Annotated in this window: 46 protein-coding genes (1 of these 46 running past the window's edge); 21 read left to right on the top strand and 25 right to left on the bottom strand. The window is 55.1% G+C overall.

Features of this window, described 5'->3' with window-relative positions:
• The 6 genes from AC2FEB_RS18860 to rfbF all read right to left on the bottom strand — a co-directional run.
• On the bottom strand, positions 1–563 hold the 5' portion of the coding sequence (locus AC2FEB_RS18860) for a B12-binding domain-containing radical SAM protein (RefSeq protein WP_496884297.1). The gene continues 1,474 nt to the left of window position 1, outside the view; the window shows 563 of its 2,037 coding nt (coding positions 1–563); it begins with the start codon at positions 561–563; its stop codon lies beyond the left edge, outside the window.
• 103 nt (positions 564–666) lie between these two features.
• Complete coding sequence (locus AC2FEB_RS18855; protein ID WP_496884296.1) at positions 667–1,068, bottom strand: GtrA family protein; 402 nt, start codon at positions 1,066–1,068, stop codon at positions 667–669.
• Positions 1,065–1,943 (bottom strand): NAD-dependent epimerase/dehydratase family protein, encoded by an 879-nt coding sequence (locus AC2FEB_RS18850; RefSeq protein ID WP_496884295.1) that lies wholly within the window; start codon positions 1,941–1,943, stop codon positions 1,065–1,067. Before AC2FEB_RS18850 ends, AC2FEB_RS18855 begins: the two co-directional genes overlap by 4 nt.
• Positions 1,943–3,175, bottom strand: coding sequence for a methyltransferase domain-containing protein (locus AC2FEB_RS18845; protein WP_496884294.1), 1,233 nt, complete (start codon positions 3,173–3,175; stop codon positions 1,943–1,945). Before AC2FEB_RS18845 ends, AC2FEB_RS18850 begins: the two co-directional genes overlap by 1 nt.
• Positions 3,172–4,251, bottom strand: a complete 1,080-nt coding sequence (gene rfbG, locus AC2FEB_RS18840) for a CDP-glucose 4,6-dehydratase (RefSeq protein WP_496884293.1) — start codon at positions 4,249–4,251, stop codon at positions 3,172–3,174. The genes AC2FEB_RS18845 and rfbG overlap by 4 nt, the downstream gene beginning before the upstream one ends.
• Positions 4,248–5,021, bottom strand: coding sequence for a glucose-1-phosphate cytidylyltransferase (gene rfbF, locus AC2FEB_RS18835; protein ID WP_496884292.1), 774 nt, complete (start codon positions 5,019–5,021; stop codon positions 4,248–4,250). The genes rfbG and rfbF overlap by 4 nt, the downstream gene beginning before the upstream one ends.
• 671 nt (positions 5,022–5,692) lie before the next feature.
• Between rfbF and AC2FEB_RS18830 the strand changes: the two genes are divergently transcribed.
• Complete coding sequence (locus AC2FEB_RS18830; RefSeq protein ID WP_496884291.1) at positions 5,693–7,183, top strand: NAD(P)/FAD-dependent oxidoreductase; 1,491 nt, start codon at positions 5,693–5,695, stop codon at positions 7,181–7,183.
• Here AC2FEB_RS18830 and asnB read toward each other — a convergent pair.
• Positions 7,180–9,096, bottom strand: a complete 1,917-nt coding sequence (gene asnB, locus AC2FEB_RS18825; protein ID WP_496884290.1) for an asparagine synthase (glutamine-hydrolyzing) — start codon at positions 9,094–9,096, stop codon at positions 7,180–7,182. The two genes, AC2FEB_RS18830 and asnB, sit on opposite strands and share 4 nt — an antisense overlap.
• 104 nt (positions 9,097–9,200) lie before the next feature.
• Between asnB and AC2FEB_RS18820 the strand changes: the two genes are divergently transcribed.
• The 4 genes from AC2FEB_RS18820 to AC2FEB_RS18805 all read left to right on the top strand — a co-directional run bounded on the left by AC2FEB_RS18820 (position 9,201) and on the right by AC2FEB_RS18805 (position 14,337).
• Positions 9,201–9,932, top strand: a complete 732-nt coding sequence (locus AC2FEB_RS18820) for a response regulator transcription factor (RefSeq protein WP_394389128.1) — start codon at positions 9,201–9,203, stop codon at positions 9,930–9,932.
• Positions 9,922–11,268, top strand: coding sequence for a sensor histidine kinase (locus AC2FEB_RS18815; RefSeq protein ID WP_496884289.1), 1,347 nt, complete (start codon positions 9,922–9,924; stop codon positions 11,266–11,268). Before AC2FEB_RS18820 ends, AC2FEB_RS18815 begins: the two co-directional genes overlap by 11 nt.
• A gap of 232 nt (positions 11,269–11,500) precedes the next feature.
• Positions 11,501–13,465 (top strand): hypothetical protein, encoded by a 1,965-nt coding sequence (locus AC2FEB_RS18810; RefSeq protein WP_496884288.1) that lies wholly within the window; start codon positions 11,501–11,503, stop codon positions 13,463–13,465.
• A 62-nt stretch (positions 13,466–13,527) separates the two neighbouring features.
• Positions 13,528–14,337 (top strand): FkbM family methyltransferase, encoded by an 810-nt coding sequence (locus tag AC2FEB_RS18805; RefSeq protein WP_209507445.1) that lies wholly within the window; start codon positions 13,528–13,530, stop codon positions 14,335–14,337.
• Between the two features lie 36 nt (positions 14,338–14,373).
• Here the strand turns inward: AC2FEB_RS18805 and AC2FEB_RS18800 are convergent, their stop codons facing one another.
• The 3 genes from AC2FEB_RS18800 to AC2FEB_RS18790 are packed head-to-tail and all read right to left on the bottom strand — an operon-like array spanning position 14,374 to position 17,091.
• Complete coding sequence (locus AC2FEB_RS18800; RefSeq protein WP_496884287.1) at positions 14,374–15,399, bottom strand: glycosyltransferase family 2 protein; 1,026 nt, start codon at positions 15,397–15,399, stop codon at positions 14,374–14,376.
• On the bottom strand, positions 15,396–16,907 hold the full coding sequence (locus tag AC2FEB_RS18795) for a hypothetical protein (RefSeq protein ID WP_496884286.1): 1,512 nt from the start codon (positions 16,905–16,907) through the stop codon (positions 15,396–15,398). Before AC2FEB_RS18795 ends, AC2FEB_RS18800 begins: the two co-directional genes overlap by 4 nt.
• A gap of 7 nt (positions 16,908–16,914) precedes the next feature.
• Positions 16,915–17,091, bottom strand: a complete 177-nt coding sequence (locus AC2FEB_RS18790; RefSeq protein ID WP_496884285.1) for a hypothetical protein — start codon at positions 17,089–17,091, stop codon at positions 16,915–16,917.
• A 496-nt stretch (positions 17,092–17,587) separates the two neighbouring features.
• Between AC2FEB_RS18790 and AC2FEB_RS18785 the strand changes: the two genes are divergently transcribed.
• On the top strand, positions 17,588–19,576 hold the full coding sequence (locus tag AC2FEB_RS18785; RefSeq protein ID WP_496884284.1) for an acyltransferase family protein: 1,989 nt from the start codon (positions 17,588–17,590) through the stop codon (positions 19,574–19,576).
• 255 nt (positions 19,577–19,831) lie between these two features.
• Entirely contained in the window at positions 19,832–20,362 is a 531-nt protein-coding gene (locus tag AC2FEB_RS18780; RefSeq protein ID WP_496884283.1) for a VPLPA-CTERM sorting domain-containing protein, read from the top strand.
• Between the two features lie 66 nt (positions 20,363–20,428).
• On the opposite strand, the gene AC2FEB_RS18775 is transcribed toward AC2FEB_RS18780, so the two are convergent.
• From AC2FEB_RS18775 to AC2FEB_RS18760, 4 genes are read right to left on the bottom strand one after another with little or no spacing between them, the layout of a single operon-like run.
• Positions 20,429–21,313 carry a glycosyltransferase family 2 protein gene (locus tag AC2FEB_RS18775; RefSeq protein WP_496884282.1) on the bottom strand — a complete coding sequence of 295 codons (885 nt, stop codon included), beginning with the start codon at positions 21,311–21,313 and terminating at the stop codon, positions 20,429–20,431.
• Complete coding sequence (locus tag AC2FEB_RS18770) at positions 21,294–22,127, bottom strand: CpsD/CapB family tyrosine-protein kinase (protein ID WP_496884281.1); 834 nt, start codon at positions 22,125–22,127, stop codon at positions 21,294–21,296. Before AC2FEB_RS18770 ends, AC2FEB_RS18775 begins: the two co-directional genes overlap by 20 nt.
• Positions 22,128–22,161: 34 nt before the next feature.
• A complete protein-coding gene (locus tag AC2FEB_RS18765; RefSeq protein ID WP_496884280.1) occupies positions 22,162–23,700 on the bottom strand; it encodes a GumC family protein in 1,539 nt (512 codons plus the stop codon).
• 1 nt (position 23,701) lies between these two features.
• Positions 23,702–24,619, bottom strand: a complete 918-nt coding sequence (locus tag AC2FEB_RS18760) for an ExeA family protein (RefSeq protein ID WP_496884279.1) — start codon at positions 24,617–24,619, stop codon at positions 23,702–23,704.
• 596 nt (positions 24,620–25,215) lie between these two features.
• Between AC2FEB_RS18760 and AC2FEB_RS18755 the strand changes: the two genes are divergently transcribed.
• The 5 genes from AC2FEB_RS18755 (at position 25,216) to xrtD (ending at position 32,453) form a co-directional block, all read left to right on the top strand.
• Positions 25,216–25,905 (top strand): sugar transferase, encoded by a 690-nt coding sequence (locus AC2FEB_RS18755; RefSeq protein ID WP_496884278.1) that lies wholly within the window; start codon positions 25,216–25,218, stop codon positions 25,903–25,905.
• Between the two features lie 69 nt (positions 25,906–25,974).
• The gene (locus AC2FEB_RS18750) at positions 25,975–28,425 is read left to right on the top strand and encodes a tetratricopeptide repeat protein (protein ID WP_496884277.1); all 2,451 of its coding nucleotides are present in this window, start codon (positions 25,975–25,977) and stop codon (positions 28,423–28,425) included.
• Between the two features lie 102 nt (positions 28,426–28,527).
• Complete coding sequence (locus AC2FEB_RS18745; protein WP_496884276.1) at positions 28,528–29,154, top strand: polysaccharide biosynthesis/export family protein; 627 nt, start codon at positions 28,528–28,530, stop codon at positions 29,152–29,154.
• A gap of 12 nt (positions 29,155–29,166) precedes the next feature.
• A complete protein-coding gene (locus tag AC2FEB_RS18740) occupies positions 29,167–30,714 on the top strand; it encodes a hypothetical protein (RefSeq protein WP_496884275.1) in 1,548 nt (515 codons plus the stop codon).
• Between the two features lie 119 nt (positions 30,715–30,833).
• Positions 30,834–32,453: a VPLPA-CTERM-specific exosortase XrtD gene (xrtD, locus tag AC2FEB_RS18735; protein ID WP_496884274.1), complete on the top strand. Its 1,620-nt coding sequence runs from the start codon at positions 30,834–30,836 to the stop codon at positions 32,451–32,453.
• A gap of 248 nt (positions 32,454–32,701) precedes the next feature.
• Here xrtD and AC2FEB_RS18730 read toward each other — a convergent pair whose 3' ends face one another.
• Positions 32,702–33,958, bottom strand: coding sequence for a glycosyltransferase family 4 protein (locus AC2FEB_RS18730; protein ID WP_496884273.1), 1,257 nt, complete (start codon positions 33,956–33,958; stop codon positions 32,702–32,704).
• Complete coding sequence (locus AC2FEB_RS18725; RefSeq protein ID WP_496884272.1) at positions 33,945–35,207, bottom strand: nucleotide sugar dehydrogenase; 1,263 nt, start codon at positions 35,205–35,207, stop codon at positions 33,945–33,947. Before AC2FEB_RS18725 ends, AC2FEB_RS18730 begins: the two co-directional genes overlap by 14 nt.
• 372 nt (positions 35,208–35,579) lie before the next feature.
• On the opposite strand from AC2FEB_RS18725, the gene AC2FEB_RS18720 reads away from it, so the two are divergent.
• On the top strand, positions 35,580–37,061 hold the full coding sequence (locus AC2FEB_RS18720) for an oligosaccharide flippase family protein (RefSeq protein WP_496884271.1): 1,482 nt from the start codon (positions 35,580–35,582) through the stop codon (positions 37,059–37,061).
• A gap of 12 nt (positions 37,062–37,073) precedes the next feature.
• Here AC2FEB_RS18720 and AC2FEB_RS18715 read toward each other — a convergent pair whose 3' ends face one another.
• The 3 genes from AC2FEB_RS18715 to AC2FEB_RS18705 form a co-directional block, all read right to left on the bottom strand.
• Positions 37,074–38,138 carry a DegT/DnrJ/EryC1/StrS family aminotransferase gene (locus AC2FEB_RS18715; RefSeq protein ID WP_496884270.1) on the bottom strand — a complete coding sequence of 355 codons (1,065 nt, stop codon included), beginning with the start codon at positions 38,136–38,138 and terminating at the stop codon, positions 37,074–37,076.
• A gap of 108 nt (positions 38,139–38,246) precedes the next feature.
• On the bottom strand, positions 38,247–38,879 hold the full coding sequence (locus tag AC2FEB_RS18710) for a GNAT family N-acetyltransferase (protein WP_496884269.1): 633 nt from the start codon (positions 38,877–38,879) through the stop codon (positions 38,247–38,249).
• Positions 38,880–38,913: 34 nt separating this feature from the next.
• The gene (locus tag AC2FEB_RS18705; protein ID WP_496884268.1) at positions 38,914–39,984 is read right to left on the bottom strand and encodes a GNAT family N-acetyltransferase; all 1,071 of its coding nucleotides are present in this window, start codon (positions 39,982–39,984) and stop codon (positions 38,914–38,916) included.
• A gap of 188 nt (positions 39,985–40,172) precedes the next feature.
• On the opposite strand from AC2FEB_RS18705, the gene AC2FEB_RS18700 reads away from it, so the two are divergent.
• From AC2FEB_RS18700 to AC2FEB_RS18685, 4 genes are read left to right on the top strand one after another with little or no spacing between them, the layout of a single operon-like run.
• The gene (locus AC2FEB_RS18700; protein ID WP_496884267.1) at positions 40,173–41,132 is read left to right on the top strand and encodes a glycosyltransferase family 2 protein; all 960 of its coding nucleotides are present in this window, start codon (positions 40,173–40,175) and stop codon (positions 41,130–41,132) included.
• Positions 41,129–42,349 carry a GNAT family N-acetyltransferase gene (locus AC2FEB_RS18695; RefSeq protein WP_496884266.1) on the top strand — a complete coding sequence of 407 codons (1,221 nt, stop codon included), beginning with the start codon at positions 41,129–41,131 and terminating at the stop codon, positions 42,347–42,349. Before AC2FEB_RS18700 ends, AC2FEB_RS18695 begins: the two co-directional genes overlap by 4 nt.
• Before the next feature lie 7 nt (positions 42,350–42,356).
• Positions 42,357–43,400 carry a lipid II:glycine glycyltransferase FemX gene (locus AC2FEB_RS18690; RefSeq protein ID WP_496884265.1) on the top strand — a complete coding sequence of 348 codons (1,044 nt, stop codon included), beginning with the start codon at positions 42,357–42,359 and terminating at the stop codon, positions 43,398–43,400.
• Positions 43,397–44,077, top strand: coding sequence for a polysaccharide deacetylase family protein (locus tag AC2FEB_RS18685; protein ID WP_496884264.1), 681 nt, complete (start codon positions 43,397–43,399; stop codon positions 44,075–44,077). The genes AC2FEB_RS18690 and AC2FEB_RS18685 overlap by 4 nt, the downstream gene beginning before the upstream one ends.
• A gap of 23 nt (positions 44,078–44,100) precedes the next feature.
• Here AC2FEB_RS18685 and AC2FEB_RS18680 read toward each other — a convergent pair whose 3' ends face one another.
• The gene (locus AC2FEB_RS18680) at positions 44,101–45,447 is read right to left on the bottom strand and encodes an O-antigen ligase family protein (protein WP_496884263.1); all 1,347 of its coding nucleotides are present in this window, start codon (positions 45,445–45,447) and stop codon (positions 44,101–44,103) included.
• A 340-nt stretch (positions 45,448–45,787) separates the two neighbouring features.
• Here AC2FEB_RS18680 and AC2FEB_RS18675 point away from each other — a divergent pair, with 340 nt between their 5' ends.
• The gene (locus tag AC2FEB_RS18675; protein ID WP_496813320.1) at positions 45,788–46,594 is read left to right on the top strand and encodes a capsular polysaccharide synthesis protein; all 807 of its coding nucleotides are present in this window, start codon (positions 45,788–45,790) and stop codon (positions 46,592–46,594) included.
• A gap of 19 nt (positions 46,595–46,613) precedes the next feature.
• On the opposite strand, the gene AC2FEB_RS18670 is transcribed toward AC2FEB_RS18675, so the two are convergent.
• From AC2FEB_RS18670 to AC2FEB_RS18660, 3 genes are all read right to left on the bottom strand, one after another.
• Entirely contained in the window at positions 46,614–47,600 is a 987-nt protein-coding gene (locus AC2FEB_RS18670) for a hypothetical protein (RefSeq protein WP_496884262.1), read from the bottom strand.
• The gene (locus AC2FEB_RS18665; protein ID WP_496884261.1) at positions 47,539–48,330 is read right to left on the bottom strand and encodes a sulfotransferase family 2 domain-containing protein; all 792 of its coding nucleotides are present in this window, start codon (positions 48,328–48,330) and stop codon (positions 47,539–47,541) included. Before AC2FEB_RS18665 ends, AC2FEB_RS18670 begins: the two co-directional genes overlap by 62 nt.
• A 157-nt stretch (positions 48,331–48,487) precedes the next feature.
• Positions 48,488–50,524 (bottom strand): right-handed parallel beta-helix repeat-containing protein, encoded by a 2,037-nt coding sequence (locus tag AC2FEB_RS18660; protein WP_496884260.1) that lies wholly within the window; start codon positions 50,522–50,524, stop codon positions 48,488–48,490.
• Between the two features lie 455 nt (positions 50,525–50,979).
• Here AC2FEB_RS18660 and AC2FEB_RS18655 point away from each other — a divergent pair, with 455 nt between their 5' ends.
• The 3 genes from AC2FEB_RS18655 to AC2FEB_RS18645 all read left to right on the top strand — a co-directional run bounded on the left by AC2FEB_RS18655 (position 50,980) and on the right by AC2FEB_RS18645 (position 55,350).
• Entirely contained in the window at positions 50,980–52,257 is a 1,278-nt protein-coding gene (locus AC2FEB_RS18655; protein ID WP_496884259.1) for a right-handed parallel beta-helix repeat-containing protein, read from the top strand.
• A 227-nt stretch (positions 52,258–52,484) separates the two neighbouring features.
• Entirely contained in the window at positions 52,485–53,492 is a 1,008-nt protein-coding gene (locus tag AC2FEB_RS18650; protein ID WP_209599255.1) for a glycosyltransferase family 2 protein, read from the top strand.
• Positions 53,493–53,886: 394 nt separating this feature from the next.
• Positions 53,887–55,350, top strand: a complete 1,464-nt coding sequence (locus AC2FEB_RS18645) for a glycosyltransferase family 39 protein (protein ID WP_496884258.1) — start codon at positions 53,887–53,889, stop codon at positions 55,348–55,350.
• Between the two features lie 19 nt (positions 55,351–55,369).
• On the opposite strand, the gene AC2FEB_RS18640 is transcribed toward AC2FEB_RS18645, so the two are convergent.
• Positions 55,370–56,707, bottom strand: coding sequence for an arylsulfotransferase family protein (locus AC2FEB_RS18640; protein WP_496884257.1), 1,338 nt, complete (start codon positions 56,705–56,707; stop codon positions 55,370–55,372).
• Positions 56,708–57,671, bottom strand: a 964-nt coding sequence (locus AC2FEB_RS18635; RefSeq protein WP_496884256.1) for a hypothetical protein, incomplete at its 5' end; no start/stop codon positions are given.

The raw sequence follows: 57,671 nt of genomic DNA, 5'->3' as shown, positions 1-57,671 counted from the left end.
CCGGCAAGATAGGGTGACGGGATTTCGTCCAGATCGCGGATGCGGGGTGGTTCCTCCCCGCGCAGGATCTCTCCGGTTTTTGGGTGCACGTAAAGCGCGCCATCGACGGCCTCTTCCCACATGCCTTCGCGGCGGGCGCCAACATCGATGAACCGTTGCAGTGTACTGAGGAATGCGCGCTCGCCTTCATAGGTGGGGCCGCGCACATGCATGTCGATCTGTGGCATGGTCCGGATCCAGCTGTCCTGTTCTTCTTCGGTCAGTGGAAAATTGGGGCCGCCCATGAGGGTCAGAACATTGGGATTGATCGCCTTGACGTAATCCGCAAAGGACAAGGCCAGGTGGTGGTTCCAGGAATAGCTTGAGAAACCAATGATGTCGGGTACCGCCGCATCAATGGCTGCCTTCAATTCCTGAGGGTCGCGGAAGATTGCAACCTCCAACGGTGTCGGGCTTTTGGCATAGGTTTTGGCAAAAGTAGCAAGATTGCCGACACCCAGCGGATAGGTGTCCGACGTAGCGGTAACGAGGTTATGGCCGAGATCGGCAAGGTAAAGACGCATTAGTTAACTATCCTCGCGGTACAGTTCTTATGTCAAATTTTAGGCTCCACGGTCGGTTTGGACTTCGATGGCCAATGTGCCGGATTGTTATTTTTAATCATCTTCAAACACTCTGCTGCCAGGGGAAGTGACCCGTCAACACCTTGGAGATCATGATGAAGGCCAGGATGGCGGTGGGCAAAACAAGTAACCCCTGCGCGATGATCGGTTGCAGACCAGCGGACAGAAAACCCTCAAGCGAAAGGGCGTTGAACGCGTAGACGAACAGATAGGACAGCACGTAATAGGGCAAACGCCCAAATCCCTTGGTGTCGAAGACAAGCCGGGCGTGGGTCATGAAGTTCCACAAAACTCCACCGGAAAACGAAATCGCCAGTGCGGCTTGCGGTGGTAGGCCTGACAGGCTGAGGCCGGTAAACAGAGCATAGCCAAACGCCGTATTCAGTACGCCGACCAAAGCGAAGCGCATGAATGATTTCTTTCGGGGAATAAGCAGCTTTTTCATACGTGGGGCCCTTCTGTACAAAGAATGTCCGCCACCCCTGAGACGATATCATGTTGCGGGGTAAATCCGGCTTCGTTCCGCAGCCGGGTTACATCCGCTGCCAGCCGGTCGGGATCATTTGCCGCGCGGGAGATAGCCCCCAGCCGGATCAGGTCAGGGTGATGCATCTGGTTTGCGACCTCTTCAATCAATTGCCGGACCGGGACGGCGGTGCCGCTTGCTATATTGATCGCGCCGGTGACATTGGTTTCCAGCAAAAGCGCCAGCGCGCGCGCCAGATCATCGACATGCAGGAAATCCCGTTCCTGTCGTCCATCGGTGCAATCTACGGGCTCACCCATCTTCAGATTTGAAATCAGATCGCCAAACAACCGGCCCGGTGGTTCATCCGGTCCGTAGACAAAGAAGATGCGGGCCCAGGCCAGAGACAAGCCAAGCGCATCCTGGCCTGCGCACAGCGCCAGACCGGTCCCAGCCTTTGCGGCCCCGTACAGGGTCCGGGGCCGCAAAGGTGTTGCTTCGGTCAGGTCCGGCACCGACCAGTCATATTCGGCACAGCTTCCGGCGCAGATCACACGCCGCCCGCCGATGCGCGCAAACTCCCGCACCAAGTGCAGCGTGGCGGCCATCCAATCCAGATTGGCCGGGGAAGCCCAGCGGTCGCGTGGCCCGTCATGCCAGGCCAGATGAACCAGATGGCTGGCGCGGGTTGTTTCAAGGGCTGTCGTGGTGGCGCCGGGGTCCAGCAGATCACAGGGGATGTCGCTTGCCGGGTTGCGGCCCAGCGTCACCACCTCATGGCCCGCCTGTGTCAGAGCAGGAACCGTCGCGCGTCCGATCAATCCGGTTGCGCCGGTCAGCAGAACCCGTGCCATCAGCTGATCCTGACTTCCGGCACGGCGGTCACGAACCGTACCTTCAGGTCGGACAGTTGTCCTATGACCTCATCCCGGATGTTCCAGGGCAGGATCAGTACGTAATCCGGCGGCGCCTCGCGCAGGGCTTCGACCCCATGCACGGGGATATGGCTGCCGGGCAGCAGCGTGTTCTGCTTGGCCGGGTTGCGGTCGACGCAGTAAGAGATCAGATCGGGGCCGATCCCGGCATAGTTCAGCAGCGTATTGCCCTTGGCAGCGGCACCGTAGGCGGCAACCGTGTCGCCCCGCGCCTTTGTTTCACGCAGGAAGGCAAGCAACCCATCGCGCAGCGCTTCGACCTGAGTGGTGAAGTTCATGTAACCTTCAGGCCGGTCGAACTGTGCCGCAGTCTCGTCCGCGCGGACCTTGGCCAAGCCAGGCCCTTTGGGGTGGCTGGCCCCTTCAAGGCAGGCATAAACCCGCAGCGATCCGCCATGGGTCGGCAGCTCTTCGACGTCGAAGACGCGCAAACCCGCCTTGGCAAAGATTGTCTCGACCGCCAGCAGCGACAGATAGGAATAATGTTCGTGATAGATCGTGTCGAACTGCACGCTTTTGATCAGGTTCAGAAGGTGCGGGAATTCAACTGTATAGACCGCGTCCCCCGTCAGCAGTGTGGCGATGCCGGCAACGAAATCGTTGATATCAGGCACATGCGCCAGCACATTGGCCGAGGCAATCAGGGCCGGGGGTTTCTCGACCGCAGCAACCTTTCGGGCCAGCGCCTCGCCGAAATAATCGACCAGCGTGCGCACACCCCTTTCCTGTGCCGCCGCCGCCACATTGCCTGAAGGTTCGATCCCCAGAACCGGGATGCCTTTTTCAACGAAATACTGCAGCAGATATCCGTCATTCGAGGCGATCTCGATCACCAGATCATCCGGCCCGAGATCGAACCGGTCGACCATTTTTTCCACGTAATCCCGGCAATGGGCCAGCCAGCTGTCCGAGAAGCTGGAGAAATAGGCGTAATCGGTCGAAAAAATCTCTTCCGCCGGTACGACATCATCCACCTGAACCAACCAGCATTCGGTGCAGACGCGGGCGTGCAATGGATAGACCGGGTCCGGTTTGTCCGCTTTCGCGGGGTCGACATAGGAATTGGCCAGAGGGGACAGTCCGAGATCGACAAGCGTCATCTCAAGGTCCGCGCCGCAATGGCGGCAGGTGGGATGGGTCGTGCTGGTCATACCTGTCTCATGCTCAGTGTTTCGAATTCGGCAATCTGGGCGTGGCACAGCTCGGTTACCGGAGTGCCGCGGGCCCAGCCCGCATACCAGTCTGCCGTCAGCCTGACGGTGTCGTCAAAACTCAGGACCGGGCGCCAGCCAAGCAGTGCACGCGCCTGCGATACATCCAGCCGAAGCATCTTGGCCTCATGCGGCGTATCCGCCGGGGTGTCGATATCGATCCGGCCCTGCCCAAGCGCCTTGATGACCGCCTGGGCTACATCCAGAACCGGGCGTTCATCGTCACGTTCGGGGCCAAAATTCCAGCCCGCTGCGAAGGCGGCGTCCTGTTCGAGCTTCTGGGCCAGCATCATGTACCCCCTGAGAGGTTCCAGAACATGTTGCCAGGGTCGGATTGCGCCGGGATAGCGTAATATGACGCGTCCTTCATCGCTCAGACAGCCGCGCACGATATCGGGAACCAAACGGTCTTCGGCCCAGTCGCCACCGCCAATGACATTGCCCGCGCGTGCGCTGGCAATCCGGGCCGGATGTGGATCGGCAGCATCCGGTGAATAATAGCTGCGCCGCATTGCTGCGACTGCTATTTCGGTCGCACCCTTCGATGCGGAATACGGATCATGCCCGCCCATCGGGTCGGTTTCGCGATAGCCCCAGACCTGTTCGACATTCTCGTAGGCCTTGTCCGAGGTTGCCACCACCACCGCGCGCAGGCTCGGGGCTGCACGCAGTGCGTCCAAAAGCTGAACCGTGCCCAGAACATTGGTGGCGAAGGTCTCAACCGGAGTGCGATAGGAGCGCCGGACCAGGGATTGCGCCGCCAGATGAAAGACGAATTCAGGGTCGGTTTCCGCGATGATCCGGTCCAGGGCCGCGCGATCATTCAGGTCGCCGGTGACCGACCTTATTTTGCGCTGATCCAGCAATGTCCAGAGATTGGGTTTCGTTTCGGGGGCAAGGGCGTATCCGGCGACTTCTGCACCAGCCTCGGCCAGCCAGGCAGCCAGCCAGGCGCCTTTGAAGCCGGTATGCCCGGTTACAAGCACCCTGCGTCCGGAAAACGCGCTCGCACTCATTCCCAAATTTTCCACGGCGCATTGCCTGTGGCCCAGTGTTCTTCCAGTTCCTGGCGTTCGCGAATAGTGTCCATGGGCTGCCAAAAGCCTTTATGTTCAAAGGCCATCAGCTCGCCATCGCGCGTCAGGTTCATCAGGGGGCTGCGTTCCCAGGCGGTATCGTCGCCGTCAATGTAATCGCCCACTTTGGGGGACAGCACAAAAAACCCGCCATTGATCAGCCCACCATCCCCGACGGGTTTTTCAGAGAAATTCAGGACCTGATTGCTCTGCAGCTCGAGCTGGCCGAAGCGGCGGGGCGGAGGAACTGCCGTGACGGTTGCGAGCTTGCCATGCGCCCGGTGAAAATCGATCCCGGCCCGAATGTCGATATCACCAACACCGTCGCCATAGGTCAGGCAGAACGCTTCTTCATCCTTGAGCAGATGCATGACCCGGCGAAGTCGCCCACCAGTCTGGCTGTTGTCTCCGGTGTCGATCAATGTCACGCGCCACGGTTCTGACTTGCTATTTGCAATTTCAAGACTGCCATTGGCCAGGTCGATCGTAACGTCCGAGTTGTGCAGAAAGAAATTCGCGAAGAATTCCTTGATGACATAACCTTTGTATCCCAGGCAGACGATGAAATCAGTGACGCCATGGGCCGCGTAGATTTTCATGATATGCCAGATGATAGGCTTACCACCGATCTCGACCATGGGTTTTGGAATCTTGACGGTTTCTTCACTGAGCCGCGTGCCTAAGCCGCCGGCCAGAATAACGCACTTCATGAAATTGCTCCCTCGTTAACAACGAGACTGGCTACCAATACACTCGTCTTAACCCGGATCTGGGTATCCGGGTTATTGCAAACATTCGCACGCATTAGGACGACAGCGCCGCCACCCTGTCAAGATTCACAAAGCCACGAGTCGTGAGGCACTGAATTTCCTGTTGCTCTGGCGCCCAATCATGCACAATGGGGAGAAAGAGACGATATTGTTGACGCGCCCTTTCAGCCGGGCAATCCAGTGAAGAACATCACAGAGATAGCGCTCAAAAGAGCTCACATTCAGGGCCGTACATGTTGTATCAGAATTGCGCGGACCAAATGCACATTTCACACCTGCGGGAAATTTTGACAAAGCTATACCGGTCGAAAAACATCGTTACGATTCAAATTATTGGAAAAAGCGCATGCGGTTTAGGACTGTATAGGAGACAGAGGTTTTTACCAATTCTGAACCGGTTTTCGACACAGGCGATCTGGTTCGCATCTGCCCCCTCTCTCTGTGGGATGGACAGCGGGTGCGGTTCGTCTAATCAGGGCGCCGATTTTCTGTACGGAAGGCCGGGCTTCAAAACTCAGGCCCTCTGTTTAAGGGGCTGACAGGATTTTGTTGTGAATCCCGGATAACCTCTTGTAGCCTTAGGTAAGTGTTTTGGTATGGGTGTTAGTCATTTGAAAAAAGATATTGTTCCCGTTGTAGTCATCGGTGGCGGCCCAGCCGGGCTGACAGCCGCCTATGAACTGCAAAAATTGAGCGGCACACATGCTCTCCGGGTCTTTGAAGCTTCGGATATGGTGGGCGGCATTTCCCGAACTGAAACGCATAAAGGGTACCGCTTTGACATAGGCGGGCACCGGTTTTTCACCAAGGTGCGTGAGGTCGAGGACATGTGGCATGAGGTGATGGGCGATGATTTCATCACCGTGCAACGCTTGAGCCGCATCTTCTACCGCAACAAGTTTTATGATTATCCGCTGCGGATCTTCAACGCTTTGGGCAATATCGGCCCTTACGAGACCTACAAGATCATCGGTAGCTTCATCAAATGGAAGCTGCGGCCCAAACCGCAGGAAGACACGTTCGAAGAATGGGTGATCAATCGCTTTGGCGGACGGCTCTACATGCATTTCTTCCACAGCTACACCAAGAAGGTCTGGGGTATTCCACCGTCGGAAATCCGGGCCGACTGGGCCGCGCAGCGGATCAAGAACCTGTCCCTGCCCAAGGCGGTCTGGAATGCGATTTCGGGTGCCAATGATACGGCCAGCCTGATCGAGGAATTCCAATATCCCCGCCTGGGCCCTGGCATGATGTGGGAAAAGACCCGCGATCTGATCCAGGAAAAGGGCGGTTCGGTCGAAACCCGTTCCGAAGTGGTGAAGGTGAACCGCGATGGCAACCGCGTCACGTCGATTGATGTGCGTCATTGGGACGAAAACGGTGACAAAACAACCGAACGGGTCGAGGGTGAGGAATTCATCAATTCGATGGCCGTGCGCGATCTGATCCATTCCTTTGATCCACCACCACCGCCCGAGGTGGTCGAGGCTGCCGATCGCCTGAAGTATCGCGATTTCCTGATCGTGACCCTGATCCTGGATCACGCCGATCCGTTCCCGGACAACTGGATTTACATCCACAGTCCCAAGGTGAAGGTCGGTCGCATTCAGAATTTCCGCGCTTGGTCCAAGGAAATGCTACCCGACCAGAATACTGCCTCGATCGGGATGGAGTATTTCTGCCAGAAGGGTGACGGGCTTTGGTCCTCCTCCGACGAGGATCTCAAACACCTCGCCAGTGAGGAACTTGAAAAGCTTGATCTGGCCAAAGCCAGTGATGTCATCGATTGTGCGGTTATCCGGCAACCCAAGGCCTATCCGGTCTATGACAGCGAATACAAAGAGGCACTGGGCACGGTCAGTGACTGGCTGAAGACGCTGGAAAACTTCCAGACCGTGGGTCGCAATGGTCTACACCGCTATAACAATCAGGATCATTCGATGCTGTCGGCGATGTATGCCGCCCGCAATATCATGGGCGAGAACTACGACGTCTGGGACGTGAATGTGGAACGCTCCTACCATGAAGAGTTTGAAGCCAACCCCAAGAAAACGGCTGCGCCAAAAAAAACTTTCGTAAAAGCACGGCGCTCTGATCCTTAGCCAGGGACTGCGGTGCTTGTGGGTTTGTTTCTGATTGACGGGTTGGGATGATATGTGTCCGGCCAGATGATGACGTGGTCGCGTAATCTGGCAACTTCCCGACCTTCGTCCTGATGGTCCAGTCCGCATCGTAGCCAAACTTCGGCCAGCAAAAGCCGCAACCGAAGGTCCGGGGCCGTTTCGGTGATGACGTCGTGCATTTGGGTCCGGGTCAGGCCGATCAGGTCCCGCAGATGGGCGTTCCTGAAGTATTCAGGACGAATTTCCAGTCGCTGGAATACCGTCGTCTGTGTCGCGTTCTTGATACGGGGGCTCAGGTTGCGCGGGGCATAACGATTGGCGACTTCTTCAACGACCCATTTGTTGCGAACAAACGGATGAGCGTTCCCGAAGGCAAAGGGCGAAAGCCGGAGTTTATGCCGGGTCGGAAGATTGACGGAAAACCGGGCTAATCGGGTATCCAAAAACGGAAGCCGCACTTCGATACCTGCGGCCATGCCCATCGTGTCATTGAGATGCAAAAGCTCTGACAGCGGATGGCGCATGCGATCCAGCGTCCATTGTCTGCCGTGATCTCTGGGGTTTTGTGGCGATGCGTTGTGATGGCAGGAGATCTCCTGCGGCTCCCTCTGTTTTGCATGGTCATACACCAGCTTTTTTGCGCGCTTCGTAGTCAGGATGGACCCTATGCCCGACATTGCCTGCACCCGGCGCATCAGCCGTCTGTATCCATCGTTCAAACGCTTTCGCCCAAACCGGGGATTTCCGAGGAACAATTCTTCTGCGCCTGCACCAGAAATCAGACCTTTCATTCCGGAATCAGTTGCAAGCCGGGCCGCCATCATCAGTGGCGTGCAATTTGCAGGTTCTGAGGGGGGGCGTTCATAGTGCCGAATGACTCGGGGAAGCATGTCAATAAAATCGCACTCATCGACATCGGTAACGTGCAACTCCAGTTTAAGACTTCTGGCCAGGTTGCGAGCCGCATCAACTTCACTGCGTTCACCTTTCACATTGGCATGGAACAACGGCAGGTTTTGATGTTGTGCTGCTGCTATGGCAGCAATCAGTGACGAATCCACACCGCCTGAACAAAAAGCCCCAACAGGCGATTCGGCGAACAAATGCGCGGCCAAGGATTTGTGCATCAGATCCGCAAACTCATCGACAATTTCGGGCGTGGGCAAGCCGTCAAGCCGGGTCATTTCATCGGGGTCGAAGAAATCGTTCAATCGGAAGAAAGATGAAATCTTGATCTTGTCCGGCCCGTCAAACTGCAGGCAAGTCCCTGGGGCCAGGCTCTGGATGCCATTATAGAAGGTCTGACCCGGATCCGGTTCTCCGGAATTCAACAGATGAGCTGTTACCGAGTTGATGTCCGGCTGTAATGTCATCCACGGCTCGAACGCCTTTATTTCCGAAGCAAACAGAAAGGCGCGGCCTTCTTTGGTCGGGCTCTGGACCCAATAAAGCGGCTTCATTCCGAAGCGATCCCTTGCCAGCAGAACCTGCCGCATGCTTCGATCAACAAAAGCAAGTCCAAACATGCCTTCGAACCGGATCAGTGCGTTCGAACCCCATTGGATCAGACTGTGTAAAACAACCTCGGTATCGGAAGTTGTCCGGAAGGAAATTCCCAGTGCTTCCAACTCAGACCGCAAGGACCTGAAGTTGTAGACTTCACCAGTGTAGGCAAGGGTGTAACGGCCCGTTGGGTCCTTGAAAGGCTGATCCGACCGTATATCGGTATCGACAAGGGACAGGCGTTGGTGCGCCAAGCCAAGGCCGGGTTCTGTCAGAATATGGCTGGCATCCGGGCCGCGATAACGTATGGAAAACGCGCTTTTGCGCAGCCGCAGATTGTCAGGGGTTTGTGCTGCATCCTCTGGGAAGATACCAAACAGGCCACACATTCGGAACTCCGGTATTACAGTAGGTTAGCGAGGCAAAACCCGCCATATCAGATTCTGATCGCTTTCGACGGCGGGTCAGATGCACTATAGAAAAAGCGGAATGAATGGCACATGTCAGCCTTTGTCATGCCCTGTTCATGTTCGCTGCGCGTGTCAGCTATGAGGGTCTGATGAAAATACTTGTTGCCGAAGACGACGATACGCTGCGCAATAATCTTGGTTGCCTGATGCGAGCGCGTGGCGATGTCGTACGGCTGGCTGAAAACGGCAATGACGCGCTGTTTCTGGGGGAGACCGAAGATTGGGATGTCATCGTTCTGGATCTGGGGTTGCCGGGACTGGACGGGCTTTCGGTTCTGCACGAATGGCGCAGTCGCAATATGGCGACTCCGGTTCTGATTCTGTCGGCACGTGACAGTTGGAATGACATCGTATCCGGGCTACGCAGCGGGGCTGACGACTATCTGGCAAAACCCTTTCACTCCGAAGAACTCATGGCACGGCTCGAAGCCTTGGTGCGGCGCGCAAGCGGACGCGGCGCACCCTCGATTGAAGTCGGGGACCTGTCAGTTCTGCCCGATGAAAAGACAGCCTATTTCAAGGGGCGGACAGTTTCGCTGACCGCGTTTGAATTTCGCGCTCTGGAGCATCTTGCCCGGCATGCGGGTTCGGTCGTCAGCCGGGCAGACCTGATTGAGCATATCTATGCCGAGGAGATAGACTTGAATTCAAACGTCATCGACGTTTTGATCTCGCGCTTGCGTCGCAAGATGGCGGCCTCTTTGGTGGAAACCGTGCGCAGGCAAGGTTATCGGATTCCCACAGATGATCGGTGACTGGGCCACGATTCCACGTCGCGTATCGATTGCGTCAATCGCGATATGTTGTGCCGTACTTGGACTTGGCGCGGCTATTTTCATTCAGCTCTATCGCGTTCAGGAAATCCGCGAACTGGAATTGCTTCTGGCCCAGGATTTGTTGATCGAATCCAGCCGGATTACTTTGCACCGGACCGACATAGAGCTGTCCGAAGGAGTTGGGCGCGGAATTTATGACCTGGCAGAAGTAAACTGGGTTTGGCAGCTCATCGAAGATCAGGAGGGGGGGGGCTCCAGGATTCTGTTTCAATCTCCGTCACTTGGCCCGGTCACCGCGAACAGCACGGTCCTTGCCGTACCACCCTCGGGCAAAGGTGATTTCATAAGCCCTAACGGAGGCTTTGTGCGCGGTATATCTGCCCCCTTTCCGGGAGCCGCGCCCGAAGAAGGGCTGAGCTTTCGGATTGCGGCGCCCATGCGACGTGTCAGCGAAGGAATTCGCAGCGCGACCCAGCTGGTTGCACTGGTTTTCTTCGGTATCGCCCTGACGGTTTCGGTTTCAGTCTATTTTACAGTAAACCGGGGTCTCAGACCGCTCAAACGGCTCAGCGAATCTGTCAAAGCCATGCGCCAGCACGATACGATCATTGATGGGCAAAACTGGCCGCCAGACTTGATCCCAGTGGTTGATGAGTTGCGAGAGCTGCATCGTCGCAACAACACAAATCTTGAAAAAACTCGTAGGAAGAATGCCGAATTGGCGCATGGATTGAAAACGCCGCTGGCCGCTCTGATCCGCGTTGCCGAAGCGCTGGATGATGACAGGCGCGATCAGATTATTGGCCTTGTCGATCGGATGGCGCGGGTCATCAAGCGCAACCTCAGCCGCGCCCGGACCGAACGTCCTTATGGCAAATCTTCAGCCGTTCGCACCAGCGCCGAAGACGTAATGTATGCGCTTGGTGTTATTTTCAGAGACCGAATGCCCGAGGTGGAAATCACCATAGATGCCGGAATGATATTTTTCGGCGAGATGGCGGACATTCAGGAGATTTTTGGCAACCTGATGGAAAACGCGTGTTTCTGGGCTGAAAGCCACGTGCGTATTTTAGCGATCGCAGAGAGCAAGGATATGATTACGCTTTGCATCGAAGACGATGGCCCGGGTATGGAGCAAAGTCGGCAGATGTCCGACGTGTCCACCGGTGAAGACAGGGGTGAACGCGGGTTAGGCCTGTTGATTGTCCGGGATATAGCCGAGCTTTATGGAGGAATGGTCCATATCGGGACATCCGCTCTGGGTGGGGCGAAAGTGTCGGTCATACTGCCTGGATGGATCGAAACGCCGAAATAGATACCTATACGGCTATTTGTTTCCCTGAAATCACCAATGTAGGTATGCTTGCAGTATTGATATCACATTGTGCATGCAATCCATCCGTTGGGCATAAAACACGCAACCAGATGAGAGTTACATGTTATCAGTAGATTGGTTGATTGAAGACATATGCTTTCAGCTGACATCCAGTATGCCTTTCATTGGGTAATCGTCGACTGCTGTATTTGATGAGATTGTATAAGACGTGATGGTATTGCGCCTTTTTATTTCCCTCATTGTGTTGGCTGGCATTGTACTGGCCGGTCAGGGGGTTGCAGCAACACTTGCTGCTGATGCGGTGCGGCTGGATGAGGTATTGCCCTATTTCGCAGCCGGCGGCGTTCTGTTTTCCTATGTCTGGGTTCCTCTGGTCGCGCTGTCTGCTTCGGCGCTTTTTGTGGCACCGGGGTTGCTGCTGGCTTTGGGAATAGCTGCGCAGGGGGACCGGTTTGAGCACTGGCTGCTCAAGGGGTTTACATTGTCCTTGTTCGGTGTGCCTGCGCTCGCCGCAATGGTACAGGCCGTCAGCGGTGTTCCCATGGTCGGGACGGCCTTCATTCTGCTGCTTGTCTTGCTTTGCCTGCCCGGCATCGGCCTGATCGCAGCCCGACCCAACCCCGAGATCTTGCGGGGCAGGGGTTGGGATATAGCCGGCATGATTGCCTTGCCGCTGGCTGTTCTGGTCTTGCTGGCTCCGAAATTCTACTGGGAGTCGTTGAATGACGACGGGGCGCACAGCTTTCTGAACGCGATGTTGTTCATGACCCGTGGCCTGCCGTTCTGGCCATCGGATGCAGGGGGAGTCGGGGGGTATCCGACCCCGAAAATGATGACGGAAACCTTCCTACAAAGCGGATTCATGCGGTTTTTCGGGCCCTATGAAGTCTCTATCCGTCTTGCATATTTGCCAGGGGTTTCGATCCTTTTTGGGGTGATGTTGTCCTTTGTACGCGATCCCGAAGGACATACTGACCCACGAACCGTTTTCGGGCTTGGGACTGCTCTGCTGCTGTTTTCCTTCGTGATGGCATTCAATCCATCCTACAATCCGTATTTCGCCGACATTGCGCTGCCCATGGCGCGCGAGCCGATGATCCTGCTGGGGGTGCTGGGCTATATCTTGTTCTTCAGCGAACGCAGGTTCGCCGGGATGGCGTTTGTGTCAACACTGGCTTTGCTAACCGCACCGAATGGCACCCTTCTTATCGGGTTTTTTCTGATTTCCCACTTCCTTCTGACCCGGCCACTGCCGTTCCGGCAGGTGATTGTCGGAGGGATGGTCGCCCTTGGTGTCCTGGTTCTGGCATCACTGTTTGAGATGATGCTGACATGGTGGGGGCTGATGGACGTGTCCGATGAGTTTGGGGCTGACAGTATTCTGCGCCGCCTGCGCTTCGTGACGATCTTCGACACCGGGCGGTTCCTGTTCTGGCTGCTACCTTGCGGGATTCTGCCCGGCCTGGCACTGCTGGCCTGGCCCTGGCAGGATAAGCTGTCCAGAACACTGACGCTGATGGTCCTGGCCTATGTTCTGTTTTTCTACGTTCAGGCCTATCGCATCCTGCCCCATCATTTTGCACCCGCCGCAGTCATACCACTGATTGTCTTATGGCGGTTGCGGCCGGTTCAGGTTGCTCCGGTCTCTGCACTGGCTTGTGCTCTGACAGGGCTTGCGGTCAGCGCCTGGATCAGCTGGCCGGAAACTCTGCGCCCATTTACCCAGACCCGGGATCTTGGCTATCGCATCTCTATCGAAACTGATGAGAGCCCGTTCCCTGACCTGAACGAGATACGTGTTGTTCCGGCACTGATTGCCGGGGCATTCCCGCCCATCTGGACACAGGCCGAGTTGGAAAAGCGCTATATGGCTGGCCAGTTGTCGGTCTATGTTCATGCCAGAATGCCCGCACCGGACACTACGACCGCAGATTATTTCATACGCGCGGCAACAGCAGCTCTGGTGGATGGAGAAACTGTAATTGGCGAAGCTTTGGAGGGTTGGGTTTTGGTGGCGCGCGATCAGACGGTTTACGAAAATGACCTCGGGAACACCGATGTTCCGGTCAGTATTGCTCGTGTCTATCGCGTACCACTTGATACCATCTTCGGACAGGGCACGCGTGAGACACCCTACCCGGTTTGGGACATCGCGAAAGTAGCGGGTCTAAGATAGCCACCGATTGAGAAATATAAGATTTGTCCCGAAGAAAAACGGGCAGTTAAATGGAGAACTTTATGAAGCAAAATCTTGCAAAACTGGTTGAATCATACCCGGTCCTCCAGAAGCCTGCCTATTTCGCCTATATCGGCGTGGTCAGCGCCCGGAATGTCAGCCGCCGGTTCGCCATGAACAATCTCGGCTACCTGCCCAAACGTGTGTCTGACAGGGGCCAGGACATGTGGGTGATCAACGAAGTCTATAATGGCAAGCGCAATGGTTTTTTTGTCGAGCTTGGTGCCGCCGATGGATTCTCAGACTCAAACACGTTCGCTCTGGAAAAGCATTATGGCTGGACCGGTTTGCTGATCGAACCCAACCCGGTCAATTACCATCGGATTACAAATTGGCATCACCGCACGGCCACCCCGGTTCCGCTGGCGGTTGATCCCGAACCGGGAAAGCTGGAGTTCATGATTGACGGTCAGCGCAGCAGCCTGCTGGTGGATGAGGCCGATAACATGACTGAGCGACGCGCTTCGAAACTGGCCCGGTTCCGGGAAAAGGGCAAGGTTGTAACGGTTGAGGCCGTACCTCTGGATGAGGTGTTCGATCGCTACAACGCACCCAAGGATATCGATTACTTCAGCCTGGACGTCGAAGGGTCGGAAACGCGGATTCTGCGCAATTTCCCGTTCGACAAATACCGTTTCCTGGCCATGACAATCGAACGCCCGACGCCGGAGCTCAACGAGTTGCTGTTCGCCAATGGCTATCATTTCGTGCGCAATTCGCTTTACGACACGTTCTATGTGCATGAAAGCAACCCGCGCTTCGATCAGGTTGAGAAATTACCGTTCGAACAACTCCCCGCGAAGCAGTTCTGAACCTGCCTCTGGCACGCACCCATGTCGCGCGAACAGTCAGTTCCGCGTGACATGGAGTTTCTGTTTCTGCCCCAGCACGTGATATTCGAACAGGCACCAGACATAGATGGTGGCCGAGTAGACATAATAGACCTGGTGATAGAGCAGGCATTTGAATGCGAACCACGGTCCGCCATGCCCGGACATGGCGCGCACCAGATCGAAATTGGCGACAAAGGCGGCTGCAAGCAGCAATAAGGGCAGGGGCCATGCCCCCGGCCAGAATGGCAGGGCCAATATCGACAACAGCAACAGCCCGGCGATTGCGGCCCGTACCCGCTCGGCCATTGAGGTGTTCAGGTCATCCGTCAGCCCCTCGCGCGAGATCATCAGCCGGGCCCAGGGCAGGGCGCGACAGAAGATATCCGTGCTCAGGCTGTTGCGGATGGTCCAGACTTTCAGGTGTTTACCCTGCAGCTGTGGCTCGACAAGGATACGGCGACCGGTCCCCGCGATCCGGTAACCCAGTTCGATATCCTCGATCGACGGAACCTCATAGGTTTTCACATCAAAGCCACCGACCTCAAGAAACACATCGCGTCGGATTGCGCCACACCCGGCCCAGAAGGTGCGCGCCTCGCGCCGGGCGCGCTGATGGTGATAGCGATGCAGAAGGTTCTTGTAGCGCGAGAACCACGATTGCCCATCCGGCGCGTCGTCATAGGATCCGAACACGGCGCCAACATTATCCTCGGACATGGCACGGCGGATATGCTCCGGGCCGTCGGGCCAGGCGATGACGTCGGAATCGACGAACCACAGGATGTCACCGGTGGCGTGTTCGGCGGCCAGGTTGCGCGCAGCCCCCGGTCCGCCATTGACTGGCGTGGTCAGAACCGTGGCCCCCATTTCGCGGGCAAGGGCCGCAGTCCCGTCCGGGGACTGGTCATCGACGACCAGAACTTGCTGCACCTGGCCGGTATTCAGCATTTCAATCAGGGGGGTCAGGACACGGGGTAGCAGATGCTCGGCCTTGTAGGCGGGCATGACGACGCTGATGGAAAGGATTTGATCTGAAGTCACGAGGTATCTCCGGCCGTGCCTTGCGACACTGACGAACGCTGAACAAGAAAAAGAAAGGCAGCCGTAAAGGGCAGCAGCCACATCACACGGGCACCATATCGGTCTGCGGGTTGCGAGACCCCGCCACAGACCAGCGCATTCACTGCAATCCCGATCAGAATGAACAGAGCGAACAGTTTCAGCGGTGGGGCAACTCGTCCAGGCCATAGCAACAACCCGATCACAATGATTGCCGAGATCAGATAGATTGTCGCGTGGATGGAATTGACCGGACCCAGCCAAGGCTGATCGCGCGTCAGGACAATTTTGTCGAGAACCGCCAGCTGCGCCTCGGGCAGTCCCGAAAGCGATTTTGCGTTTCGGATGACAGCCTCGTTCGGGATGGTCATCTCGATGCTGTTCATTCCCAGCTGGGTGAACGCATTTTTGCCAAGTGCGTAGATCGTCCCGAACGGCCGGGCGGCCAAAACCTGCAGGAAAAAGGCCCGCTGTTCGACTGCTACGGCCCGCTGATCCCCAATCGGCATCAGCCGGAAAGACCCCAGCTTTTCGGATTGTTCGAAAATGATATGAGTAGCGGTCAATCGGTAAGGGTCATCGGACCAGGACAAAGCCTCGTGCAGGGCGCAGGTTGCCAGATCGGTGCGCGGACAGACATCATCCAGATAGTCCAGGCCGGGGCCGTCAACGATCAGACGTGCCGTGATATAGGGTGTATAGATTACCTCTTTCCGCGCAACGGTTTCTGTTGCGAACTCAAATGCTTTGCGCTCGGCAATGGCCAGCGCAACAAGGCATATGACAAACCCTGCCGCAAGCCATCGCCCGTATCCAAGACGCAGCAAGGCAGCCAGCACGACAAAGGGCACCATCAGTACGGCAATCCCCAGATGCGAGGGGTGCAGGACCACCGCGAACGCTGCCAAGGCCAGCGCGCCCAGCCATTCTATCAAGTTCATGTAACGACCTGCGGCAACAACCGCCGCAATCAGGATCAGCATCACCGATGTGAAAATATCCGGCATAACATAGGCGATATAGAAGGGCAGTGAGGTCACTGCCCCCGCTAATAAGGGAATGGTCACCAGTTGCAGCGTGCTACGCCCGGTTTGTGCGCTGCGCTGCAACAGGCGCATCGTCAGCCAGACTGCGAACAACAATGCGGCCAGATGAACCCCTGCAACGGCCCCCAGCGCATCGCCCCGCCAGAAAGTCGCAACCAGCAGCGCATAAGCCATCGAGCGTGATCCGCCGGTTACCTCATCCTCTTCACCGTTTTGTTCTGCCTGGCTGCCACTTGCCCCATTTTGAGCACCGGCCGGTTTTGGTGCAGGCAGGATAAGTGAGAGCGCTATATTGCCCTGTCGAAAATAGCTCCCAGTGTCAAAGTAATAGAGCGGGCCGCGATTGATAATCAAAACCGCCAGGCAAATGACCACCGTAGCTGCAACCAGCAGAGCCCCTCTGAACCTTCGGGGTGATCCTCCCGATGCAGTTTGCGCGACCATCACCGTCCTACAGCTCCTTCATCGCCATCGCAGCAGGCTGAAACAGGCACTTGTTGCCTTCAGCCACTTCCCGGATGCATCTCTCGACCAAAGCACCCATTTCATGGCGCTGGTTACACCCCCGGACGAATTCATCAGCGGTTCCCGCAATTTCTGCCGTCTCAGGCACAACATCAATTCGCATTATCTCCCTGCTCACAGGCAGGCACTTCAAACAAACGGGTAAACTGCAAAAAATCCGATCGAAAATAAGCGCCTGCACTCAGTACAATAACAACTCGACGCTACACGAAACTTCCGGTGCGTCGAAGGAGGAATATGACAAGCTTCGGGTTTCATATCTTTTTCCAGGCAGGGGGCGTCTAAAGACGCCATGCATTAGCTTTATCGCAGACAGTGTCTCGTTTTGGCTGAAATTGTTTCCCGTCCGAAATGCAGTGTGATCGGGCCTGATCTCAGGCGCAAATTTTATTTTTGCAAGACGATTGGTGCGGTGATGCAGGCAGGACAGCGGCCAAACCTTATACTGTACGTGTCAGCAGGTCCGCTCACCAGCCTCTACCAGCGCGCGCACCATGAACATGAACAGAGCATGACGACCTCAGCCACGCCACGTTCATCTACCGTTTTTATATTTCTCCGGACCCCACTTCGTCAGTAATCAGTTCCCAGTTTTGAAAATGAAATATAGACCCGAAGTAGATGGATTACGTGCGATCGCGGTAGTGCCAGTTGTGTTTTTTCACGCTGGCTTTTCGCTCTTCAAAGGCGGTTTTGTCGGCGTCGACGTCTTTTTCGTAATTTCGGGTTATCTGATTACCTCAATCCTTCTTAAGGAACTCGAAGCTGGTACGTTCTCTCTTCTGAAATTCTACGAGCGCCGTGCCAGACGCATTCTTCCCGCTCTGGCAGTTATGGTCGCCGCCTGCATACCGGTGGCGATTTTCCTGATGACACCGACGGAAGCAAAGAATTTTGCGCAAAGTGTCGCGGCCGTCGGCCTTTTTGCTTCGAACGTATTGTTCTGGGTCGAGAGCGGTTATTTTGATCTCGACTCGGAAGAGAAACCGCTTCTTCACACTTGGAGTCTCGCGGTAGAAGAGCAGTTTTATATCGTATTCCCGCTGCTTTTGCTGCTGTTATGGACCTATAGAAGAAAACTGCTTGTTCCCATCTTGGTGCTTTTGGCCCTGCTCAGCCTTGTGCTGTGCGAATGGGGTGCGCGGAATGCACCAAGCGCCACATTCTTTCTCGCGCCGACGCGTGCGTGGGAGCTGTTGGCCGGATCGTTCTGCGCCATGATCCTGCGACGTGGCACCACCTCCCATGATTTGCTGGCCGCATTGGGCGTCGTAATGATCGGAGTCTCCATTTTTGCCTTTGGTGAGACGACGCCATTCCCATCGGTCTATGCTCTGCTCCCGGTAGGTGGCACAGTCTTTGTGATCCTGTTTGCCGGACCGACAACAGCAACGGGAAAACTGTTGGCCAAGCCCGTCTTCGTCGGTCTCGGGCTTATCAGCTACAGCGCCTATCTTTGGCATCAACCACTCTTTGCCTTCGCCCGTCTCTGGACGCCATGGGCCCCATCGCCAACCGTTCTCGTCTGCCTGATCATTCTGACATTCGTGATCGCGTATCTAAGCTGGCGCTATGTTGAAACGCCGTTCCGCCGCACTTCGGGGTCGCATTCCATTGCCCGGCGGCCGGTTTTCACCCTGGCGGTCACGGTCTCATTGTTGTTTGTGGCATTCGGCGGCTGGGGACAGATGACGAAAGGCTGGCGCAACGCCTATCTGGCGCGCATGTCTGAAGCAGAAAAACGTATGCTTACCCTGACAGAGCATGCGTATAATGAACAACTCGCCAATGCGCTGTCGCGCTTTGATAATGGCGACTGCGTCTTCGACATCCGCACGCTTGATGAGACCGCTCGTCAGCGTGCCACCGACTGTGCGCAGAAGTATGGTCCCGGTGTTCTCGTTCTAGGCGACAGCCACGCGATTGACCTTTACGGTGCGGTTATAACCACATCACAGGCCAACGAGCTCTTCATAGTCGGCGTTGTCTCAGGCGGGTGTCGTCCACATACGCTTTTGCCTGGTTGTGCTTACATGGAACTTGCTCAGTTCATTGAAGATCGCCCAGATGTTTTTGAATTCGCAGTCTATGAACAGGCGGGGTTTTATCTGTTGCACGGGGCCGGGTTTGATTTAGGCGGAAGACGTATGTTCGAAAGGTTGTCGCCAAATGAACCCGTACCCCGTTTCGAGCCCCACATGGGTTATGTTCAGGCCGTAAAGGAATATCTGGAACGCATCGCATCCCATATTCCGACAGTCTGGCTATCCCCCCGGATCGAGCCACATATTCAACCGACCTTTATCCGGAAGGCGGGATGTGATTACCCTTATATGCTTCGCCCCGGAACGGAAGAGGTCTTTTTGAAACTCGAAGCTACGATCGCCGAAACTCTTTCAGCATCGCCGGTGGAATTCATGTCACAACACAACTTGCTCAAACTGTCTTTCCCGGAAGACTTCTTATCCTGTGATGTTCTTTTCTGGTCGGATGGTGACCACTTCAGCAACGCAGGTGAAGAACGATTTGGAAAAAGGATGCAGGTTGTTCAGAACGCACGCGCAGTGCTTGGGCTGGAGCGGAAGTGAAGCTCTTGGCGCCTGACGTTCCGTGAGCCCCTGATTCTCTTAACAATTACACCACCCATGTTCACAAAAGAGAAACAAACCAATCTATGTGACTGCATTATGCCCTCATGATCACCCGAATGCCGCAAAAAAAACATAATTTCTCAAAAAGACCTTAGCAATCAAACGGAAATGATTTATCAATCTTTAACAATAGGCGCCGTGCTAGGGGTATGCATGGACTCTGTTAGGTGGAAATAAAAGGTGGGTCCTTTAATGTTTAGAAATTTGAAAATGATGCTTGTGGGGCTTGTAGCCGCTGTCTTTATGAGCAGTTCGGCCAGCGCTCTGACACAGGTAGCTGCCGGTGGCAGTTATGACATCACATCCGATAACCTGTTTTTTGGCGCGGTTGACACAGCTGCGGGCGGCCCGGGTGTCTACTCTGTCAATTTCACTTCGCCGGTTGATCCTCTGTCCGCATCTGCGCAAGCAACCATCGGCATTCGTCTGCTGACCAACGCTTTCCCGCTGGGCCTGACCGTAAGCTGGGTCGATGCAAACAACCCCTCCAATGTATTGGCCTCGACATCTGTCCTGGGCGGTGTGACAACGACACTGAGCACAATCTTCAGCAGCGTGTCCCCAAACACCCTGAGCCAGAACCTCGTGTTTAGCTGGGCTTCTTCTGCACCAAACGTGTCCTTTGACTTTGATGTGGCTGCAGTTCCGCTGCCGGCCGGTGGTCTTCTGCTTCTTACTGCACTTGGTGGTCTGGCCCTGACCCGTCGCCGCAAGGCTGCCTGAGCAAAACACACAAATCTGACCTACATGACCAGGGGCCGCTTTGCGGTCCCTTTTCAATTGGCTTGATCAGATATTACTGCCCGATGCCTGGCGCAGCATCCAGACCATCCTCTGACATCTGAGCCGGAACAAGGTGGTGATTGCACGCAAGACCTCACCGGTTGAGGCCAATTTGTTACTGGATACAACTTTCGGGGTGTGTACGATTGCGCTTGCTGGCATGGCCAATGCACGAATAGCCCACCGCAAACGCGATGCAGCATTTGTTCCGTTCAGCTGATATCCCTCTTGCGTCGTCCGTCGCCATTTGGCCTTCAGGGCCGGCCAGTCCTGCCGGGATGGATGGCTGACGCAAAACTCGTCCCGGTAAATCAGACTATAGCCCCGGGCAACGGCGCGCATGGTCCATTCCCGATCCTCGGATACGCCATTGATGAACCCACCGATCTTGTCGAATACATCCCGTCGAGTCAGCAGGTTGCCTGCCCCGGAACATCCCTGAACTTCGATGTACCGGCGGAAATTAAAGGCAAATACAGCCTCAAATGCCTCGGCCCCGCTGCGGGGTGACGGGGTTTCATCAAACACGTCAACCCGGCCTCCGATCAAATCTGCCAAATCTGCGATCTGGCGTCCGACCGTCAGCCAATCCGGCGCAGGAACACAATCCGCATCGATAAAAAACAATCGTGGCGCCGTCGTTTCCGCTACGCCACGATTGCGCGCATGGGCTGCTCCCTTTTGCGGCTCCACCAGAAAGCGCACCTCGGGGAAGGCCTGCCGGATGCCATCCAGCGAAATCGGAGAGTTGTTGTCTACAACAACGACTTCGGTTCCACCCAGGTCATTTTTCCTGAGTGCGTGCAGGCATCGTTCCAGCCTTGGAAGGTCGTTATAATGAGGTATGATTACCGCATCGACCGGAGCTTCTTCAGTACGTGCCGTACTCATTTCCGAAGGCCCCACTGATATACCGGCATTTGTTCAAAACAATTCCCATGACATTCGTGAGTTCTGCCAATTGCCGCTCGGCGATGTCGATATGATCAATGCTTGTTTCTTCCGCTGCTGCCAAAAGCAAAGCGCAGTCGACATTCTTAAGGAAACCATGGCTGTCGTCGCTGGCCATCAGTGGAGGCGTGTCAAACAGAATGACATCGGGTTTGTATTCCGCTTCGAGCTGCTCCAGAAATTCGATTGTCCGTCGGCTTTGTAGAATTTCTGCAGGGTTGCGTGTTGAAGAGAAGTTCAACCCGAAAATCACGTTGTTACCGTGGCGCAGTGCGTGCTCGTGAAACGGCACTTTTCCCTGGATGACATCGGCCATACTGTAATTTCCGGTTTGTTTCAGTATCTCTGCCAATCCCCTGCGCCGCATGTCGAAATCGATCACGATCGTGCGCAAGTCCTCCTGTCTGCTCAGGCTGAATGCCAGATTTGCAGCTGCCGTACTTTTACCGCACCCGCTATAGGGAGAGGTAAGCGCCACTCTCCGCCAGCCTTTGGACAAGGTCTGCTGCAACATCTTGGTCCGCAACATGTCATAAGGCGTTGCATCAGCACCACCGTTAAAAGACATCAGACGCTTGCGGGAGATGAGCCCTGGGTCGATCACGATCTCGGGTACAGTCAGCCAGATGTCCTCATCCACGCTTTCCTGGGGAACATGCAGCTGTTCTTCAGTTACTGGCTGCAGTGGTTGAGGCTGTTGACGGCTGTCTCGTGCCCTGCGGGCCTTCTGAATCGCCTGCTGAAGACGGTCCATTACACCCTCCTTGATTCAATCAGAACAGAAATCACTAGAACACCCCAAGCTTGTCGATCACTTTTTCAGCGAACAGATCCAGTGGCAGATAATAGGTATGCACAGCCCAAACGCCTGCAGGCACACCAACCATAATCACCAGAATGGCTACAACCCAGATAAGGCGCTGCTTCATCACTTCACCCCGAGATCGTACATATGGGATGGTCGCGATGGGCCACACGTCCAGCTTCTTGATCAGATCCTCAGGTCGACGCGGGGCCCGGTTCAACACCTCAAGCAAAAAGATCAAAGCCAAACCCAAGGCAATACCAGTCCCTATTCCCCCGCCTGCAATTACCAGACGGTTGGGCTTGGTCGGTGTGCTGGGGACAGAAGGATGTTCAATTACCGAAATACGCTGCCCCTGAGACGTAACTTCGATCCGCTCACCTGTTGAAGCCGAGGCCAAACGAGAAATGGCTGTATTATATTGCGCCTGGATATTACTTTGGTCGCGCTGCAATTCTGCCAGCGTAATCGAATTTGCAGGAGTCAGTTCAATTGACTGGGTTACCTTTTCAAGGCTTTCCTCAGTGACGGTTCGCTGATCTTCAAGTGCAGCGATTTGTGAATCCAGCTGAGCTAGTTGCAGATCAAGTGACGAGTTTCCCGTTTGTGTGGCTGTCGTAGCTGCGCTTGTACTCTGTTCAGCTGCGACAACTTCCTCCAAACGGTTGATCCGGGAGCGTAAAATCTTAATCTGCGGGCTGCTTTCGGAATAAATCCCCAGCTGGTTATCAAGCTGGTTACGCAATTGGGTTAGCTGTTGCTGGGCCTGTGTCTGCGGCTGCTGTCCAACAGTCGTGATCTGACCTGTCGTGCTGTAGATTTCCAGCAGTTTCTCTCGCTGCTTCTGCAGGGTAAAAATCTGCTGATCGGTTTGCTGAAGACTGGCTTGCAATGTTCCTTGCCGCGCCATGCGAAACTGCAGGCTCGCTGGCAGGGCGCCAGCGTTCTCACTCTGAAACTCAAGAACCCTCGCGTCGGCCCTGTCGAGCTCAGCGCCAAGGCGCTCGACTTCCTGCTCAAAGAACGCAAGTGTGTCAGATGCTCGTTCTTTACGATACTCGACATCAAGCTTTTGAATTTCCGTTAGATACTCGTTCAGCACGCCAGCTACGATTGGCCCGCTTCTGCCATCGAACGTAATCGACATCAGGTTTGCCTGATTGCGACCGGAAGAAATTCTAACCCGGGTATTTGAGCGCAGCTCATGAAGTATCTCATCCGGAGTAGCCTCATCCTGGTTCGGCAACACCTTATATTTGCGTGAAATATCAAGAAGAACCGGTCGCGTAAGCAAACGTTGTTCAACAATCTGGAGCTGTTCAAACGGAGATGTCGTAACCGTACTGGCCGCCAAATTTCCCGGAATCTGCGGCGATTCAACGATCAGACGTATTGTGGAGGAATAGGTTGGTGGCAAGGTCATTGCCATAGTGACCGAAATCGCTGAGACAATCGTCGCCACAATGAGGAAATACGGAAACCGCCGCAGGAAAATGGAGGAATAGTAGCGTACAGGACCCATCTTAGACCGCCAGCTCCTTCTCAAGCGAGTTTCCGCCAAAGAACACGCCATCATCGATCACCTGATTGATGATGGTTTCGTCGACCTTGTCCGTTTCATTTGTCCAGGCATAAAGCAGGGCAAAGTCGCAGAACTGATTGACCAGGCGTGGCACACCGCGGGTCTGCTGAAAAATCAGCTTGCAGGCGTCTTCTGTAAACTCGCCACCGGACCCGCCGGCCGTTTTCATTCTGTGTCTGATATAGGCTTCGACGGACGACTCATCCATCCGTTCCAGGTGAAAACTTGCGGCCACGCGCTGCGTCAGCTGGCGCATCTTGGGGTCCAGAACCATGTCGCGCAATTCAGGTTGGCCAACCAGAACAAGCTGGATCAGTTCGTCCGTGTTCGAGTTGATGTTGGTAAGCATGCGGATTTCTTCCAGACCTTCGACTGTCAGGTTCTGCGCTTCGTCAAAGATCAGGACCACCCGCCGCCCTTCGGCATATTCCGCAACCAGAAAATCCTGCAAATCCCGGAACAGCTGAACATAGGGGGCGTCGTTGTTAATTGGCAGGCCCAACGCATGCAGAACCCATTGCAGCAGCTCTCCGCGACCACCTTGCGCATTCGAGATCAGCCCAACGGTGATCGACTCTTCCATTTCACTCAGAAGATGCTGCACCAGGGTTGTTTTCCCAGCCCCGATCTCGCCTGTCAGCACTGTAATGGGTGCACAGCTCATGATGCCGAACTGCAGCACCGAATAGCCACGCTTGTGCAGCGGTGACCAGTACATGAATCCGGGGTCCGGAAGCAGTGTGAAGGGCCGCCGATCGAGCCCGAAATAGTCTAGATAAAACCCGTCACTGGACGCCATTGCACCTCGGCTGCCTTCCGCCTTGTCAAACCTCGTACCGGCCCCCTGGAGATTATCCAAACTTAAACTCTGAACCACCAGAAATCCCTTACATAAAGAACACGTCACATAAACAAAAAGTACTTGGGTACTACTTTGCCACAAAATCAAGATAGCAGGCACCACTAAACTGCACACGCGGTGAATTGACCTACAGCCCTCTTCAATCAGAAATATTTCTCACAATTGTTTCCATCTACGCCTTTGGAAAAGGTCCGTCGATGGCGCCTTGGCAATCTGGCTTGAACACGAGTCAAAAAGGCCTCTGGGAGGTCAAAGTTGACTCCAAAAGCACAAAATTTAATCCATTGCACCCAATGAGGAAACAGAAACTCTTGAACTTTCAACAGATCCGTTGAGCAAAGTTTCACGATCCTGTTGGAAAACACTCGTACTAAGTCGTTCTGAGGTGTCCTTGCCAGTATTATTGTTTTGCAAGCCAAGCCGAATTTGTTAACACTTGATTACGGGAAAGTGGCCTCGCGAGTGAGCAAGCGCAGGGTCGAAGTGGTAAAAAAATATAAGATTTTAAGTATATGTAGTTGAGGTCGAGCGTGTTCTGTTCCTGAGTTTGGTAAGTGGTTCGTGAGTATTTGTGTGTGTTGGGGGTTTAAATAGTGACAAGTCATTCAAAAGAAGTGGCCGACGCTGGCGCGGGCTACTCTAGCATCTCTGTTCTGCCGACCTCAGTTCAGCACCCGGGGTTCTACAGAGGTGTGGGAAAACGCATCTTTGATATCGCGTTTACACTGTTTGCAGCGCCGTTCGTCGTTCCGATGGTTGTGTTTCTGGCCGTATTTCTGGCCAGTCAGGGCGTAACACCGTTTTACCGGCAGGAGCGGGTTGGAAAAGACGGCAAGGTTTTCAAGCTGCTCAAACTGCGCACTATGGTGCATGACGCTGAGGCCGTGCTGAAAGAACATCTGGCAGCCGACCCCGAAGCCCGGGAAGAGTGGAACCGCAACCAGAAGCTTCGCAACGATCCACGCATCATTAAATTCGGCACATTCCTGCGCAAATCCTCAATGGATGAATTACCGCAGTTCTGGAACGTTTTTGTGGGTGAAATGTCTCTGGTCGGACCTCGCCCGATGATGGTGAACCAGCAGGATCTTTATCCCGGCAAATTCTACAACGCGATGCGCCCTGGCATTTCCGGGTTTTGGCAGGTGTCCAAGCGCAACCAGTCTTCATTTGCCGAACGCGCTCATCACGACACAAATTACTGGAAAAGCATGTCGTTCAGCACAGATGTGTCAATCCTGATCCGGACTATCTCCGTCGTCCTGCGCGGCACCGGGTGTTAAACCCGGAACGCGTGGCCGGGTAAAACTATCGGCTGCGTGCGATTTCGTAACTTTTGCGGGAGTGCAGCATTGAGCAGAGCCGGAACCTCTATCAACAAATTGCTGGCCAGCGCCTTCTTGGCCGCAGCCCTGCTATTGAGCGCGTGCGACTCGGCCGAAGAACGCGCGGAGGCGCATTTCCAGGCCGGGCTGGCTCATCTGGAAGCTGGTGACGTCGAGCGCGCATTGGTCGAATTCAGGAATGTCTTCAAACTCAACGGTCAGCACAAAGAGGCGCGACTGACCTTCGCCCGGCTGGAACGCGAGCGGGGCAATATCCGTGGTGCCTACAGCCAGTATCTGAGACTGGTAGAGCAATATCCGGACAACCTCGAAGGACAGCGCAGCCTTGCCGAGATGGCACTGGAAATTGGCAACTGGGATGATGTCAGACGTTACGGCGGCGCTGCCGCAGCACTGGCCCCGAACGATATCGGAATCAAGTCTATCAACAACACGCTGACTTATACCGACGCGGTCAGGAATGGCGATGCCGCAGGCGTGGATTTCACTGTCCACACCGCCCTCAAGATGATCGAAAAACACCCCAATCTGATGACTGCGCGGCAGATCGTGATTGACCATCTGGTCCGCGACCAGGACTGGACCGGCGTCTTGCGCGAGACCAGTGCGGCACTTGATATCAATCCAAAGGAGGAAAACCTTTACGGGATTCGCCTCCGCGCGCTGCGGGAACTGGACAAGCCCACTGAAATCGAAACGCTGCTCAGACAAATGGCATTTGTGTTTCCTGACGATGAAGGCGTCGAACAGTTACTCGTCCAGCATTTTATCGACCAGGGCAATCTGGATGCCGCAGAACAGATGCTGCGCTCAGAGGTGGACCCAAAAGACACAGATTACATGCCAGCCCAGCGTCTGATCGCGTTTTTGAACGAAAATCGCAGTATATCGGCCGCGATTACCGAATTGGATACGATCGTCACGCATAACGGACCCAATACCGCACGCTTCAAAACGATACGCGCCGCATTGAAATTCCGTTCTGGCGACAAACAGACCGCAATTGCCGAGATGCACGCATTGTTTGAAGGCGCGCAACGCACCATTCAGACAAGGGAAAACGAGGTGGAATTTGCAAGAATGCTATTCCAGACTGACGACCCCGGCGCAGCACGAACCTTGATTGAAAACGTGCTTTCAGAAGATCCCACCCAAGTTGAGGCGCTCAAATTCAAGGCATCATGGTTGATTGAAGAAGACAATATCGGTGATGCCATTGTTCAATTGCGCGAAGCACTTCGCCAAGATCCCCGCGACCCGCAATTGATGACCCTTATGGCGCAGGCTCATGAACGCAATGGGGACAGGGAGCTGATGGGGGAAATGCTGGCCCTGGCGACGGAAGTATCGCGAAATGCGCCGGAGGAAACACTGCGCTACGCTCAGTTCTTAATAGAAGAAAATGACCCGGAAATTGCCGAACGCATCCTGATCGCATCTCTCCAGCAGACACCCGAAGAACCCGATCTTCTGTTCCTTTTGGGTGAAGTTTATCTGGGTATGAAAGACTGGGCGCGGCTGGAGGTTGTCCTGCGCTCTGTCAAGGATCTGAACACCCCCGAGGCACGGCGCCTCGCAAATGAACTCAAGGCCCACATGCTTGCAGCCCAGGCGCGCACGGAGGAACTGACTGCCTTCCTGAACGAGTTAACAGATGATCCGGAATTTGGCCTGCCAGCCGATATCGCACTTATTCGCTCGTTGCTGGCACAGGGGCAGGCCACTGCCGCCTTTGCTCGCCTTGACGAACTGCTCGCAGAAGATCCGGATTCTCTGCCGGTGCGATTGGTCAAGGCCCACGCCTTGACGGGCGAAGGCAAACGCGGCGAGGCTGAGCAGCTCTATCGCGCGATCCTCGAGGACTATCCGGATACAACGCGGGCCTGGTTATCACTGCACGCACTGATCTTTGAACGCAACGAGCTTGAACTGGCCAAAAGCATTCTGACAGATGCCCTGACCAGATTGCCCGAGAACCCCGAGCTTCTCATGATACAGGCGGCAGATCACGAACGCTCCGGAGAGCTGGATCAGGCGATCTCGGTCTATGAGAAACTTTACCCGCTCAGCAACCGATCCTTGGTTGTGGCCAACAACCTGGCCAGCCTATTAACAACCCACCGCAGCGATGACGAAAGCCTGCAACGCGCCAGCGTTTTGGCAAAGCGACTCCGCGGCACCCGCGTGCCTGTCTTTCAGGAAACCTATGGCTGGGTTTCTTACAGAATGGGCAATTATGACGAGGCCGTCAGCTATCTTGAACTCGCAGCGCGAGCATTCCCCAATCACCCCACAGTTCTATATCATCTGGGCAAAGCCTATGCCGCTGTCGACCGTCGAGAGGACGCCCTGCGCGCGTATCGTGCAGCACGGGCGACGGGAGTTCCTCTGAACATTTCACCTTCGCTGGAAGAAGAGATTGAACAGGTCAGTTCCGCGGGCAAGCAGGGGCAATAGCGCCTCCAAAGCGAAATCCGCTGCAAATCTGCCGCATCTCACATCCGTATGAAACGCTGCAGATTGTTTTGTTACCAATGAGTTGGCATAAAGGGGAAAAATATGAGAGATTTGAACATGCGGACAGTAATCGCTTCATTGGTTGCGTTTGTCATGACTATGGTCGTGGCAAGCGGGGCCTGGGCGCAATCCTATCAGATCCAGCCGGGTGATGCTCTTCAGATCGAGGTATTGGAAGACCCCTCCCTGAACCGAACCGTTCTGGTTTTGCCAGACGGCTCCATCACCTTTCCCCTTGCCGGATCAATTCGGGCAGGAGGACTATCAACTAATGGATTAAGTTCATCCCTGGCATCGACGCTGGCACCAAATTTCAATGCACCGCCGACCGTATTTACATCGATTGCAAGGGTCGCACCTCCTGCGTTTCCCGGATCTCTCACTCCAACCGGACCGACAATTGATGTCTTTATCATGGGAGAAGTCAACGCACCCGGAAAATATCTCGCAACCGAGGGAACAACTATTCTTCAGGTTCTGGCCCAGGCTGGCGGCCTGACCAATTTCGCGGCTCGCAAGCGCATCGAATTGCGCCGGGCTGACAGTAAAGCAGGCGCGGTAAACAAATATAAATATAACTACGATGGCTCGGGCAGTGGCATCAAAGGCAATACAGTTCTTAAGACCGGAGACGTTGTTGTGGTGCCCGCACGCCGTTTGTTCGAATAGGGGCTTATACAGGTGGGAAAATCCAAAAATAAACTATCCACCACGCTGGGGGGCGGGGTAGCTTTATTCTTTTCGCTGACGCCTGCAGTTGGACAGCAGAACCTGACGCAACAAACAACTGTACAGCAAACGGCTGCGCCATCGACGGCCACACAACGCGCCCCCAGCTTACAACTCATCTCTCAACAGGCTCAACGAAACCCTGCGCGCAGGGTTGGCCTGCCGCCCGCCGCCCGGCAAACCGGCGGCACCGGAACCGGGCTGAACATAACGTTGGATTACCTGTCATCACTCCGGCATGATGACAACCTCAGGCTAACGGACCCTTCCCTCGGATCGACCACTTGGTGGGAGAACACACTGGCCTTGGGCCTCGTCAACCAGACACCGGGATCTACTCTGACCTTCGACCTGTCGGGGCTGTACCGGATCGCCAACGAACCAATCATTGGAACAGAATCCAGCTTTTCGGACCCGTTCACACAGCTGACATATCAACGAGACAACGCTAACAGCCAGTTTCGATTGCTTGCCGAATACCGTGAGAGAGATTTGGCCTTCAACCGGTCACTGACCGACATAAATCTAGATGGTGTCATCGATGCCTCTGATGTCATCGGCACCGTGGGCGACCAGGTCAATACACGTGGGAACCTGGACTGGCAAACTGGTTTGAATGATCCTTTGGGTTTCCGGTTCAGCTACAGCCACCGCGAACGCAGCTATACGAACACAATTAACCCGAACCTGTTCGACAATAGGTCGGATGACTATACAGCAACCGCAATACTTAGAATCTCTCCGATTCTACAGGGAAACGTGCGCGTTAGTTACATAGACTTCAATGCAGACGATGCTGTAGGCACCGACCGGAAGACGACGACAGTGTCAACTGGTGCAACATATGACGTATCCCCAGTTACCACTGTCAGTGCGAATATTGGCTACACCCAGGTCGATAACACTCTACGCACGACCAATACCAATAACGTTACGGAAAATTTTGTCTGGGACTTTTCCTGGAACAAAAATCTGTCGAACGGCACGGCCAATATTTTTCTCGACCAGACATTCGGCGTGAATGGTACAAGATCCAACGCCACCTTTGGTCGAAGCTTTCAATGGGCTGGCGGGTTGTTCAGCTTCAATGCCGGATTTACCAGAGGGCCCTTTGACGAAGTCACACCAATTGGCCAGATCGACTATAGCTATCAACTGGCCAGCTCTCAAATCTCTGCGAAAATCCAGCGCCGGGTCGGTACCAGTACACAAAGCAACGAAACCCGCGAAACCGTGGCTTTTCTAGCCTATGATTACTTTATCAACCCGGTATCCGGTCTGTCCTTCAGCGTCAATTTCATCGATCAGGAAAGCGAAGGCCCGGGCCCGTCCAACCCGCGTCAGCGCGGTACTTTCGATGCATCCTATACCCGCGCGATCACAAAGGATTGGGCGATGAATATCGGCTATCAATACGAGATGGATGACCAGAACGGATTTAAGGCGACTTCTAACTCGGTCTTCCTGACGCTTGGGCGGAGGTTCACTCTTAATCCTTAAAAAGGTAGCTCCGAACAATCCAACCCTTGCTTTCTGATTGTATCCGTGTGGGATCATAAACGCAGGGGCCGAGGGGGTTACAATTCCAGGGCCTCTAATATTATGCATGATGGTTTGTGATGCATCGCCTCGATTCGAACGACAGCCGCCGCAAAGTGCTTGAGACGGCCCGAACCGCCCTGCCTGCCATCAACGCTGCGGGGCTGTTCTGGTTTGTCCTGTTGCTGCTGGGGTCACTTCCCGTTTTCTGGATCGGCATTGTCTCGCTGGGCGCGGCGTGGAGCACGCCGGAATACAGTCACGGACCGCTGATCCCTATCATCTCGCTGTACCTGTTCCTGCGCGAACTGCGAAACATGCCGGCGCCCAATTCCATTGCGCGCGACCGCTGGCCTGGCGTGGCGGTGATTGCCGGAGCCCTGACCATCGCCATTCTGGGAAATCTGGCCCGAATTCCGGATATCGTCACCTATGCGATGATCATCTGGACCGGTGGCGTCATGGTGACCGTCTTCGGCTGGCAACGCGGGAAATACCACCAATTGCCCGTAATCCATCTGGTCTTCATGCTGCCCCTGCCCCAGTTCGTCTACTGGAAGCTCACGATCTTCCTGCAATGGGTGTCGTCCGAGCTGGGCGTCTGGTTCGTGCAGCTCGCCGGTGTTTCGGTCTTTATCGAAGGCAATGTCATCGATCTGGGGGTCTACAAGCTGCAGGTCGCCGAGGCCTGTTCCGGGCTACGCTACCTGTTCCCGATCCTCAGCTTTTCATACCTCTTTGCCCTGCTCTACCGCGGCCCGATCTGGCACAAGGTGGTTCTACTGGTCTCGGCCGCGCCGCTGACCGTTCTGATGAATTCCATCCGCATCGGCGTGATCGGCATTCTGGTCAATCAGCATGGCATCGAACAGGCCGAAGGGTTCATGCATTTCTTCGAAGGCTGGATCATCTTCCTGCTCTGCGTCGCCATTCTGTTTCTCATGGCGATCGGCTTGCAGCGTCTGGCTCCCGATCCAAAGCCCTTTGCCGAGACAATCGATCTGGATACCGAAGGGCTGGGTTCCGTCGCATTGCGTATCTTTGCCATCCGCGCCTCAGTCGCGCTGGCTCTCGCCGCGCTTTTGACGCTTGCGGTCTCGACCGCGTGGACACTACGTCCCGCCTCCGAGGTGATACCCATCGAGCGGGACCCCTTTGTCCTCTATCCGCGCCAATTGGGCGACTGGTCGGGGTCGACCACCAGCCTTGATCCCAATGTTGAACGAACTCTGGGCGCCAGCGATTACCTCCATGCCACTTATATCGACAGCGGATCGGGTGATTTCGTGAACATGTTCGTGGCCTTCTACGACAAGCAAACTGATGGCGACGGCATCCATTCACCCGAGGTTTGCCTGCCCGTAGGTGGCTGGGAAATCTTCAGCCTTGAGCCATATGAGATCAATCCGGGCGACACCCCCTACGGCAGCTTTACCGTCAACCGCGCGGTCATCCAGAAAGAGCTGTCAAAGCAGCTTGTCTACTACTGGTTCGAACAGCGCGGCAAACGCATGGTCAACGATTTCCGCGCTAAGATGAGCGTTATTCAGGACGGGTTCACCATGGGCCGGACCGACGGCGCATTGGTTCGATTTGTCACCCCCATCCTGCCCGGCGAAACCGAGGCGGATGCAGATGCACGACTACAGCGGTTCATGGAACCCAGCCTGAACCGCCTGCCGCGGTTTGTGCCGTTTTGATCTAAGATAAAAGTCCGGCTTGGTTTCCCCCGATTGCAATCGAAAAATACTCCAGCGTGTTCAAAGACAGACGAATAAAAGAGGTCCCGAGGCACTGCCCCAATCCTCCCACGACCGGGTTACTTTGTAACACAACCACCTTATCCTGTCACAATCACCAAGCTCGACCGGAAAGGCCCAATTGCCGAAGGCCTGAACTAGACAAATGCACATAAGCGAAAGAGCTGCCAACGAGCGACGATAGGGCCCTATCCCTTCCAGATCCGCTTATACGCCGCGATCAGCGCGGGTACCTGATGGGGCCAGGCCATTTCAGCCTCTACCCGGGCGCGGCCATAGCGGCCCATGACGGCGCGGCGGTCGTCATCCGCCAGCAATTCGCTGATCTTGTCGGCCATATCGACCGGATCGTTGGCCTTTGCATAAAGCGAGGCCTCCTGCGCCGAGAACCGCCCTTCGGTCACGTCGAACTGCACGATGGGTTTCTCGAAGGCCATGTATTCGAGGATCTTGTTCATGGTGGATTTGTCGTTCATCTCGTTCACCCGGTCCGGGTTCACGCAGACATCCGCGGTCGACAGAATCTCGAACAGATCCTGATCCGGTGCGCGGCCGGTGAAGGTGACGTACTCCGACAGGCCCATTTCAGCAGATTGTTCGCGCAGCTTGTCCAGGCTGGGACCCCCGCCCACAAGGCAGAACTGGATGTCGTCGCGCCCCTGCACCTGTACCAGATGCGCCACGGATTCAAGCAGCAGGTCGATCCCTTCCTGATCGCCCATGACGCCGACATAGCCCACCATGTATTTCCGCCCGTTGCGCCATGCCGGGTTCGGGGGCAGGTGCTGCAACCGGCTCAGATCGGGGCCCGAGCGGACCACAAACACATCCTCGGGCGCCATGCCGCCGCGCTCGATGGCGATCTTGCGATAGCTTTCATTGGTGGCAATCGACACCCGTGCCGAGGCGAAGGTCAACCGCTCGAACGTCTTCATCAGCTTCCAGAAAAAGCCGCGCTTGTCGAACTTGGCCTCGTAAAGCTCGGGGTTGATGTCGTGGTGATCAAACAAATAGCGCACACCAAACAGTTTAAATGGCAGCGCCACCAGAAAGATCAGATCGGGCGGGTTACAGCCATGGATGACGTGAAAGCCGCGGGTGAACTTGATCTTCAGCGCCAGCCAGCTTTCCCAGAACAGCGCCGCGCCGTATTCCAGCAGATACCCCAGCGCGCCGCTGGCATCCAAAGGCAGGGGGTGGCGATAGACCTTGATCCCCTCGTCTTCCCACACACGCTCCTCATGGCCTTTGCCGGTGGGGCATATGACCGAGACCAGCGCGCCTGCGGCGGCCAGCGTCCGCGCCTCCATCCAGACGCGGCGGTCGAAGGGCACGGGCAGGTTCTCGACCACGATCAGAACCTTCAGCCCTCTCAGAGGCTGGCTCTGTCGCAGCTCATCGAACGAGATCGGCTGAACCGCGGGCACAGGGCTAGTCATATTCATAGGTTCTCACCACCTCTGCATCGCCAAGGTCCAGATCATTGATGATCCTGTTTGACCCGATCACCAGATCCCATAGTCCGGCCTCGGCAGTGGCACGATCCACCAACAGGCTGCCCACTGTTGGCAGGTGGGTAAAAGTATAACCCAGGTTCTGGCCACGCAGATCGGCCGGTTTAATGGCCGGATCATAGACCGACAGCTGATACCCCGCCTGTAGCAGACGCCGGGCAATATCGACATTGGGGCTTTCACGCAGATCGTCGGTTCCGGCCTTGAAGGCCAGCCCCGCCATCAGCACCCTGCCACCCTCGGGCAGGCGCGCCATGATGTCCTGCGCCTGATAGGTCTTATGCGCCTGATTGGTCTGCAACAGGCTGTCGATCAGATGGGTATGCGCGCCCACCTCACCGGCGATATGCTGCAGCGCACGCACATCCTTGGGCAGGCAGGACCCCCCGAACGCACCACCCGGACGCGTGTAATAGGATGAGATGTTCAGCTTGGTGTCCGAGACGAAAATCTCGTGCATGGTTTTCGCCGACACGCCCATGCTGTGGCAGATGCGGCCGACCTCGTTGGCAAAGGCCACCTTGGTGGCGTGCCAGGTGTTATCGACGAATTTGGTGATCTCGGCCTCTTCAAAGGCGGTGTAGAAGACTGGCGCATCCAGCCCTTCATGCATCTCATCCATCACTGCGGATCGGTTGCCATCGGCGGTGCCCACAACGATCTTGGGCGGGTTGAAGAAATCATCAACCGCCGAAGCCTCGCGCAGGAATTCGGGGTTATAGACAATCTCGATCGCCTGACCCGTCTGATCGCCCAGATAGCTTTGGAAGATCGGCTCGATCAGCTGGCGCACCGTGCCGGGCCGGAAGGTGGACCGATAGGCCACGGTCAGCGGCCGCCCCCGGTCCGGTGACACGGCCTTGGCAATCTGTCGCGTCACCTCGGCCACGAAATTCATGTTGTGCGAGCCGTCAGTAGAACTGGGCGTACCGACACAAACGATGGCCAGATCGACATCGGACAGGTCGGGGATTTCAACCCTTGCGCGGATCAGGTTCCTTGCAAGCGCTTCGGTCAGCAGTTCGGCCACTTTGGGTTCCTTGATCGGAGGCTGCCCGGCATTGATTTCGGAAACCTTGTCGGCATTTACATCGACGCCGAACACCTCATGCCCCTCACGGGTCAGACAGCACGCTGCCGTGAACCCCACATACCCCAGACCAAAAATCGCAATCTTCATACTGTTATACCATCTTGAAAACAGGTGCCGTCACTCAATTGTTTCTAAATCGAACACAAGCTCTCACATACCTGCTATCCTTGCGCAAATAGATTTCAAATTGTGAGATTAATCGCAAATTTTCCTTGAAATGTAGTAATGCTATCTGACACTGAGCGGAAAGCATGCGACCTTGTCACTAGATGAATAACAACCTTCCAACTGATTACCAACGACTGCTCCGGATTGCCACAAAAGTTACCCGTGTCACACCCAGATACACCTTGGTAAAAGGTAAAATTAGAAACACTGAGGCGTTAAATTGTTTTTTGTTCTAAATTTAGAAAGATGGGACGATTGACGCATTCTCCTAAAGCAGGCCTGCGATCCAGCATGCTGACCCGCAGATCCGCTCTTGCAGTAGGCGCTGCAACCTTACTGGCTTCCGGTCTTTTCAGACAGGTCTTGGGCTTTGCCACACTTGCCATCACTGCCCGCCTTCTCAGACCCGAAGATTTTGGAATCATCGCCTATTTCATAATCGCGACCGCGCTGCTTGAAATGCTGCAACGCCAGGTCAGCATTGTGCTGATCCGGCTGGATGACGTGACCTACGAGCACCTTAACACGGTGTTCACCATGCAGATTCTGCTGGGGTTGATGGCCGCCGCACTGGTGTGGCTGTCAAAGCCCGTTGTGGCCCTGCTTGGCATACCCGAACTTGTAGATATTTTACCTGCGATAGCCGCGATTTCCATGCTAATCGCTGTGCGCAGCCCGCGTTTTCTGCTGTATGAACGCGGCCTCAGGTTTTCGCTGGCTGCAGCTGAGGAAACCTTCAATCGGATCGCCTATGCCAGCGCCGCCATCTATCTGTCATGGCTTTGGCAAAGCTTTTGGGCAATCATCGTGGCCATGTTTGTTGGTATTGCGACTCGAAACCTATGGACATTTGCGACGGCGCCTATGTTGCCACGGCTTTCATTATCACGCTGGCGGGAAACCCTATCTTTTTCTTCCTGGTCCATGGGAGCCCAACTGTCCCAGTTTCTGGCCAACAACATGCCCCAAATATTTATCGGCGCGACTCTGGGCCTTGCAGATGCAGGGATATTCCGGGTTGGCAGCCGCATCACTACGATTGTGACAACACAGCTCTTCGCTCCGCTGCAACGCGTAATCTATCCGGGTCTGGCGGATGTCTCGCGTTCAACCGGCCAGCACCAAGAAGCATTTATGCGTATCAACGAGATGCTGCTGGCAATCGTTCTGCCGGTCAGCGTCGGAACCGCGCTGATCGCAGAAAACATGATACTTGTAGGCATGGGTTATAAGTGGATTGCTGCGGCACAGGTCATCTGGGTTCTGGCTCCGCTCAAGGCACTGGAAACGTTGCAGGCAAATGTCCGGGCCGCCAGCTATGTCGAAGGGTCAACGCGCATTCTGTTCATCCGGAACACAACCCTGTTGGCATTGGTTTGCTTCTATATGTGGATCGGCACCAAGTTTGACTTCCACGGTGCGCTGGCAGCAGCAGGGCTGTCCAGCTTTACTGCCCTTATCATCACTTTGATCATTGCCAAGAGGTTTGGCAAAGGCGGTCTTTTCGAACCGCTGACCGTTGCCTGGCGCAGCATCCTGTCTTGTGCCGTCATGATTGCTCTGGTGATGCTTACAGATATGCTCCTGCACGCCGGAACGCATGCCCCTCGCCTCATGGCAATCGTTTTGACCAAAGTCGGTGTCGGTGTTGTCTCCTACACATCGACACACATTCTGCTGTGGATCATTGCAGGCCGCCCCGAGGGGTTTGAAACACTGGTCTTTTCGCTGCTAACCCGTCTGCGCGGCCACCTACATCGCGAGCGCGCCTGAACTGGGTTGCCGTTACAGCGCAGCTCGTAATTGGGCTGCGATATAATCCAGATGCGCCGCCCCAAGATACTGGTGCAAAGGCAGTGACAGCGCCTTGTTTTTCAGCGCCATTGCCTCTTCCTGACCGCCCCAGTCCAGGTTGCGGTTGAATCCCGCCCACCACGGCGTCGCCCCTATTCCCTTACTTTGTAAAGTCTGAACGACCCGGTCCCTGTCTGCCACCATCACCGACATGTTGAGGGGGCAGGTCTCCGGTGCAAGCTCGGGCAGCAACAGATGAACACCCGGACTTCCTTCAAGCAAATCCCTGTATCGCTGCCAGTTCGACCGCCGGGCCGATATCGCCTGAGAGACGGAAAATGACTTCAAGGGGCGGGAGGCAAAAACGCTCATCCCTGCGTTCAGAAGAGCCGGATCAAAATAGTAGTGCCCCGGAATATCCTCCAACTTATCGTTCTCGAGGGGGGCATTCTCAGCCACAGGCTTGCCCTTTAGCGCCTGAACCATTCCCTTTGCGCGCGTTGAACCAAGCGCGGCGGTCAGACCAGTACGCACCAGTGTTTTCGCGACAACCTTGCGCGGTGCAGGACGGTTGAACGGATTATCGCTTTGCAAATCGGGCGCATTGATCACCAGCGCACCACCGCCCAGAACCGGAACAAATTTATAAAAGCAAAACACCGACACGTCACCGGTACGACCTTCGGCGGGTGATGCCCCGCTCAGAAGACTTAGCGCGCAATCCTCAATCATCCGCAATCCATGCCGGTCGCACAGCTCGCGCAGCTCTGCCAGTGCCGGCTGAATAACCCCGAAATAGTGGATGACATAGAGCACTTTGGTCCGTGGAGAGATCAGCGGCTCGATCCGAGCAGGATCAGCAATCAGATCTTGCGCCACCGGAAACAGCCGGACCGACAAACCCGCATGGATCAACGGATCAACTTCCGATCCACAATTGTAGGCCGGTGCCAGAACCTGATCCCCGGGCTGCAATTCCAACAAGTCGCAGGCCGCCCGGATCGCAACACGGGTGTTATAGCTTGGAAACGCCCGACGCCCCTTGAACAGAGACATATAACCCCCCTCCGGGTCCGACCGGAAAAGGTTAGAAAAGCGCATCGGGGGGTCGCCACAATACAAGGTGTTCCGGGTGGGTTTAGTGGTCATGTCAGCCTGTAAAGTTCAATAGCTTCGCCAAACCCGGCGGCGCATGATCCGGTTTTCGTCACACTGCCCCACAGGGGAAAAGCCCATTTTCAGAATATTCTTGCGGGACGGCAGATTGTAATCTCTGCAATTGGTGAAAATCCCCTCGACCCCATCCGAAGCCCGGTCCGCCGCAATCATCCGCCATAGCCGTTCCTGCAAGTTGCGACCTCGATAATCCGGCAGGACATAGACATGCCAAAACAGCTCCTCCCTCTCGCCTAGGGGGACAAAGAAATCGCGACTGTGCGTCGCATCGCGCACCCATGCAAGGGCCTGCACATTGTCATCCTCCTCCAGCACCCAAAGCCGCCACCCGAGTGCCAGCCAGTCCACAGTACCCCAGTCATGCGCAGCCAGTGGATCGGTCAACCAAGCCAGATCCGGCTGATCCAGTTCGTCCGCAGACAAAACCTCGCGCAAGCGTCCACCCCCGCTCAGAGCGGGTTGCGACATGCTGCTGTTCTGAGTATCGAGCCTGAACACCAGATGGCGTTTGCGTACAAAACTGTCGAGAAAGGCCAGCCAGACCTGTTTGATCAGCATTCCCGGCCCCAGCCGCGCCGCGCCCTGGATCAGCTGTATCTTGCCTTTCTTTGCTAACTTCATCTTCAGCACCGCCGACCGTTCTCACATCCAGGCTTCATCCCATGATCGCCCGTTTGACCTTTTTCAAATGCCCCCGCAGCAGATCACGGGCATTTCCGGTTAGAAACACATATCGGTTCACAATTTTCTGCCGCTCGGAAATCCGTCGAATACTGCGCGGACCGAATTCCGACTTGTACTTGTGGATGTTGAACTTCTTGTCACCCGCAACCGGAGCGCTATACCCCTCTACATCCAGGATGCTGCATCCTTTTTGCTGCGCCCAGCACATCGCCTCAAGCCACAATGCCGGCGCGATACGCAGATTGCCGGCGACCCTGAGATGTTCCGGCTCGGTTGTGAAGTGACGCCCATGCACGACGTCTTTGCTGCGATAGACCAACAGGCCAGCCAGAAACGCATCCTCCTGCCAGGCCATGATCACGGTTCCAATATCATCAGGGCGCAGCACGTCTTCGAATGTCGTCTCATATGTAGCGACGTCCAATTCTTCCAATCCGCGCGTGGCGCGCAGGCGGTTCATGCTGCTTAGAAAGATGCCGAACTCTTCGCTTGTTTCTGCAATGCGGAAGGTAACGCCCTGCCGTTCAGCGCGGCGGACTTCGCGCCGGGCGCTTTTGGAGAAACTTTTCATGATTTCCTCGCGGGTCCCGGATATGTCCACCCACCCGGTTTCGCGGAACTGCTCCTCTTCGGAAACCCGCCAACCGCCCCCAGCCAGAGCGCCATCCATTGTTATCGCGTCCTGTTCTGTCCAGAATGGGGTGACATTCAGACTGCCCACGCTGGCCAGTTCAGGATGTTCACAAAGGGCTTTCAGAAACGCAGCCATGTTGTGGGCGTCGTCGCATACCGGGCCGCTCAGACAATAAGCTTTGGACCAGACACCGGGCAAAAAAGGGTGCGGCTCAAGCGAAAGCAGGCCAACAGCCACTAGAGCGCCGCCGCTGCGTTGGGCGCGGGCATACAGAACCTTTCGGCCCGAGGCTTGCTCGGAACGGGCAAAAACCAGAGATTGCCGCGGGTGCTGGTGTTTTGCCCCTTTCAGGAATCTATCCCAATCCGCGCGTTGTTCCGTGTTCAGGGATTCACTACAGTCGACCACGATATCGTCTTGGGTTCGAAGGTCCGGCGCTGTCAAACTATTACCTCAATATACTGGTCTATACGCTTTGACTTTTACGACCGCTATAAAACAACAATTATCTTCAGAGGATTGTGGTCAGTGTATTCATAGAATGAAACAATGACCAAGTAATTTGAAATGTGAATGGTTAACGAGAATAGAGTATCATGATTTTATCACCAAACAGCACGTCTACTGCCTGCGCTGTTTCAATCGTGATCGTGAACTGGAACACCCGGGATATTCTTCGGGATTGTCTGACGTCCATCGAACGCGAAACAATGATGTCGCATGAGATCATTGTCGTCGATAATGCATCAAACGATGGCTCGGCCGAACTCGTGCGAACAGAATTCCCTCGGGTGCGGCTGATCGCGAATAAGACCAACCGGGGCTTTGCTGCCGCCAACAATCAAGGACTGGAAATCGCGCAAGGGGACACCTTGTTGTTGCTCAACCCCGACACCATCATTCTGGACAGCGCGATCGACACAATGGTCCACTGGCTTGGGCAGCATCCCGATGTGGGATGCCTCGGTTGCCAGGTATTGGAGGATGAGAACACCATTCAGCGCACCTGCTTTGCCGATCCCGGGCCTGCCAATCTTGCGCTGATCGAATTCGGACTGCATCGCCTGTCACCGCAAAATCGGCTTCTGGGCCATGCCGAGTATGGAGACTGGGACCGAAACTCCGAACGACCGGTCGATGTGGTTTCGGGCATGTTCATGTTGGTCCCCCGTCACGTGTTCGAATCGGTTGGCCTGTTAGATGAAGCATTCTTTGTCTATTCTGAAGAGGCCGATTGGTGTCGCCGCATTCGCGACGCCGGATGGTCTTGCGTATTTTCCCCCGCAGCGCAGATTCTGCATCTGGACGGAGGTGGCAAAAGCACGGTCCAGATCCGGTCACGCATGTTCGTGCAAATGCAAAAAAGCAAAATGATCTATTTACGCAAGCACTACGGCCTTTGGGGGGCGTTCTGTGGGCGGGCCATCTTTGTCGGGTCCTCTATATTGCGTTTCCTGATGTCTGCCACCGGACAACATGACGAAGCTGCCGCACGACGACGGCTTGCGCGCGCTTCCTTGCGGTATCATCTGATCAGACAGGAACCGGTCGAGTGACCGAAGCTTCAAACCAGTTATCATTCCAGTGGGTTGATGGGGTGGAACCTCTGAGCGACATGGTGGAAGAATGGATCGCTCTTGCCGATCGGGTGGGCGCGGATATCTATGCCAACCCGGTTTGGGTACTGACATGGTGGATGCACTTTGGGCAGGGGCGAACACTTCGCGCATTGGTGGTGCGCAATGCGAACGGGCATCTCGTGGCCCTGATCCCTTTCATGATCCACGTGGTCTGGCTGGGGCCAATCAGGATACGTATCGCAAAACTTGCTGCAACAGACCCAAACACAGTGGTTTTTCGTCTGGCAGCCGAAGAGTGGGCCGTGACACCGAGCCTGACGGAGGCACTGTCTGACCTTCTCGGGCGGGGGTGTGCCGATCTGATCAGCTTCACCCCCGCGTCCGAGCGCGGACAGGTTCTGCACGCTGCGCGTGATGCGGTGGCCCACTACGCGTCTTCCCACCCGCCATTGGCGTTGCAGGATCGTGCTGCGGGCACACACACCGTCTTTGAGCTTCCCGGCAGCTTTGACGGCTATCTGAGCCAATTGTCCAAGAAGCGGCGCAATCAGTATCGACGGGATCTAAAACGCCTGCAAAGTGACCATGGGCTGACAACGCAAGTGACCCATCCCAACGCGGTGCAATTCCAGGACTTTGTCAGGTTTCACAACCAACAATGGCAAAAGGCTGGAAAAGGCGGCCATTTCACCGACTGGGCCGGGAGTGAGGCCTTTTACAGTGAGCTTGCCAAAGAGACCCTAACCAGCGGAAAAACATGGTTTGTCGAACAGCACGGCCACAGCTCAGCTTTGGCAACCCAGTTCTGCCTGGTTTCCGGCCAGATCTGCCACTGGCGCCTGCCTGCCAGATCAACCGACCCCGAGCTTGAACGTTTGAGTCTGGGAAAGATCGGTCTGGTTCAGATGATCGAAGACCTGATTGAGGGCGGCATCACACGGATTGAGGCCGGGATTGGCGATTACGGCTACAAGCTGATCTACGGCGGTGAAGCAGTTCCCACCCACCGCCTGATCATCTCGCGGCAATCTGGCTTTGCCGCGATACGTCTCAAACTCTGCCTGGGTTGGGCGCGCCTGCTGCATCTGGCCTATTACAGGCTCTGGTTCGGTCGCCTGACTCCACGCCTGAGATCGATCCTTCCACTGAGGCATAAACCTTTATGGGCCGCCTGGGTCAGGACGAGGATATAAATCCGTCATGACCCCTGAACCCCTATCTCTTCATATCCTGTCTGCATCCGATTGGCTGGACTGCAGCGCCGCTTTTCAGGATCTGACCTATGAACAGAGCCTGACCTATGCGCAGGCAGCCGCTCGGCGGATCGGGGCAGAACCGCAATTCGTCCGGGTGGAAACCCCGTCTGGACAGATCGTCGCCGCCGCGTGCCTGCGCATCAAGCGCCTGCCCGCGCTTGGGCGCGGAATCGCATGGATTGCAGCGGGGCCATTGATCCGGCATCGGGATCACCCCGATCCCTCGCCCGAAACCGTGCAGGCGGTGCTCGCAGCACTGCGCGCGCATGCAACAGCAACAGGACATATCCTGCGCCTGCGTTTTCCGGTGATCGCCTGCTATGACGTGCCCTCCCTCGACGAACTGGCCGCCGGCCAGGGTTTTGTCCACTCAGAGCGGTCCCCATCTTACAGAACTGTCGTAGTAAACTGTGATCAGGACGAAGACACGCTGATGCGCGCGCTGCACGGCAAGTGGCGCAATCCGCTGCGCAATGCGCTCAAGGCTGGGCTGGAGTTGGATATCGTTCCGATTGCAGAGGCTCGCAGCCGGTTTCACGCGCTATATCAGGACGTACAGGCCACCAAGGGGTTTCGCCCGGATATTCCCCCCGAATTTTACTATGGGCTTACAGGGCCCGATTTTGACCATGAGGTTCTGTTCGCTCGGAAGGACGGTGCTGACATCGCCGGCATGACCATTGGCAGAGCCGGCATCAACGCCGTCTACCTTTTCGGCGCCACAGCTGAAGCCGGGCGACGGCTGAATGCCGGACACTACCTGATGTGGCATTCCATTCTACGCTGCAAAGAACTGGGCATGAAATTCTACGATCTGGGCGGTATAGACCCTGATTCAAACCCAACGGTCACACGGTTCAAGCACCGCACCGGGGGGGCAGACCTACAGGCAGCAGGCCCTTACGAGTTCCAACCCAAAGGGCTAATTGCGCCTGCGATCCGCACCGCGGAAACGCTGCATTCGCTTTTGAAGAGGCGGCGAAAATGACCAACCTGACAAGCGTCAACTTTCACGGCATCGGAGATCCCGGGCGCTCGCTGGAGCCCGGCGAAGCGCCATATTGGCTGTCGCGGGAGCAATTCGAATACGTCCTTGACCAGGTTGCCGCCATGCCTGACCCAGCGGCTATTGTAATCACCTTTGATGATGGCAACCTGTCTGATCATGATATTGCGCTGCCCGCCCTGATTGACCGGGGTCTTCATGCACGTTTCTTTGTTCTGACCGGGCGCCTCGGGCAAACGGGATCGCTGCACAAGAAGCACCTGCATAACCTGCAGAGCGCAGGTATGTTGATCGGCAGCCATGGAATTGACCATGTCAGCTGGCCGACACTGAACGATGCGATGCTCAGGCAGGAATTGGAGACATCCCGGGCACAGCTTGAGGATATCTGCGGCCGGTCGATAACCGAGGCCGGGATTCCATTCGGACGTTACGATGCGCGGGTATTACGGGCCTTGCGTGCATCAGGTTATACGACGGCGTGGTCAAGTGACGGTGGTCAATGGCGGCAAGGTGCATTCCTACGCCCCCGCACCTCGCTGCGTGGTGATATGTCGCCCGATGAAATGCAGGCCGTTCTGTCAGGTCACATGCCCGCCCTGCGCCGCCTGCGCCGCGCCGTCGGAATGACCCGGCGTCGCTGGACGGTGACCGGTTAAACACATTCCAACGTATAACCTTGTTACTCGGCAGGTTCCGGGTCAGGTCCTTTGGGAAAGCGCGTATAGCGGATTTCCCGTCGGGTGGATGTTCCCTGCACCTGTTCGCCCTCACCTTCGGGTGTTTCCCGGGCATCAATCAACCACATGCCGCTGCCAAGAAGGAACATGAACAGGCAATAGGTGGCATCCCACAAATGCACGGTGAATGCAGACACACTGAGACTTAGGAACGAAATCAGAAATCCGGTTCGAACCCGTGCATAGAGGCCAGTCAAAGGGGCGCGGATGATTTGATAACTTGCGATAATGACGGCCAGACCCAGAAATATCAGGGCCGGAATCCCGTATCTCAGGGCGATGAGCAGCCAGAAATTATCAACGCTTGGCTTCATCCATTTGGGGCGAGTCCATTCACCCAGACCAATCCCAAAAATCGGGTTGCGGAAAATATCGTCAATGGCGTGGTTGAAGATGTGAATTCTGTTCCAGGCTGACCCGGCCGAGAATGTAAGCTCTGTCGCAATGATCTGAAACGCATTCCGGTTCGACGCCAGTTCGAGGATGGTATAGATAATGCCGAATATGATGGCAAAAATCACCCATCGGCTTTTGATTTTCTTCAGAATCTCATCCCAGGCGATCAGGAAAGCCTGCAACATAACCCCCATGAAGGCGCCAGAAGACAAAGAGCTGAAAACAGCCGTACTAACAATAATCGAGCGTTGAGTTTGCTTGAAGAATGCGCCTTCCGGGCTGAGCACATACCAGGACAGCGCAAGAACGGGTGAACAGAAAACGCCAAACAAAATCGGATGAGGCATCGAGGCCTGCGCCCGCTCCAGCCCCAATCTCGGCTCCTGATTCACGTCTGCATAGACCTGAAACACCCCGCCAAATATGTTTAGCAGGATCGGTTTCCCCGTGATATTTTCGTACAGTGCGAAAGGGACTAGCACCAGAACGATGGCAAAAAGCCACCACACCGCCGTTCGAAATGTCACGTAGTCCCGGATCAGGACGCGCGCAAACAGATATGGAACGACTGTTTCCACAACCAGAATACCTGCGAATTGCCAACGTCCTATCCCGTGGTTGGCAAACAGGGCCAACGCCGCCCACATCGCCGCAAGCAAAACCAGAATGTCAGGCGACCGCACCGGGCCTGCCGCACCCTTGGCCCACTGAATAAGCACCGGAATTGTGGCGGCCAGAAAATACAAACGATACGCGCTCAACCTCAGGCCGATGAAGAAGAAAAAGAACGGCATGACGAAAGACAGAATCAAAAGCGCGATTATGAGCCCGTGACGGGACTTTTCGGCCGCGCCGGCAGCGGTCTGGTGACCGGACTGCATAACAAGTGACATGAACCGTGCCTTTCTGGAGAACACCTGATCGGTGCGATACTACCAACAATGCTTAACGTGTACGCTAGGGAAGTATAATCCGCATCATCCAAGGGGCCATCACCGATTTAGGAAAAACAATACCCTGTATTTCGCGCGACTGTTTCGCAAGCATGGCGGTGAATACACAGCAAAAAATAGATGCAGGCCAATCGCGATAGTTTTCTGGCGCGGCTCTGGAATGGTCGTTAAAACACCGACATGGGTTACGATAGGAGCGTTGGATTTGGCCGGGAACCCTTGGTTATTTTTATTTGTATCTTTGGTTAAGGGTAAACAGCTTCGCAGTTTTGCCCGCAGATTGACCCGCAAAGCCGGCAAGACACAACCCGACGGGTTCGATAATGCTGTGCCGCGGATCATCCCCAAGAACATCTGGATGTTCTGGGATAAAGGAATTGATGAAGCCCCCGAAATCGTGCGGATGTGCATTGCATCCTGGCAAGACAAAAACCCGGACTGGACCCTCCGCATTCTCGACAAGGACACGGTCGCAGAGTTTGTCGATATGCCAAAGCTCTCGCCAGAAATATCGATACAATCTTATTCCAACATTCTGCGGTTCAAGCTTTTGAAAGAACACGGCGGTGTTTGGGCGGATGCGACCGCGTTCTGTATCAAACCATTGAATGACTGGCTGCCGATTGTAGGGCAACGAGGGTTCTTTGCCTATTTCTGGACCCCGGAAACTCGATGGTTCACATGGCCCGGATATACGCGTGAAGTGGCAACGTGGTTTTTGGCCTCCGAACCGCAAAATGTTATAATGGCGGACTGGTATGACTACAGTGTTCAGTATTGGAAAAATCGCCAGAAACCGCATCTGTATTTCTGGTGTCAGACATTATTTGAACTGCTGATTTACATGCGCCGCCCGTTCCGGCGCGCCCTGCGTGAAGTCCCGAAATTCGGATGTGTCGGGCCGCATCTGGTACATGAATGCCTCTTGCGGCAACGCGATCATGCCCGGGTTGCCCGCATTCTGGACGATGGCGCGGCACCCGTACAAAAGTTACGCTGGCAATGGAACGCTCAGCATCTTGAAATTGCGAAGAAATTGCTGCGCGTCTCGGAAACCGAAGTTCCCAAACGCCCCAAGGTCGGCTGACCCGCAAGGGTTGGCTGCATCATTCTATCCGGATCAACATATCCGGGTAATTTCGGGCGATCCTTTGTAGATCCTGCTCGTATTTCTGTCGCAACGCGCTGACCGTTTCACTTTGATATGGCTGAAACGGGGTGCCAGCGACGGCATCCGGCACGTCATTATAGAAGATCTTCTTAACCCGCATACGGCGTTCTTCAACTGACAGTGAACGATCCAGAGCCTCGGCCTGGTGGATCGCCTCTTGCGATGGCGATGTGGTTCTTGTGGGTGGTGGGATCTGTGGGAATTCACCCACGTTCCGGCCTGCAAAAGCTGTCAGAATCTTCTGCCAGTGTGCGCTGTAGTCTTCCTGTCGCCAGACCCGCAATGCTGCACCGGGAAAGGCCGCCATAAGACGCTCGATCAGATCGGACCAACTGGGCGGCGTCTTCAGAACGTCCGCGCCGATCCGGGATTGCCAATACGGATCCGGCGCAAAGGATTTCATCATCTGAGCATAGGCTGAGGGCAACAGCCTGTCATAAGAGCGCACCCCCAGAAAGAGCGTAACAGGAGCCGTTTTTTGCATCTCGGTGACAATATGCGCCCCGCGAAAAGACGGGTAAAAGACAGGCGACAATAAACCGTCGGAATAGCCCAGCAAATCTTCGTCCGAAACAAGAACCGTCTCTGCTCCGCCGCGCAGCGCCTGAGTCTGGCGCATAAACTGATTGGCCAATAGTCTTGACCAGAACCTTCTTCGCCAATGACCGGGGTTTGAATAGCGGCGCTGTAACGGACCAAAAGCTTCCCGGGGGATATAATCCACGCCCCGCCGCGCCATCTGGTCCCGATGTGCAAGCAGCGTATCCTGAACATGTGTTGTCGCGGTCTTATGCGCACCCAGATGTATGCGCCATTCCTTTACCGGTTGCACCTGCCCGCTCCGTTCCTTGCCTGCCGGATCACGCTGCAACACCTGCCAGAACATCCCGGTGCAGGGCAATATCCTCGGCATAATAGTCACGAATAAAGTCCTGAAAAACAGGTTCACTCAAGACCGGATGCGGTTGCGTGCCCCCGGATTTCATCAGAACGCGGCGGGCGGAGACACGCAATGCTTCGTGCACCGGGCTAGGCAAAACGCGACGGGCCAGCGCACTCCCCCCATACATGACCCGTTTCAGCTGCGGGTGACGAAACACCGTGGTCTTGTTGGCATGCCCAATTTCCAGCGAAGCGAGGCCGATCTGCCCGGTCAAAGCCTGAACAAAAAGATCAAGATGTTCGACCGGATAGAGATTGCGCACCAACCGTTCGCCGTTGATCCGGACAAAATCGGATTGCCGGGAAAAATGCACATATTCCGGAGAAATCACCGCAGGATCAGAACGAAGATATGCCACTACCTTCTCGGTCTCTGCGCGGATTTCATCATCGCTGAGCTGCGCAAATTCCTTGCCCAGATACATTTTGGCGCGTTGCGACATGGCCGATTGAAAGCGCTGATACGGGTCCCGCAACAGTGCATAGCTTTCGTATTCCTTCAGCTTCCCGAAGGCCTCAGGATCAAGGTCACGCAGCAGCGACAGTGGAAGATGACGATAGTCTATTTCACCCAGTTCAGGATGTCGCTCGACCAGTTTCAGAAACCGGCTGTCTGCATCATGGAATGACAAAACAGCATTACGAACAGACGTTCCCGCACATTTCGGCACGTGAATGAACACAAAACGATGGCTGTCAGACAAAATCATAACTCGAAACTTTCAACACAATCGGCCTGAAACAGCCGCAATTCTCCAGGGCAGGGAATGGCTGTCCTGAAATACAGTTGGCCAGGTGCGATCTTGCACCCAGCCAGTGTAATTTTTCAACCATATATGCGCCGACATTTCGCCGATGCATATCGTGTCAGGCAATCGAAAAATCGTCCTGCACAACCTGCGTGTCTACAAAAACGACCTCGTCGTCGATTGCAAACGCGCTGATTTCACCATCGATATAACGATTTCTCGCAAAACCTAGATCCCAACCCCATTCCTTGCCGCCGTGCGCATCGACAAAATCAAAATCGGTATTGGTTTCATCAAGCACCACATTCCCATCGACGAGAACCTGTAGACGATCTGCATTCTGGTCGACCAAGAAGGTGATCGTATGGGTTTCGGTATCATTCAGGCCCAGATTATCTACATGGAATCCCTTGGTGAATTTGCCATCATTGTTTGTGGCATGCGCAATCAGGCCATCACCTGTCAACGTCAGTCCCACATGGCCCTTGTTCCAGACCAAACGCTGGGTGCTGCCGTCTGCTTCAGATCTGGTAAACTCAACCGTGAAAGCAATCTGCTCGGAATCTTCAAACTCGGTCAGACGCCCCAATTTCACAAGATCCCGGTTTCCGTCAAGTTGGATCACCGGACCCGACGCCGTGTCCACAACCGTCGCATCACCGATAAGCTCGGCCTGACCGTTATCTGGCAGGTTCGCGATATCCAGAACAAAGTCGTCAAAGACCATTTGACCGGATGGGACAGAAGGCGATGTCGATCCAGACGTACCACCGGTATCCGTACCAGATGTACCACCGGTATCCGTACCAGATGTACCGCCGGTATCCGTACCAGATGTACCGCCGGTATCCGTACCAGATGTACCGCCGGTATCCGTACCAGATGTACCACCGGTATCCGTACCGGACGTCGTGCCTGACGGCGGTGTACTGGTTCCCGTTCCACCGGAGACAGGCGTTGTCGCCGTTCCAACCCAAGAATCGTAGGAGAGCGGATAACTATCGACCAGGTCAGAACCTGCCCCCAGAACATCTACTGTACTACCGGGAATAACACCAAACTGGTTGTACCCATCGGTTGCGGTTGTCGCATGATAGGTAAACTGAGCATCATAATATCCGGCTGCGTTCGGGTCTGTATTCTGAACAAAGGCATTGTCCAGAACCGTCCAGCCGGACTGTCCCTGGTGGCCAGCAATCCCGGATGTCACATTCTGGTCGATGATCACGTTGGTCGAAGATGATCCGACGGTGATTTTGGGAATGGTCACACCACCCGTCACCGAGCGCGGAACCGCGATCAATGTGTTGTTCGAAATCGTCAGACCATCGGTCATGTGAATCGCAATGCCGTTAGTATGGGCATTGTAGATAACGTTTCCTTCGATCACGATATCCTGGTGCCAGTCCGTCGGATCCGAATAGTTGGCGTTGTCGCCCCCGGCCCAAATGCCCTGCGTGTAGTCACCCGACCCAATATCCAGGACATTGTCCCGAATGATGATGTCGCTGCTGCCATCCTCGCTGGAACGCTTAATCTGAATCATATCGCGGTGATCGTAAGAACCCGCGGCCCCCCCGAAATCGTGGATATAGTTGTTCTCGATCAGAACGCCGTCAACCCGACCCAGATTGATACCATCAGAACGGATTGTGTGAATGTTGTTGCCAATCAGATCAACATCCGAGGAGGTGCCGACATTTATGGCTTTCCACCAGGAATGGAACTCGGAATTGGCGATAGTGACATTTGCCGAACCTTCGACCACAAGCCCCTTGCCGAAACCTGTCCCATCAGCCGAGGTCCCGGTTCCGCTTGCAAAATCCCCATCAAAAACCGAATTGACGATGTTTATGTTGGTGCTGTTGTCGATCCGGAACTTGCTGGCAGATTCACGCTGCCCACTGACATATGTATAGTCAAACTCGATAGTATCGAACGTGACGTTCGAGGTTTGGTTGACATAAACTTCCGAAAAGCTTGCCATCGCGCTCGGATCAGCGGATTTGATTGTCACGTTGGATGTGTAAAGGGCGTTTTTGAGATTCAGCACCCCATAATCACCTGCCGCAAGCAGTATCGTTTCCCCACCTGTCGCCTGAGACAGAGCCTGGTTCAACTCCGCCGCAGAGGTTACCGTGATTGTCGTCGACATCTTTCACCTTTTTGCATAGGCGCTGTGAGTGGCAGCGCACAAGAATCCCGCTCACCCAGGACAGAAGGAACAGCCGCACGAAGGCGACAGGTGGGCCAGAATGTGGCTATGTTTGGAAATTGTTGCCTGCATCGGGACAATAATGTCCCTTCGCCTTCATTTCCGAGTGAAGTTGATACTCGTTACCGGGAATTGTTCCCCTTCCCTTAGCGGTACCCAAGGGTTTTACGAATTGATTCCTCTGCCGCAACAATGAACACACAATTGCCACTATTCCGGCATGGGCCCGCGTATCCCGAACAAATATCGGCGGTGAATTGCCCGATGACGTGACGTCACCCCGTATGGGTGCCCCATCAAATCCATCAACGTTCTGTTCAACACAGCTTTATGGACACGACTCATCCATGCCCGTAACCTTCCTAATTGATGAACGTGACACGGGCGGACCTGCCATGCGGGACAGACATAGTTCTTTCGGAATGCTGGTGTGTGCCTGCATTTTGCTACTCTCTTTTTCGACCCCGTCCTATGCCGCCGGGGCGTGTACCGACACGAAGGCCACGACAAATGTGTCCGGTACAGAAAAGGGCCAGACACTCCGCAACGCTTCTGAACTCGCAGGCGCCGTAAAAAACGCGGAGGGAGGAGAGACGTTCATTCTTGGAGGCGGGAATTATGGCGCTCTGAAAATTAGCAATATCTTTGAGAAGCCCATCACGATCCGCTCAGCCAACCCCGGGTCGCCTGCATGTTTCACGGAATTACGCCTGCAGGGCGCGGGCAACATCGTGTTGGATGGGTTGATTTTTGACTATGAGTATTCCCCGGGGGACAAGGACTCAACCACCCGCTTCACCATCTATTCCAGCAGAAACGTGACCGTCTCGAACTCCTTGTTCGATGGTGGCTACAAATCAGGAGTGGGGCATGGCCGCGGACTCCGCCTCAAGGACAATGTATCGATTACACTGTCCCAGAACACATTCCGTCGATGGTGGAAGGGGCTTACGGGTGGGCATGGCAACGACATAACGATCCGGGGAAACACCTTCTACGACATACGCTCGGACGGTATGGCCATGGGCGCTGTTGATGGGTTGATCATCGAAGGCAATCATCTGCACAATTTTCGCGGTATACGCGGAGGCAAGGATCACCGTGACATGCTGCAGATCATGCGCGCGTCCAACCGACGCAGCACAGACATCGTAATTCGCAACAATATCTTTGACATGGGCGCGGGAGATTATGCTCAGACAATCTGGATGGGCGGGGATGGCAAAAACTTGGGGGATCCCATGGTTCGTCATCAGAATGTGTTGATCGAGAACAACGTGATTTATAATGCCCATGCACACGGTATTTCGATCCATGGGGCAGATAACCTGTCGATCAGGCGAAATTCGGTCATCCGGGTCAGACGGGAGAAAGATGGGGGCATCACCATTCCGCGCATCAGCGTTTCCCCGGATTCAACCTCAGTCGTTATCGAACAAAACGCCGTCAGTAAAATCAGCGGATACAAGAACCAGCGCGATTGGGTCATCCTTAATAACGCCGCCATTCAGGATGTATCCCGGGGGGCACCCGGATTTTACGACAGTGAGTTCATCTACTACGCAACCGGACCGGCAAACGGACATAACGAATATGGCGTGCGGCCGGGCAGCCAAATCGATCGGCTGAATGCCGGCTCCACGCTTGTTAAGAATTACCCAACCCGCAAATAGTCCCAATATGACGGCGCCCGCACCGGGCACATCAGGTCAAATCTTCAGAATACTCCCGGTATTCCCACGAAAAGAGCAGACATGTAGTGGTTACAAACAGACACGGATGCTCAAAAAAGCTGTGCGCAGGCGCGGAACTCTTTGAGGCCCGCATCAAACCATGATCACATACAGCCATCTACACAATAAACGACATTCAAACGGTGCCGCCAAATATGAACACACCCATGTCGCAGTCTCGAGCCGGTCATGCAGGTCAAGATACCCCGACACTCAGCATTATTGTGCCGATGTTCAATGAAGAGGACGTTCTGCCAATCCTGTTTGATCGGCTGGGCCAGTTTCTGGGAAACCTTGGCGAAAGCTATGAGATCATATGTGTGAATGATGGCAGCACAGACGGCACAGCCAGAATTTTAGCCGACGCGCACGAACATGACAGGCGCATCAAAGTGGTAAACTTTTCCCGCAATTTCGGCAAAGAGATCGCCCTGACCGCCGGACTTGACGTTGCCTCGGGCAGAGCAGTCGTTCCGATAGATGCGGATTTGCAGGACCCCCCCGAACTGATTGAAAGCTTTCTCGAGAAATGGCGCGAAGGGTTCGATGTCGTCTATGCCGTCCGGCACCGCCGCAATACGGACACCGCGATGAAACGCTGGTCGGCGATAAAGTTCTACAAGATCATCAACAGGCTCTCAGGGGTTCCGATTCCGGCCAATACGGGTGATTTTCGGCTCATGGACCAAAGGGTGGTTCGCTCAATAACCCAATTGCGAGAACATAATCGTTTTATGAAGGGGCTCTTCGCCTGGGTCGGATTTCGACATGCCGAGGTACTTTATGACCGGCCTGAGCGCGCAGCGGGACAAAGCAAGTTCAACTACTGGCGTCTTTGGAATTTCGCACTGGACGGCATTACCGGGTTCAGCACCGTCCCGCTGAGAATTGCTGGCTATGTCGGTATGCTGACCGCCCTGGCGGCGATTATCTACGGCATTTTCCTGATCGTACGTACCCTGATCTACGGGGTGGACGTACCTGGTTATGCCTCGCTGATGGTTGCCGTGCTGTTGATCGGTGGTTTGCAACTCGTGGTGCTTGGCGTGATCGGCGAGTATCTGGGGCGTCTCTTTGACGAGGCCCGCAAACGCCCGCTTTACATTGTCGAAAGCAGCCTTGGCCTAACCGCCGAGGCCCTTGCGGAGCCGCCCGACGGAAAACCATTGACTTGAGCTTTCGTCAATTGAACCATCAGAACGTTCAATCCGTTTATTCAGTACAGGCGGTGTTTTGTTGGTCGGCGATCATTTCGAATGTCATAGGAATTGCGAGATAATGTTGCGCCAACAGTTGCCTGCAAGCCATCTGACGCAACCAAAGGGTGCGGGGCAGAGCTGGCCAGCATATAGAAAGGTCACAGGCCCAGAAATAGCACCAATAAGGTCCATCAGGTCGCATTATCCAAAAAAAGGCGACGATCTTTGCGCAAAATTTCCAATGTTTGCGCATTCGTATGCACATACACCACAGGAGCAAAAATACCGACAGACAGCTGCGCGCACCTCACGCAAGGTCGACTTACCAAATGCCACCCAGAACCGAGGCACATGTGACCGGTAAAACCCCATGATACAACAATCCCCCGCAGTTGGGCGTAATGACCTGGCTGTGCTCCTGCTCATACTGCTTCTCGCCTCCGTGCTGCGAACCGCAGGGCTGAATGCGCCGCTATGGTATGATGAAATTTGGACCGTCGATACGCATGTCCGCCTGCCTTGGGGCGAAATGATGCGCGAATACTCGATGAACCATCACTATTTCTTCAGCATGAAGGCTAAGCTGGTCTCGCAGATTTTCGGAGATCAGCCTTGGGCCTATCGTTTTCCAGCGGTGCTGTTCGGCGTTGGCATCGTTGCTGCAATCTGGTGGCTGGCGCGGGATGTTGCAGGCACGAAGGTCGCTCATATTTCGGCCCTGCTTGTCGCACTTTCGTATCATCAGGTTTGGTTTTCGCAGAACGCCCGCGGATATACCGAGCTCGCATTCTGGAGCACGTTGGGCATTATTTTCTTTTTGCGGGGAACGCACCGTCCGACCGTCGGCACGTGGGTTGCGTTTGGCCTGACTGCCGCAGCTGCGGTTTTCACACACCTGACCGGGGTATTCTTCTTTGTCGCTTTGGGTTTCATCTGGCTGGTGTCACTGGTAACCGGGTTTGGGCGCCCCGCCCTGACCCGTGACTGGGTGCTGCGGCCTCTTATTGGCGTAGCAATGGCGCTGGTCTTAATTGTGTTGTTGTATCTGCCGATCTTTCCAAGCCTCGTGGAAGCCATGGGCGAGGTAGCGGTAACATCCGCTGTCGATCCTATGCAGGAGTATCAGAGCCCGGTCTGGACAGTGCTGGAAGGGCTACGGACGGCAGTCGGAGATACTGGCCCACTGACCATGATTGTTGCATTCGGCGGATTGGTCGCCCTGGCGTTTGGTGCCGCAGGAGCACATTCAGCACAACCGCTGTTTTTCCCGTCCATCGTTATGCATATCGTGGTGACGCTGGCTATTCTCCTGTCGCTCGACATGCGGATATGGCCACGCTTCTTTTTTGTTGATATCGGCCCGGTCATCATTTTTGCGGTCATCGGCTGCTGGCACGGTGCGGGCATTGTGGCACGAGCGATAAGCCAACCTCGGATCGGAATGCCACTGTTCGCCGTCGGTGTTGCGGCGATGATCGCTTTATCCGTGATTCTTGTGCAGCGGAACTATGCCGCGCCAAAACAGAATCTGGCCGGAGCTTTTGCCTTTGTGGAACAGACCCGCAACCCTTCCGAGCGGATTTACGCCATCAATCCGGGCGGGCCTGTCTTTGAAAACCATTTCAATGCCAACTGGACAACCATTGGCGACCCCGAAGCATATGCAAAAGCGATAGCTCAACCTGGTCCTGTGACATTGGTCGTCCTGTTTCCGAACCGAATGTTCAGCGCCATCCCGCAACTGAGGCAGGATGCCAAAGGGCAGCTGGACCTTGTTCATGACTTCCCCGGAACACTGGGCGATGGTGACGTTCATGTATATCGGCGTGACTGAGCGACTGCCGAGCTGGAGATCAGGGGCAAGACCAGACTGACCTATCTACAAAATCCAGAGGATAACGCCGCGCTTCCTCTATCAATGCGGCAGAGCGGGTTCCCGCGACAAACACCATCGACCAGACGGTTTCTCCATCCGGAGTGATCTCGAAAACGCGCCCGGATGTGCTTTCGGTTACAAGAATATTGCCGTTGGGCAACGCCTGATGTGTACCCATGATAAAGCTGAAAAAACGCTGATCATCGTTTTGGGGGTAAACCGTCTCAGCCAGACCAGTCACGGGATCGAACCGAAGGACACGGGCACCCACGAAATCACGGCCAGGCATTCGGTGACCGCTGCCATTATCAAAGACGGTGATGGTGCCGTCCTGCTCGATATCGGGATCGTGCTGCTTCAGCCACGGTCCGTGCTGCATCCAGACGATCTTGCCACTGGATCTGTTCAACACAGCCAGCGCGTGGAGATTACGCATGGAGAGCAGCAAATCTCCGGGCTCCGACCCTGAGATGCGCGCGCTCAGTTCAGGGGTGACAACTTCGATATCGTTGAGATGTAGCGGGTCCAGCTCTTCTGGATTGAGCCCATAGATGACGTCCAGTTCCTGATTTTCTATCAGCCAGTCAATCGTTGGCTCCAGGATGGGGATGTCTTCAATGATACGCCCCTCGGGGTCGATCAAAAGCGCTGAATCGGCATAGTAATTGTCGGAATCCATGATTGCTTCGACCGAAGCGCCCGGAAGCATATATTTAGGGGTTATGGTGGCCGGATCACGTTTTTTTGGAATCCAGTACGTCCCATCCGGGTTCTCCGTGATCGAATGGTGGGTCATCTGATCAACAGTCCAGACGGTATCACCGCAAGGACCAAGGCGCGCGGTGCCCAGCTCGGCGAAATTGACAAGGACGGATCCATCCTTTCCCAGGGCAACCCCCTGAGTGTGATATTCTCCAGATCCCTTGGGGATATTCTTGTCAGGGATGATATGAGCCGGATTGGACCAAATTGCGTGAAAATCCAGCGGCCAGGTGCGCAAAAGCGTCCCGTCAGCATCATAGACGCGCGCCTGTGCGCCATCGTCAAACATGCCTTGCATGACTGTTAACCCAGCCCAGCTAAGCTCGGGATTATATGTGACAAGGCCGGTTCTCTCATAGCGACGCGGCATCCACCGGGGGTCACGATACCACGGGCCGTAGATCAACTCTTTTACCGTGCTTCTGGCTTCCTGAACCAAAGCTGTCGGCGGCAAATTCAGAACGGCTGCAGAAACACCTGCCAGAAAAGCCAGCGTTGCACCGCATACGAGAAAGACGATAAAACTCACTACATTCTGGCGATCCACGGCCACTTACTCCACCTCATTGCCCGTACTTAATATTTCCTCCAACGCCTGTGCGTCTGTGGCGTCATGTTCCACGGTCCACTCGGTTCCCATCGCCGTCTTGTGCTCAATGCGCAGGACCGAGAACGGTTCGCCTCCTGTACTCAGAAACCTGTAACACAGACCGTTCATTTCTGTGGCCAGAGCTTGCCAGGGAAAACGGTTGAACCTGATCCACTCGCCAGCTTCGTTTAACTGGGTTGCAACGATCTGGCCGTCACCGGGATCTATATCCGCGCAGGTTTGCCCCAGCAGAACGGCCATAGTGTCAGAGTAACAAAGCGCAGCATTCCTTTCGCCCCCCAGAAGAAAGCAGGTAGATTGCCTGGGCAGGGGCTCAGTAGCTTCGAAGCAAACAAAAAGCGTGCCCTCAGCCATGAAAACCGATCCATCTTCCGGGAAGGCCGCGCAGGGCCGCGGAGGGGTCAGAACCGACCCGGCATAATTCGCAGCTCCATAACGAATCTGAAATATGGAATTCATGTCGATGCCACGATGAAACGTACTGGGTGTCTGAAAACCACCGAACCTTAGGTGCTGGTCAGCAGGCCCACCAACAGAACGGATCGGTGTCGATGTGATATCAAAACCATTCATCGATCTGGCTCGCTCCACTATGTCGTCGGCCAGGGCAACATCCTGCTCCGCCACACGCTGAAAAAGTGGCCAGATATGCGATGACGCAATTGCTTGGCTGACACCAAAGATCAGCACCAGGGTCAGCCCTGCAACCGGGGCAAAGCGCGACATAGGCACCCCGGCCATCCCCTGAGCAACAACCGCAGTGCTTGCCAGAGCGACACCCGCGAAGACAAAACCGATAAAGCCGATGCTGCGACCAATCAGATAAGGCTCCGGATAGAGGAACCAGATCAGAACCGGCAATATGAACAGGGCGCCGAACCCACCGAGAAACACACGAAACGCTCCG

The organism is Ruegeria sp. YTSC106 (genome assembly GCF_059609765.1).
Note: the sequence above shows the minus strand (reverse complement) of the source record. Positions and strands in the feature narration are given on the sequence as shown.

Excerpts from the sequence above, each read along its gene's own strand:
- AC2FEB_RS18855 (WP_496884296.1), bottom strand. The coding sequence starts at position 1,068 with ATGAAAAAGCTGCTTATTCCCCGAAAGAAATCATTCATGCGCTTCGCT.
- AC2FEB_RS18850 (WP_496884295.1), bottom strand. The coding sequence starts at position 1,943 with ATGGCACGGGTTCTGCTGACCGGCGCAACCGGATTGATCGGACGCGCG.
- AC2FEB_RS18845 (WP_496884294.1), bottom strand. The coding sequence starts at position 3,175 with ATGACCAGCACGACCCATCCCACCTGCCGCCATTGCGGCGCGGACCTT.
- rfbG (WP_496884293.1), bottom strand. The coding sequence starts at position 4,251 with ATGAGTGCGAGCGCGTTTTCCGGACGCAGGGTGCTTGTAACCGGGCAT.
- rfbF (WP_496884292.1), bottom strand. The coding sequence starts at position 5,021 with ATGAAGTGCGTTATTCTGGCCGGCGGCTTAGGCACGCGGCTCAGTGAA.
- asnB (WP_496884290.1), bottom strand. The coding sequence starts at position 9,096 with ATGTGTGGCCTGTTTGGTATCTTCCCAGAGGATGCAGCACAAACCCCT.
- AC2FEB_RS18820 (WP_394389128.1), top strand. The coding sequence starts at position 9,201 with ATGGCACATGTCAGCCTTTGTCATGCCCTGTTCATGTTCGCTGCGCGT.
- AC2FEB_RS18815 (WP_496884289.1), top strand. The coding sequence starts at position 9,922 with ATGATCGGTGACTGGGCCACGATTCCACGTCGCGTATCGATTGCGTCA.
- AC2FEB_RS18810 (WP_496884288.1), top strand. The coding sequence starts at position 11,501 with ATGGTATTGCGCCTTTTTATTTCCCTCATTGTGTTGGCTGGCATTGTA.
- AC2FEB_RS18805 (WP_209507445.1), top strand. The coding sequence starts at position 13,528 with ATGAAGCAAAATCTTGCAAAACTGGTTGAATCATACCCGGTCCTCCAG.
- AC2FEB_RS18795 (WP_496884286.1), bottom strand. The coding sequence starts at position 16,907 with ATGGTCGCGCAAACTGCATCGGGAGGATCACCCCGAAGGTTCAGAGGG.
- AC2FEB_RS18790 (WP_496884285.1), bottom strand. The coding sequence starts at position 17,091 with ATGCGAATTGATGTTGTGCCTGAGACGGCAGAAATTGCGGGAACCGCT.
- AC2FEB_RS18785 (WP_496884284.1), top strand. The coding sequence starts at position 17,588 with ATGAAATATAGACCCGAAGTAGATGGATTACGTGCGATCGCGGTAGTG.
- AC2FEB_RS18780 (WP_496884283.1), top strand. The coding sequence starts at position 19,832 with ATGTTTAGAAATTTGAAAATGATGCTTGTGGGGCTTGTAGCCGCTGTC.
- AC2FEB_RS18775 (WP_496884282.1), bottom strand. The coding sequence starts at position 21,313 with ATGAGTACGGCACGTACTGAAGAAGCTCCGGTCGATGCGGTAATCATA.
- AC2FEB_RS18770 (WP_496884281.1), bottom strand. The coding sequence starts at position 22,127 with ATGGACCGTCTTCAGCAGGCGATTCAGAAGGCCCGCAGGGCACGAGAC.
- AC2FEB_RS18765 (WP_496884280.1), bottom strand. The coding sequence starts at position 23,700 with ATGGGTCCTGTACGCTACTATTCCTCCATTTTCCTGCGGCGGTTTCCG.
- AC2FEB_RS18745 (WP_496884276.1), top strand. The coding sequence starts at position 28,528 with ATGAGAGATTTGAACATGCGGACAGTAATCGCTTCATTGGTTGCGTTT.
- xrtD (WP_496884274.1), top strand. The coding sequence starts at position 30,834 with ATGCATCGCCTCGATTCGAACGACAGCCGCCGCAAAGTGCTTGAGACG.
- AC2FEB_RS18730 (WP_496884273.1), bottom strand. The coding sequence starts at position 33,958 with ATGAATATGACTAGCCCTGTGCCCGCGGTTCAGCCGATCTCGTTCGAT.
- AC2FEB_RS18725 (WP_496884272.1), bottom strand. The coding sequence starts at position 35,207 with ATGAAGATTGCGATTTTTGGTCTGGGGTATGTGGGGTTCACGGCAGCG.
- AC2FEB_RS18720 (WP_496884271.1), top strand. The coding sequence starts at position 35,580 with ATGCTGACCCGCAGATCCGCTCTTGCAGTAGGCGCTGCAACCTTACTG.
- AC2FEB_RS18715 (WP_496884270.1), bottom strand. The coding sequence starts at position 38,138 with ATGTCTCTGTTCAAGGGGCGTCGGGCGTTTCCAAGCTATAACACCCGT.
- AC2FEB_RS18710 (WP_496884269.1), bottom strand. The coding sequence starts at position 38,879 with ATGAAGTTAGCAAAGAAAGGCAAGATACAGCTGATCCAGGGCGCGGCG.
- AC2FEB_RS18700 (WP_496884267.1), top strand. The coding sequence starts at position 40,173 with ATGATTTTATCACCAAACAGCACGTCTACTGCCTGCGCTGTTTCAATC.
- AC2FEB_RS18690 (WP_496884265.1), top strand. The coding sequence starts at position 42,357 with ATGACCCCTGAACCCCTATCTCTTCATATCCTGTCTGCATCCGATTGG.
- AC2FEB_RS18685 (WP_496884264.1), top strand. The coding sequence starts at position 43,397 with ATGACCAACCTGACAAGCGTCAACTTTCACGGCATCGGAGATCCCGGG.
- AC2FEB_RS18680 (WP_496884263.1), bottom strand. The coding sequence starts at position 45,447 with ATGTCACTTGTTATGCAGTCCGGTCACCAGACCGCTGCCGGCGCGGCC.
- AC2FEB_RS18665 (WP_496884261.1), bottom strand. The coding sequence starts at position 48,330 with ATGATTTTGTCTGACAGCCATCGTTTTGTGTTCATTCACGTGCCGAAA.
- AC2FEB_RS18660 (WP_496884260.1), bottom strand. The coding sequence starts at position 50,524 with ATGTCGACGACAATCACGGTAACCTCTGCGGCGGAGTTGAACCAGGCT.
- AC2FEB_RS18655 (WP_496884259.1), top strand. The coding sequence starts at position 50,980 with ATGCGGGACAGACATAGTTCTTTCGGAATGCTGGTGTGTGCCTGCATT.
- AC2FEB_RS18650 (WP_209599255.1), top strand. The coding sequence starts at position 52,485 with ATGTCGCAGTCTCGAGCCGGTCATGCAGGTCAAGATACCCCGACACTC.
- AC2FEB_RS18645 (WP_496884258.1), top strand. The coding sequence starts at position 53,887 with ATGATACAACAATCCCCCGCAGTTGGGCGTAATGACCTGGCTGTGCTC.